Raw genomic sequence first — 55,432 nt, forward strand, 5'->3', positions numbered from 1 at the left:
CCAACGCCCTGCTGGTGAAGGTGAACCAGATCGGCTCCCTCACCGAGACGCTGGACGCCGTCGAGCTGGCCCAGCGCAGCGGCTTCAAGTGCATGATGTCCCACCGCTCCGGCGAGACCGAGGACGTCACCATCGCCGACCTGGCCGTCGCCACCAACTGCGGCCAGATCAAGACCGGCGCCCCGGCCCGCTCCGAGCGCGTCGCCAAGTACAACCAGCTGCTGCGCATCGAGGAGATCCTCGACGACGCGGCGGTGTACGCCGGCCGCAGCGCGTTCCCGCGCTTCAAGGGCTGACCTGGCCGAGCCCAACCTTGGGTGAGCCTTAGCCAGTCGTACGTACGTCCCCGTACTCGGTCCCGTACCGTGTGCGGGGACGTACGCATGTGAAACGGGAGGCGGGACATGGCCGTCAAGGATCGGGACCGGTTCTCCACCGCGACCAGGATCCGGTTGCTCGGCGAGCAGACGGCGGCCCGCGTCTACCGCTCCCAGACCAAGCGGCAGGCCCGGCGCTCCAGGCTCACCGGACGTGCCGCGCTGCTCGCGCTGGTCGTCTGCTCCATGGTCGTGGCGCTCGCCTACCCGATAAGGCAGTACGTCTCCCAGCGCGCCGAGATCGCCGACATGCAGCGGGAGAAGGAAGAGGCCGCCCAGCGGGTCGAGGAACTGCGCGACGTCAAGGCACGCTGGCAGGACGACGCCTACGCCGAGCAGCAGATCCGGCTGCGGCTGCACTATGTGATGCCGGGGGAGACCGGCTACGTCGTGATCGACCCGGACGCGGCCAAGCAGTCGCGCGCCGACCTGGGCGCGGCCGACCGCCCCTGGTACGCGAACATCTGGGACGGGGTCGACAAGGCCGACGCGTCCCGCCAGTGAACCGATCGTCCGGACCGGTCGACAGACCGCCGACGAGAACAGACAGAAAGACAGGCATGGAAACCGCCCCGCCGCCCACCCCGCGCACCGAGCCCACCGACGCGGACGTCGAGGCCTTCAAGCAGCAGCTCGGGCGTCCCCCGCGCGGGCTGCGCGCGATCGCGCACCGGTGCCCGTGCGGGCAGCCGGACGTCGTCGAGACGGCCCCGCGGCTGCCCGACGGCACGCCCTTCCCGACGCTGTACTACCTGACGTGCCCGAAGGCGTCGTCGGCGATCGGCACGCTGGAGGCGAACGGCGTGATGAAGGAGATGACGGCCCGGCTGGAGTCCGACCCCGAGCTGGCCGCCGCGTATCGCTCGGCGCACGAGGACTACATCCGGCGGCGCGACGAGATCGAGGAGCTGACGGGCTTTCCGAGCGCGGGCGGCATGCCGGACCGGGTGAAGTGTCTCCATGTGCTGGTCGCGCACTCGCTGGCCGCGGGCCCGGGGGTGAACCCGCTGGGGGACGAGGCGATCGCGATGCTGCCGCAGTGGTGGAGCAAGGGCGCGTGCGTGACGCTCCCGGAGAAGTCCGAGGCGTCCGGGAAGTCCGAGGAGGGCGGCCGGTGACCCGCGTCGCCGCCATCGACTGCGGTACGAACTCCATCCGGCTCCTCGTGGCCGACGTCGACCCGCACACCGGGGAACTCGTCGACCTGGACCGCCGTATGACCATCGTGCGCCTCGGTCAGGGCGTCGACCGCACGGGGCGGCTCGCGCCCGAGGCGCTGGAGCGGACCTTCGCCGCCTGCCGTGACTACGCGGCGATCATCAAGGAGCACGGCGCCGAGCGGCTGCGGTTCGTCGCCACGTCCGCCTCCCGGGACGCCGAGAACCGGGACGAGTTCGTCGGCGGGGTCATGGACATCCTGGGCGTCGAGCCCGAGGTCGTCACCGGGGACCAGGAGGCCGAGTTCTCCTTCACGGGCGCCACGAAGGAGCTCGTGGGGCGCGAGGACCTGCACCGGCCCTACCTCGTCGTGGACATCGGCGGCGGGTCGACCGAGTTCGTCGTCGGCGAGGAGCACGTCCGCGCGGCACGCTCCGTGGACGTCGGCTGCGTGCGGATGACCGAGCGCCATCTGGTCCGCGACGGCGTCGTCTCCGACCCGCCCTCCGAGGAGCAGATCGCGGCCATGCGGGCCGACATCGAGGCGGCTCTCGACCTCGCCGAGGAGACGGTGCCGCTGCGCGAGGCCAGGACGCTGGTGGGGCTCGCCGGTTCGGTCACCACGGTGTCGGCCATCGCGCAGGACCTGCCCGAGTACGACTCGGCCCGCATCCACCACTCCCGGATCGGCCACGACCGGGTCCGCGAGATCACCGACCGGCTCCTGCGCTCCACCCACGCCGAGCGCGCGGCCGTACCGTCCATGCACCCGGGGCGAGTTGACGTCATCGCGGCGGGCGCGCTGGTGCTGCTCGCGATCATGGAACGGATCGGCGCCGAGGAGGTCGTCGTCAGCGAGCACGACATCCTGGACGGCATCGCCTTCAAGGTGGCGGAGGCGGCCCGGTAGGGCGGAGCCGGCCACGGAGCCGCGGTGCACCCGCGGATGCGCGAAGACACGGAACGGCCCCGGTACCTCGTGAAGAGGGACCGGGGCCGTTGCCTCTGAGCCCGTGCGGGCTGTCCGTCAGTTGCAGAGGAGGACGAGGAGGCCGCTGCACCCTCCGTCGTCGCCATGGCCGCCGTGGGCCGGACTGGACTGTACGGCAGCGGTGTTCATGGCGGCGGGCGTCGCTGCCGCAGTGGATGCGGCAGCCGTCCCCAGTGCAAGGGCGATGCCGAGGGCAGCGCCGACCGAGACTATTCGCTTGGCAGCCCGCAGGGGCGCCTTCTGTGAGGTGATCATGGCTGCACGTTATGTGGCCTTCTGATCAATTTCGCGCGGAGTGTGGCCGACCGGGTGACGGTGCCTCAGATTTGCCGTCACGAGAGTGGCTCGGGTCTCGATTCATTACTGGTGGGTAGCTTCGGTTGAGCAGGTCGGCTAGCGTATGAGCGCCTCTGAGGGAGCTTTCGGGGTCCTCGCCGACCCACCGCGAGCGCCCGTCCGAGAAAGTTCGTGAAGTTCTTCACAAGGAATTCGGCCCTGTCGGACCACGGAACGGTGCCGGTTGACCCTTCCGAGGGGTGAACAGCCCCTTGAACATGTTCAGATGGCCGGTGTAGAGAGGTCCTGGGAGCTTCTCGTCCGAGGGTGTTCCGAACCGCTCACAGGGGCCCCGCAGCGACAGAGAGGCAGCTCACGCGGCATTGACAACGGGGCGTATCGCTTCCCGGTTCCCGATCGTGACCATGACCTGTGTCACGCGAGCCGGGGAGTGTAGCACAGGGGCTGCAAGAGCTTGTGAAGGGGCGCACGAGCGACCCCCCTGGGGCAGGTGGATACTCGATGGCATGAGCACCACGGAGCGTCCCAGGATCCTCGTAGTAGGCGGTGGGTACGTAGGCCTGTACGCAGCTCGGCGCATCCTCAAGAAGATGCGCTACGGAGAGGCGACCGTCACGGTCGTCGACCCCCGGTCGTACATGACCTACCAGCCCTTCCTCCCCGAAACCGCCGCCGGCAGCATCTCCCCGCGCCACGTCGTCGTCCCGCTGCGACGCGTGCTGCCCAAGGCGGAGGTCCTCACCGGCCGGGTCACCACCATCGACCAGGACCGCAAGGTCGCCACGATCGCCCCGCTGGTGGGCGAGGCGTACGAGCTGCCGTTCGACTACCTGGTCATCGCGATGGGCGCGGTCTCCCGCACCTTCCCGATCCCCGGCCTCGCCGAGCAGGGCATCGGCATGAAGGGCATCGAGGAGGCCATCGGCCTGCGCAACCACGTCCTCGAGCAGCTCGACAAGGCCGACTCCACGACCGACGAGGAGATCCGCCGCAAGGCGCTCACCTTCGTCTTCATCGGCGGCGGCTTCGCGGGTGCGGAGACCATCGGCGAGGTCGAGGACATGGCCCGCGACGCGGCGAAGTACTACACCAGCGTGTCCCGTGAGGACATGCGGTTCGTCCTCGTCGACGCCGCCGACAAGATCCTGCCCGAGGTCGGCCCCAAGCTCGGCCAGTACGGCAAGGAGCACCTGGAGGCCCGTGGCGTCGAGGTCTACCTCTCGACCTCCATGGACTCCTGCGTCGACGGCCACGTCGTGCTGAAGAACGGACTCGAGGTCGACTCCAACACCATCGTGTGGACGGCCGGCGTCAAGCCGAACCCGGCCCTCACCCGCTTCGGCCTGCCGCTCGGCCCCCGCGGTCACGTCGACTGCGAGCCGACCCTCCAGGTCGCGGGCACGGACTACATCTGGGCCGCCGGCGACAACGCCCAGGTCCCGGACCTCGTCGGCCGCAAGGCCGGCAACCCCAACGCCTGGTGCCCGCCGAACGCCCAGCACGCGCTGCGTCAGGCCAAGATCCTCGGCGACAACGTGATCTCCGGTATGCGGGGCTTCCCGCAGAAGGACTACTCGCACGCCAACAAGGGCGCGGTGGCGGGCCTCGGCCTCCACAAGGGCGTGGCGATGATCGTCATGGGCAAGGTGAAGATCAAGCTCAAGGGCCGTCTCGCCTGGTACATGCACCGTGGCTACCACGGCATGGCGATGCCGACCTTCAACCGCAAGATCCGCGTCTTCGCCGACTGGACCCTCGGCATGTTCCTCAAGCGCGAGGTCGTGGCGCTGGGCGCGCTGGAGTCCCCGCGCGAGGAGTTCTACGAGGCCGCGAAGCCGGCCCCCGTCGCTCCCGCGAGCAGCGCCGAGAAGGGCGAGAAGGCCAAGGCCTCCTGACCTCCGGTCACTTGAACGACCCCGAAGGGGGCCACCCGCCATCCGTGGTGCGGGCGGCCCCCTTCGGGCTGTCCGGGAGACCTCCGCGGGTGCCGGTCGCGTACGCCTTCCCAGGGTTTGCCCAGCTGTGACGCGCGTGGGGGACTGCGCGCGGGGCTTGCAGGTGTTTACGTGGTGTTGGACATTCCGGGATCCCATCACGGAGGTGTGCGCCATGCCAGACGCCGCGGTGCGGCTGAAGGGCCTGCTCGAACAGTTGCTGGGGGTTCCGCTCCCGGTGCGCATTCGCGCCTGGGACGGTTCGCAGACGGGCCCGCCGGGCGCGCCGACCCTCGTCGTACGCAACCGCCGCGCCGTACGGCGGCTGTTGTGGAAACCCGGCGAGCTGGGGCCGGCCCGGGCCTGGGTGGCCGGGGACCTCGACATCGAGGGCGACCTGTACGCCGCACTCGATCTGCTCGCGGGGCTCGTGTGGGAGCGCGGGGAGGATGCCCGCAGCCTGGCTCAGGCGCTCCGGGACCCCGACGTACGCGCCGCCGTCCGCGGCCTCGTCAAGCTCGGCGGACTTCCGCTGCCGCCCGCGCCGCCTCCCGAGGAGGTGCGCCGGGCCCGTGCCCATCTGCACACCAAGCGCACCGACAGACGCGCGATCAGCCACCACTACGACGTCGGCAACGACTTCTACGAGATCGTCCTCGGCCCGTCCATGGTGTACTCCTGCGCCTACTGGCCGGACCCGCCCCCGCACGGCACCCTCGAGGCCGCCCAGCACGACAAGCTCGACCTCGTCTGCCGCAAGCTCGGCCTGCGGCCCGGCCTGCGGCTGCTCGACGTCGGCTGTGGCTGGGGCTCCATGGCCATGCACGCGGCCCGCGAGTACGGCGTTAGCGTCGTCGGCGTCACCCTCTCCCAGGAGCAGGCGGCCTACGCCCGCAAGCGCATCGCCGACGAGGGACTCACCGACAAGGCGGAGATCCGCGTACAGGACTACCGGGACGTCGACGACGGGCCGTACGACGCGGTCTCCTCCATCGGCATGGCCGAACACGTCGGCGCCGAGCGGTACCTGGAGTACGCCGACGTACTGCACCGGCTGCTCAAGCCCGGTGGACGGCTGCTCAACCACCAGATCGGGCGCCGGCCCCAGCGGGACGAATCGACGTACGAGGTCGACGAGTTCATCGACGCCTATGTCTTCCCCGACGGCGAGCTCCAGCCCATCGGCGTCACCGTCACCCAACTCGAACGCGCCGGTTTCGAGGTGCGTGACGTCGAGTCGATCCGGGAGCACTACGCCCTGACGCTGCGCCGCTGGGTCGCCAACCTGGAAGCCGACTGGCCGCGGGCCGTCAAGCTCACCGGCGTCGGACGCGCCCGCGTCTGGCGGCTGTACATGGCCGCCTGCGTGCTCGCCTTCGAGCGCAACCGCATCGGCGTCAACCAGGTGCTGGCCGTCAGGACACTCGACTCCGGCGACTCCGGGATGCCGTTGCGGGCCCGCAAGTGGAGTGAGCCGGAGCGCCGTTGATCCGGACGTAAAAGGACGCAGGAGGGCGCAGGAGGGCGCAGGAGGACGCAAGCCGAAGGGCCGGGCTCCCCGTGGTGGGGAAGCCCGGCCCTTCGGTGTGCCGGAGTGCGGTCACTCGGCCTTGATCGCGTTCAGCATGTTCAGCCGCGCGGCGTTGCGGGCCGGCCACAGCGCGGCGAGGACGCCCACCAGTCCGGCCAGCACAAGGAAGATCCCGATCCGGTCCCAGGGCAGGACCAGGGCGTAGCCCGGGATCTGGTCCGCGAAGGTCTCGCCGATCGCCCAGCCGAGGAACGAGCCGAGACCGATACCGACCACCGCGCCGAACACCGAGATGACCACGGCCTCCAGCCGGACCATCCGCTTCACCCGGCGCCGGTCGAGACCGATCGCACGCAGCATGCCGATCTCCTGCTGCCGTTCGAAGACCGACATCGCGAGGGTGTTGACGACACCCAGCACCGCGATGATCAGGGCCATCGCCAGCAGGCCGTACATGATGTTCAGCAAGGTGTTGATGACGCCGCCGAACTCGTTGCGGATGTCCTGCCGGTCCATCACCTTGATCGCGGGGTTGTCACCCAGCGCGTTGATGAGGGCCTTCTCGTTCGCCGCGGACTGGCCGCCGTCCACCTTCACGAAGATCTGCTGGATGTACGGCTGCACCTCGTGCGGGTTCACGACCTTCGTGTCGACGAGGACGGGCGAGAGGAACTCGCTGTCCTTGAAGACGGCTCCGACCTTGAGCGTGCCCTTCTTCTCGTCGTTGAACGTGACGGGGACGCTGTCGCCGGGCTTCCAGCCCTTGCTCTTGGCCGTCTTCTCGGCGACCGCGATCCGGCCCTCGGCGAGCGAGTCGATGTTGCCGCTGACGACGTCGACGTTCAGGACCTGCTGGATGTCGCCCGGGGTGACCGCCGAGGCGGAGACGTAGTCCTCGTCACCGGCCTGGAAGTAGACGCTCTGCTGCGGCGAGACCGCCGAGACGCCCTTGGCCTTCTCCAGTGCCGTCAGCGCGGACTGGTCGAGGTCCCCGCCGTTCGCCATCGAGACCATGTAGTCGGCCTTGATGTTGTCCGTGGTCATCTTGTCGATGGCCGTGCCGACCGTGATGCCGAGCACCGAAAGGCCGGTCACCAGCGTCAGTCCGATCGCCAGCGCCGAGGCGGTGGCGCCGGTGCGGCGCGGGTTGCGGACCGCGTTCTGGCCGGCGAGCTTGCCGGCCACGCCGAAGGGGCCGACGAGCAGCGGACGGACGAGCGCGATCACGGGCCGGGACAGCAGCGGGATCAGGATGATCACGCCGATCAGCGCGAAGAACGCGCCCGCCCCGATGTACATCCGGCCGTCGTCGCCGCCGGTCGAGGCACCCAGCACGATCCCGGCCGCGCCGAGGCCGGTGATGGCCGTACCGATGGAGTTGCGCAGTACCAGCGACTTGGTGGTGGCCACCGCGTGGACGCTGTTCATGGCCGCCACCGGTGGGATCTTCGCGGCCCGGCGGCCGGGCAGCCAGGCTGCGAACATGGTGATCAGCACACCGACGCTGATCGCGGCGATCACCGGCGTGGCGGACAGGATGAGCGGGCCGTCCGGAATCTTCATCTCGAACGCGGCCATACCGGACCGCAGGCCGACCGCGAGCCCGATGCCGAGGACGAAGCCGATCACCGAGGCGACCAGACCCACCACCGCGGCCTCGGCGAGCACCGAGCGGGTGATCTGCTTGCGCGACGCACCGACGGCGCGCATCAGGGCGATCTCCTTCGTGCGCTGGGCGACCAGCATCGTGAAGGTGTTGGAGATCAGGAAGATGCCGACGAAGAGCGCGATGCCCGCGAAGCCCAGCAGGACCTGCTTGAGCGAGCCCAGACCCTGTTCGATCTGCTCGGCCTGCTCGTCCGCGAGCGCCTGGCCGGTCTGGGCCTCGGCGCTGTCCGGCAGCAGCGGCTTGACCGCGTCCAGGATCTTCTTGTCGTCCGCGCCGGGGGCGGCGGTGACGGTGACGCTCTCGAAGTAGCCCGGCTTGAGGTACTGCTTCTGGGCGACCGCGGTGTCGAAGAGGACGAGGCTGCCGCCGGCGTTCACGGCGCCGTCCTCGGTGGTGAACACGCCGCTGAGGGTGTACTCCTTCACCGGCCCGTTCGTGGCGACCCGGACCCGGTCGCCGACCTGGTACTCACCCTTGGTCGCGGACTCCTTGTCCAGGGCGATCTGATCGTCCTTCACCGGGCCGGAGCCGTCGGTGAACGTGTAGGCGGGGTTCTTGCCGTCCTTGCCGGGGGCGAAGTTGGAGCCCTTGTTGGACCAGCCGACGCCGATCAGCTTCCCGTCGGGGTCGGCGACCCCGGCGAAGCCCTCGACGCGGCCGTACGCGGCGTCGACGCCGTCCACCGCGGCGATCTTGTCGAGGGTCTTCCGGGAGAGGCCGGGCTCTTCCTTGGCGTCGTCGGGGTTGGCGTACGAGGTGATGGAGACGGCGACGTTGTCGTAGCTCTTCGCCGACTGGTTGCGGAAGGCGTTGGAGAGGGTGTCGGCGAAGACCAGGGTGCCGGAGACGAACGCGACGCCGAGCATGACGGCGAGCACGGTCATCAAAAGCCGGGCCTTGTGCGCCAGTACGTTGCGCAGGGCGGTGCGGAACATCAGCTGGTGCGGCCCTTCGCGTCGAACTGCTTCATGAAGTCGAGGACGTTGTCCGCGGTCGGCCGGTACATCTCGTCGACGATCCGGCCGTCGGCGAGGAAGACCACGCGGTCCGCGTACGCGGCGGCCACCGGGTCGTGCGTGACCATCACGACCGTCTGCCCCAACTCCCGTACGGAGTTGCGCAGGAAGCCCAGCACCTCGGCGCCCGAGCGCGAGTCGAGGTTTCCGGTGGGCTCGTCGCCGAAGATGATCTCGGGCTTGGAGGCCAGGGCGCGGGCGACGGCGACGCGCTGCTGCTGGCCGCCGGAGAGCTGGGCGGGGCGGTGGCTGAGGCGGTCGGCGAGGCCCACCATCCGGATGACCGAGTCCACCCACTGCTTGTCGGCCTTGCGGCCCGCGATGTCCATCGGGAGGGTGATGTTCTCCAGGGCCGTCAGCGTCGGCAGCAGGTTGAACGCCTGGAAGATGAAGCCGATCTTGTCCCGGCGCAGCTTGGTCAGCTGCTTGTCCTTCAGGGAGCCGAGCTCGGTGTCGCCGATGCGCACCGAACCGGAGGAGAAGGTGTCCAGGCCGGCCACGCAGTGCATCAGCGTGGACTTGCCGGAGCCGGACGGGCCCATGATCGCGGTGAACTCGGCCTGCCGGAATTCGACGGAGACCCGGTCCAGGGCGACCACCTGGGTCTCGCCCTGTCCGTAGATCTTCGACAGATCCGTGGCACGCGCGGCCACGGAGGTGGCCCGGCCGGCGATGGATGCGGTGGTCACGAGAAGGCACTCCTGAGGGACGACGGTGTGTACGAGGGGACGTAGTCCATCGTCCCGGCCGAAGTGCGCCGTGTAGTCAGTCGCTGTTCCGGTTCCGAAGACAGACTGCGGATGGACCGGACCCCGCCGCGTCATACCTGAGGATGACGAGGACCCCTGACGGCTGCTCGCGTCAAGAACAGGTGGAGCGTCCTCGTTCGGACGGTGAAATTCCGTCATTCCGTATACGCCGTCGACCGCCGCACGTAAGGCTATTGGCAAGTGCGGATGGCGTGTTCCGTGGGCTGATGCACCCTCAGACGTCAATAAAATAAGACAACATCGGTCCGCCGGTCCGCTGTTCGGGGGATGCATCCCGATAGGCTCGGAACCTCGATGCGGAGCCCATGGCCTGCCCAGATGGTGGAATGCAGACACGGCGAGCTTAAACCTCGCTGCCCCTTCGCGGGCGTGCCGGTTCAAGTCCGGCTCTGGGCACTTCCGTCCTTCTCCTTTCCTCCGAGCTTCCTGCAAGCTCCCTTCAAGTCTTCACCGAACCGTTGACAGCGGGCGTGTGCGGTCGGAGACTCGCGTCAGGAAATGGTGAATGAAACTTCACCTGGCGAACAGCGAAGGGAAGGCGACCGATGCGCACCACCGTCGGCATCATCGGAGCGGGCCCGGCCGGTCTCCTGCTCGCCCGTCTGCTCCACAACGCCGGCATCGACTCGGTCGTCCTGGAGAGCCGCGACCGCGCCTACGCCGAACACCGCCAGCGCGCCGGGATCCTGGAGCAGGGCACGGTGGACGTGCTGCGCGCGGCCGGCGCCGGGGAGCGGATGGACCGCGAGGGCCTCCGGCACGACGGCATCGAACTGCGGTTCGCCGGGAAGCGCCACCGCGTCGACTTCCCCGCACTCACCGGCGGCCGGTCGGTGATGGTCTACGCCCAGACCGAGGTCTGCAAGGACCTCATCGCCCTCCAGCTGAAGAAGGGCGGCCCACTGCTGTTCGAGGCGGAGGCGCTCGCGGTGGAGGGCGCGGACACCGGCAGCCCGCGCGTGCGCTTCCGGCACGAGGGGCGCGAGGACGTCCTCGAGTGCGACTACCTCGTCGGCTGCGACGGCTTCTGGGGCGTGGCCCGCAAGGCGATCCCGGCCGAGCTGACCCGGGTCCACGAGCGCACGTACCCCTTCGGCTGGCTCGGCATCCTCGCCGACGTACCGCCCTCCCACGACGAGCTGGTCTACGCCCGGCACGACCGCGGCTTCGCCCTGCTCTCCATGCGCTCCCCGTCCGTCTCGCGCCTCTACCTCCAGGTACCGGACGGCACCGACGCCGAGCACTGGGGCGACGACGAGATCTGGGCGGAGCTGGAACGCCGTTTGGAGACGGACGACGAGTGGCGGCTGCAGCGCGGCCCGATCACCCAGAAGTCCGTCACCCCCATGCGCTCCTACGTCCACGAACCCATGCGGTACGGCCGCGTGTTCCTGGCCGGTGACGCGGCGCACATCGTGCCGCCCACGGGTGCCAAGGGGCTGAATCTGGCCGTCGGGGACGTCGTCACCTTCGCGCGGGCGCTGACGCATCAACAGCAGACCGGTTCGGCGGAGCTGCTCGACGCCTACTCCGAGACCTGTCTGCGCCGGGTCTGGCAGGCCGAGCGGTTCTCGTACGACATGACGACGCTGCTGCACCGGGCCCCCGGCGCAACGCCCTTCGAGGACCGGCTCCAGCTGGCGCGACTGGAGCGGCTCGCGTCGTCGCGGGCCGCCGAGACGGACCTGGCCGAGGGGTACACGGGCTTTCCGTTCGGGTGAGCGCGGGGCGGGGCCGGGGGAGTGATCTCCGACGGGTTCCGGCCACGTCCCAGGTTGGTCATGAATGATCCCGTCCATGGCCGGGAATCACCCAGCCGCGTACCGTGTTGCGCAGCACGAAGAGGGAAAGATCCTCCGCAGGTATTAGGGTCGATCCTTTGCCAACCTATTACTCTTGAGCCAAGGCCACGCACGGTGGCCATGGAGGAGTGAAATGAGGAGCAGCAACCCGGTCTTCTCGCGACGGGGGTTCAGCCGCGACAACGGCTACGCGGGCTTCAACACCGCGCCGCAGGCCGGGGGCGCCGCTGTCGGCACGCAGGGCAACCCGTATGCCCAGCCGCAGGCCGGCAACCCGTATGCGCAGAACCCTTACGCCCAGACGGACCTTCAGCACGGCGCACCGCCGCAGGCCCCGGCCACCACCGGCCGGATGACGATCGACGACGTCATCCTGCGCACGGGCACCACGCTCGGCACTTTGATCGTCACGGCCGCGCTCGCCTGGGCGCTGCTGCCCGTCGACGACGCGAACATCAGCCGGTCGTACGGCATCGCCATCGTTGCCGGTCTGCTCGGCATGGTCCTGGCGCTCGTCCAGTCCTTCAAGCGCAAGGCCTCGCCCGCGCTGATCCTGTCGTACGCCGCGCTCGAGGGCGTGTTCCTCGGCGTCGTCTCCAGCGTCGTCGACAACCGCATCGCGAGCGGTGCGGCCATGCAGGCGGTGATCGGCACGATGGCGGTGTTCGCCGCCGTGCTGGTGGCGTACAAGGCGGGCTGGATCCGCGTCAACCGCCGCTTCGTCGGCTTCGTGATGGCGGCCGCGCTCGGCTTCATCCTGCTGATGGCGGTCAACCTGCTGTTCGCCGTCTTCGGCGGCGGTGACGGCCTCGGCTTCCGCAGCGGCCCGCTCGGCATCGTGTTCGGCATCGTCGGCATCCTGCTCGGCGCCTGCTTCCTCGCCCTGGACTTCAAGCAGGTCGAGGACGGCCTCGCCTACGGCGCGCCGCGCGAGGAGGCCTGGCTCGCCGCCTTCGGCCTCACGCTGACGCTGGTGTGGATCTACATGGAGTTCCTGAGGCTCATCTCGATCCTCAACAGCAGCGACTAGTCTGCGACGGCTGTGCAGCAAAGGGCCCCGGGTTCATTCCGGGGCCCTTCGTCGTGTGCGCGCCTAGAGGAATTTGCGCGCCGCCCTCCTCAGGTCGTACTCGTGGACGATCGCCTTCGCGTGGCCGTACGCGAGGTCGTATTCGTGGCGAAGCCAGCTGACCTTCTCCTCGAAGCGGACGAGGGCCGGGCCTTCTTCTACCGTGCGGAGCCAGTCGGAGACTTCACGACCGGTGCAGTGGGGGATGCGGGCGAGCATGTTGCGGTGGGTCTCCTCGGAGAGGACGTGGGACATCGGCGCCTCCGGACGCAAAGGGGATGTAAGCCGGTCCTTCAGGTCACCGTGCCTGAGCGTTCGCCCGTTGGCAACAGTCGCGTACGCTCACGGCGTGGTTGATACGACGCGTCTGACCCGAGCCGTAGATCACTTCGCCGACCGGTTGCGGGCGGCGCCGCAGAGCCGGTTGCAGAGAAGCGCGGCCGCGGAGGCGCTGGCGCTGGCCAGGGAGTTGGCTCGGTGGGCGCAGGTTCTGGAGGCGCCCGAGGTGGAGCCCCGGGTCATGCCCGACGCCGGGATGTTCGCCGCTGCCGACCAAATCACCGTCGCTGTTCACGACTTGGCAGTCGTACTCACGAACGAGGGTGAGGTCGAGGACGCGGTGCGGCTGGTGGAGGAGGCGCAGAAGAAGGCGGGGGTCTGAGCGTCATGGGCGACTGACGGCCGTGTGTGGCTGGTCGCGCAGTTCCCCGCGCCCCTGAAGGGGCGCTCCACCTCCCGGCGTCACCAGGTCAGAGGGACGCTATGACCCGGTCGGCCAGGATGTAGACGTTCTCCTCGCCGCACGCGAACGTCAGCGTGTACGCGCCCGAGACTCCCGAACCGCCCAGCAGTACCGGCGTCTCGCCGGAGCGCAGGGCCGTGGCGAGGCGTTCCGCCGTCTCGCGGTGGCCCGGGGTCATGCACAGGGTCGTGCCGTCCGCGAAGACGTAGACGTCGAGGGTGCCCAGCGGGCCCGGGCGGACGTCGGTCAGTTCGGTGGCGGAGGCCGCGAGGTCCTCCAGGGTGGCAACCGTGCGCTCGTGATCGTTCACGGCCGGTGAGGAGACCGGGACGAAGTCCGGGTGGGAGGGGTGCCGGCGGCGGGCCGCGGCCAGTTCGGGGGACTCCCCGGCGAACTCGTCGGCGTCCGCGGTCGACTCGGTCACCGGCTCCAGATGCTCCAGGCCCGCGAAATCGGCCTGGCGTGGCAGGAACAGCTCACTGTCGGACAGGCCCAGCAGGGTGGGTGCGTCGGTGGCGTCACGGGACTCCTGGGCGGCCCAGAAGGCCCGCGCCTCGGCCAGCTCCCGCTCGCGCTCCTCGGCGAGCGCCTCGGCCACCGCGGCGCGTATCTCATCGGCGTCCGCGGAGAGGCGGGCCTGCGGGACGAGCCCGCGGGCCGAGCCCGCGTTGGTCCGCTCCAGCTCGGTGTGCAGGGCCGCGACCTGTCGGCGCAGCACCATGAGGGTGCGCAGGACGGCGACGCCCACGGCGCCCGTGGCGGCCGTGGTGAGCAGCAAAGCGATCGGCATGGCGCTCACTGACGTACTCCCGGTTCAAAGTCGACCCCCGACTTCCTACATCAGCTTGAAGGGCGGACTATCCAGCTGTCAGTGCGTAACGTCACCAAACGGACAGGACTTTGGGCCTGATGTTTAGCGGTGAACGGCTCTGACCTGCGTAAATCCCTGTGTCGAGGGAGATAGGTCACATCCTGGGGGAGATTGGATCACAAAACGGCCCAGAACCGCGGGGTTTCCCGGGTTCTGGGCCGAAGGCTCACACTGGGTCGTGAGTTGACTACCCAGGGGCTCGAAATGGCCGGTTTCAGCTCAGGCGCTCGATGACCATCGCCATGCCCTGGCCGCCGCCGACGCACATCGTCTCCAGGCCGAACTGCTTGTCGTGGTGCTGGAGCGAGTTGATGAGCGTGGTGGTGATGCGGGCGCCCGTCATGCCGAAGGGGTGGCCGACGGCGATGGCGCCGCCGTTGACGTTCAGCTTGTCGATGTCGATGCCCAGGTCGCGGTAGGAGGGGATCACCTGGGCGGCGAACGCCTCGTTGATCTCGGCCAGGTCGATGTCGTCGATGGTGAGACCGGCGCGGCGCAGGGCCTGCTGGGAGGCCTCCACCGGGCCGAGGCCCATGATCTCGGGGGACAGGCCGGACACGCCGGTGGAGACGATGCGGGCGAGCGGGGTGAGGCCGAGCTCGCGGGCCTTGGTGTCCGACATGATCACGAGCGCGGCGGCGCCGTCGTTGAGGGGGCAGCAGTTGCCGGCGGTGACGAGGCCGTCGGGGCGGAAGACCGGCTTGAGGCCCGACACGCCCTCCACGGTGACGCCGGCGCGGGGGCCGTCGTCCTTGCTGACGACGGTGCCGTCGGGGAGGGTCACCGGGGTGATCTCGCGCTCCCAGAAGCCGTTCTTGATGGCTTCCTCGGCGAGGTTCTGCGAGCGGACGCCGAACTCGTCCAGTTCCTGGCGGGTGATGCCCTTCATCCGGGCGAGGTTCTCGGCGGTCTGGCCCATGGCGATGTAGGCGTCCGGCACGAGGCCGTCCTCGCGCGGGTCGTGCCAGGTCGTGCCCTCCTGCTGGGCGACCTCGGCGGTGCGGGCCTCGGCCTCGGCGAAGAGGGGGTTGTGGGTGTCGGGGAGGCTGTCGGAGTTGCCCTTGGCGAAGCGGGAGACCGTCTCGACGCCGGCCGAGATGAAGACGTCGCCCTCGCCCGCCTTGATGGCGTGCAGGGCCATGCGGGAGGTCTGCAGGGAGGAGGAGCAGTACCGGGTGACCGTGCAGCCCGGGAGGTGGTCCATGCCCATCTGTACGGCGACGATGCGGCCGAGGTTGTTGCCCTGCTCGCCGCCGGGGAGGCCGCAGCCGAGCATCAGGTCGTCGATGTCGCGCGGGTCCAACTCGGGGACCTTGGCCAGCGCCGCCTGGATGATCGTGGCGGTGAGGTCGTCGGGGCGCAGGTCCTTGAGGGAGCCCTTGAAAGCGCGGCCGATGGGGGAGCGGGCGGTCGAGACGATCACGGCTTCGGGCATCACGGCTCCATTGACATACCGGGGGGTCGGGCAGGGCTGTGAGGGAAGTTACCCGTACGTACGCATCGGGTCACGGGGATGGGCGTGTGACCTTTGCCGCAGCTTACTAAGCGCTTGCTTGGGCCTCCGGTGGTTGAGCCGGAAGGTGTGCACGGCTGGGTGGGGCCACTGTCCCCTCGGGGTTGCGCCCCCAGCCCCTGCTCGGCCCTGCACGGGCGCCGGGGGCGGCGCCGCTTGAGCGGGGCTCAGGGGCCCTTCGGGCCGGTCGGCATGGCTGCCGTGACCTCCGTGCCCGCCTCCGAGGCGGCCTCGGCCGCCGCGCGGGCCACCGGGAGGAAGACTTCGCGGCGGGTGATGCCGGGGCGTTCCTCCTCCGCGCTTGAGCAGGGTCAGGGGCCCTTCGGGCCGGTCGCACGGCCGTTGGGACTGTGCTCGTCGTCGACGTGTTGCGGCGTTGGTCGGCTGCGTTCCTGGTGGTTGCGCTCGCGGGCCTCGTTGTGGCCCCTGGGAGGGCCGCGTCCTCACACGCCGGACGGGCTGGACGGCGTGGACGTGGGCTCGGCCTCCTGTACCCGCCGCCGGCGCCGCCTCTTGAGCAGGGCCCAGGGGCCCTTCGGGCCGGTCGGCATGGCTGCCGTGACCTCCGTGCCCGCCTCCGACGCGGCCTCGGCCGCCGCGCGGGCCACCGGGAGGAAGCCTTCGCGGCGGGTGACGTCGGGGCGTTCCTCCTCCGCCGGCCACAGGCCCAGGGCCGCGCAGAGCGTCGGCAGGACGGCCATCGCCGCCGTGGCGTAGCCCTCCGCGGAGGGGTGGTAGTTGTCGGGGCCGAAGAGCTCGCGCGGGTTCGCCGCGAACTCCGGGCCCAGCAGGTCGCCCAGCGACACCGTGCGGCCGCCCTGTTCGACGACACCGATCGTCTGGGCGGCCGCCAGCTGGCGTGAGGCACGCCTGGCGAGCCAGCGCAGCGGCTGCTGGACCGGCTCGATCGTGCCGAGGTCGGGGCAGGTGCCCACCACGACCTCCGCGCCGGCCGTGCGCAGACGCCGCACAGCGGCGGACAGGTGGCGTACCGAGCGGGTGGCCGGCATGCGGTTCGTGACGTCGTTCGCGCCGACCATGATCACGCAGATGTCGGGCACCAGAGCCGGATCGGCGAGCACCAGGGCCACCTGGCGGTCCAGGTCGTCCGAGCGGGCGCCCGGCAGGGCCACGTTGCGCAGCACCACCTGGCGTTCCGCGACCGCCGCCAGCCCGGACGCCAGCAGCGCCCCCGGGGTCTGCCCCGACCGGTGCACGCCCTGCCCCGCGGCCGTGGAGTCACCCAGGATGGTCAGGCGCAGGGGCGGTTCGCCAGGAGTGGCGTACACGCGGCCGTACCGGCCGTCGGCGTTCGGTACGTGGTTGCTCGTGCCGTTGCCCACATGACGCCGGGCCATCCGCACCTCGGCGAGGACCAGACCGACGGCCGCCGCCCCCGCCAGACCGATGCCGCCTCCGCCGTACGCGGCGCCCGCCGCGATCCGCCGGGCCACCCTCGCCCTCGACATGCTCGTCATGCGTCGCCGCCACCTCCTCATAGCCGTACATCAACTGATTGCCCCGCACGGGCCGTGGCCCAATCCCAACGAGGAGTGAACGACCGTCATGGGCCCCGTGCAGGCCATAGGCTGGCGGAACCACTAAGACCACTTCTTTTGCAGCATCCGGAGACAACGGTGCATTTCCACGACTCGATGATCAGTCTCGTCGGCAACACCCCGCTGGTGAGGCTCAACAACGTGACCAAGGGCATCCGGGCTACCGTCCTGGCCAAGGTGGAGTATTTCAACCCGGGCGGTTCCGTGAAGGACCGCATCGCCCTGCGCATGATCGAGGCCGCGGAGGAGAGCGGCGCGCTCAAGCCCGGCGGCACGATCGTCGAGCCGACCAGCGGCAACACCGGCGTCGGCCTCGCCATCGTGGCCCAGCAGAAGGGGTACAAGTGCATCTTCGTGTGCCCCGACAAGGTCAGCACCGACAAGATCAACGTGCTGCGGGCCTACGGCGCCGAGGTGGTCGTCTGCCCCACCGCCGTCGATCCCGAGCACCCGGACTCGTACTACAACGTCTCCGACCGGCTGGTCCGTGAGACGCCGGGTGCCTGGAAGCCGGACCAGTACTCCAACCCGAACAACCCGCTCTCCCACTACCACTCCACCGGCCCCGAGCTGTGGGAGCAGACGGAGGGGAAGATCACCCACTTCGTGACCGGTGTGGGGACGGGCGGCACCATCTCCGGTACCGGCCGCTACCTCAAGGACGCCAGTGACGGCAAGGTGCAGGTCGTCGGCGCCGACCCGGAGGGCTCCGTGTACTCCGGCGGGTCCGGCCGGCCGTATCTCGTAGAGGGCGTCGGTGAGGACTTCTGGCCGACGGCGTACGACCGGACCGTCGCCGACGAGATCGTCCCCGTGTCCGACAAGGACTCCTTCCAGATGACCCGGCGGCTGGCGAAGGAGGAGGGCCTGCTGGTGGGCGGTTCGTGCGGCATGGCCGTCGTGGCCGCGCTGCGGGTCGCCGAGCGGCTCGGCCCGGACGACGTGGTGGTCGTGCTGCTGCCGGACAGCGGCCGCGGCTACCTGTCCAAGATCTTCAACGACGAGTGGATGGCCGACTACGGCTTCCTCGAGGACACCGGCCCGAGCGCGCGCGTCAGTGACGTCCTCGACGACAAGGAGCACGGCGCCATCCCGTCCCTCGTCCACATGCACCCGGACGAGACGGTCGGTGAGGCCATCGAGGTACTGCGCGAGTACGGCGTCTCGCAGATGCCGATCGTGAAGCCGGGCGCCGGCCACCCCGATGTCATGGCGGCGGAGGTCGTCGGGTCCGTCGTCGAACGCGAGCTGCTCGACGCCCTGTTCACCAAGCGGGCCTCGCTGGAGGACCCGCTGGAGAAGCACATGTCGGCCCCGCTGCCGCAGGTCGGCTCCGGTGAGCCGGTCGCGGACCTGATGTCCGTGCTGGGCGCGGCCGACGCGGCGATCGTCCTCGTCGAGGGCAAGCCGACCGGCGTGATCAGCCGTCAGGACCTGCTGGCCTTCCTCGCCAAGAGCGGGAAGTAGCGGCAAACTGCGGTGAACGGCCCGTGTCCGCGGCGAACTTGCGGTGACCGGCGCCGCTCGGAGCGTCGCGGAACTGGTACGAGCGCGTCACGTCCACGCAGCACCCGCTTAACACGGGTCGGGCACATTAGTTGGTGTCGGCAGGGGGCGGGAGCGGCTCCCCGCCCCGGCCGGCGCCGAACGTCCAAGGACCTCCGGAGCGGCTCCCGGACCTCCATGGACGCCCGGACGTGAGACCTGGCCCTGACCCGGTCGACGTCCCTCGCGGGGACCGCCGTCGTCCCGCCCCCCGGAAACGGGGGTGCGGCGGTCCCCGCGCATAGCTCTGTTCGAGGGTCGCGCGGGAGCGTCGGCAGCCTCAGCCCGCCTCCGCCGCGGCCCAACTCCCCAGCAGCGCAAGCCGCTCAGCCGTTTCCGAGCTCGGTTCCGGTGTGTACACCACCATCGTCTGGTCCGGTTCCGTCTGGATGGTCATGGTCTCGTACGGGAGGATCAGCAGGCCCGCGAGCGGGTGCTGGATGCGTTTCGTGCCGGACATGCAGGCCTCGACCTGGTGGTCGGCCCACAGCCGGCGGAAGTCCTCGCTCTGGAGGGACAGTTCGCCGACGAGGGCACACAGCCTGCGGTCGTCCGGGCGGTGGCCGGCGTTCAGACGGAGATGGGCGACCGCCTGCGCGGCGATCGCGGACCAGTCCGGGTAGCGGGTGCGGGAGTCGGGGTCGAGGAAGACGTGCCGGGGGATGTTGCGGTCGGCGGGAGCCGTACGGCCGTAGTCGCTGACGGCGTCGGCGAGGGAGTTCCAGGCGAGGACGTCCATGCGGGGGCCGATGACGAAGGCGGGCGTGCGGTCCATGCTGTCCAGCAGCGTCTGGACGCCGGGGCGGACGCGAGCCGTGTCCGGGCGGCGGATGGCTCGGTCACGGGGCCGGGCCACCGTACGCAGATAGGCGTGTTCCGTCTCGTCCAGCCGCAGGACCCGCGCGATCGCGTCCAGGACGGCATCCGAGACGCTCTGCCCCCGGCCCTGTTCGAGGCGGACGTAGTAGTCGACGCTCACTCCGGCCAGCTGCGCCACCTCTTCGCGGCGCAGACCGGGGACGCGGCGCCGCCCGTAGGAGGGCAGCCCCACCTCCTCCGGCTGGATACGGCCGCGGCGTGAGCGCAGGAAGTCTCCCAGGTCCCCGTCCATGGTTTCGAGCGTAGACGGGCGGCGGGGCGTGAGCCTGGTACTGCCAGACACAGGAACGACGCAGCCCTGGGTAGGGCGGGCGCGACGGCGGAGGGTGAGTGGTGTCCGCAAGGCGCCGGGACATGCCCTGGCACCTCCCTGACCTGGAGGAATCCCATGTCGTACGAGAACCTGACCGGCCGTACCGCCGTCGTGACCGGAGCGGCGAGCGGGATCGGCGAGGCCGTCGCCGTGCTGCTCGCCGAGCAGGGGGCGCGGGTCGCGCTGCTGGCCCGGCGCGGGCAGCGGCTGGACGAGCTCGCCGCGAAGATCACCGCGGGCGGCGGCGCGGCGCTGGGCGTCGTCGCCGACGTCACCGACGACGCGTCCGTGGCCGCGGCCGCGGAGCGGGTCCACGAGGCGTACGGGGCCGTGGACCTCGTCGTCAACAACGCCGGCGTCATGCTGGGCAACCCCGTCGAGGCGGGACGGCTCGACGAGTGGCAGCGAATGATCGACACCAATGTGACCGGAGTGCTGCGCATCATCCGGGCGTTCACCGGCGACCTGGTGGCGGCGGCCGCCGAGGGCCGCACCGCCGACCTGGTGAACATCTCGTCCGTCGGCGCGCACCTCGCCTTCCCCAACTACGCGGTGTACGGGGCGACGAAGGCCGCGATCACCCATCTCTCCCAGTGCCTGCGCACCGAGTTCGGCCCGCGTGACGTACGGGTCACCAACATCGAGCCCGGGTTCGTGGAGAGCGAGCTGCGGCTCCACACCGACAACGACGAGATCTCGGCGCAGGTCGACGGCATGGTCGAGGCGATGGGCACGCTGTCGGCGGCGGAGCTCGCCGATGTGGTGGCCTACGCCACGAGCCGCCCCCGGCATGTGAACCTGCGGCAGATCATGGCCATGCCGACCCGGCAGGCGTGAGCCTGTGGGCCGGTGCGGAGGGTCAGTCCTCCCAGCGGTCCTCGCTCTTGGCGTTGCGGCGCCAGCCCTGGAAGAGGCCGGGGGTGGTGCGGGCCGCCTGGACGACGTTGACGCCGACGATGCCGACCCAGGTGACCAGCAGGCCCGGGAGGCCGGCGACGCCCGCGCCGATCCCGGACAGCGGGATCGCCAGGACCAGCGAGACGATGGCGAAGCCGAAGCGCTCGCCGAAGGAGTCCGTCGGCCTCGGCGACCGCGAGCCGCGGGCCGCCACCATCTGCTGCTCGGCCATCTGACGCCGCATGCGGCGCTCGACCGCCCCGTCGATGCGCTGGTCGACCTTCTCCATGAATGAGTCGACCAGCGCGGACTCGTACTCGTCGCCCAGCTCCCTGCGGGCCTGCAGGGTGGCGTTGAGTTCCTTCTTGAGTTCGGTGTCCCGCGCGTCCATTCCGGTCATGGGATCCAAGGTAGGCAGCGGGGGGCGGGGCCGCACTGGGGTTAGCCCCCCTGTTCGGATGGGGGCGTACGGCAGTGCGCCGTCACTTCACCAGCCCGTGCTCCTTGGCGTACTCGTCGGCCACGTCCTCCGGATCCTTCTTGTCCTTGTCGACCAGCCGGTTCAGCTCCGTGAGCTGGGCGGTCGTCAGGGTGTTGCCGAGGCGGGCGAGGGCCTTGCGGACGGTGGCGTCGGCCTTGCGGTCGGCTATGAGCGGGACGATGTGCTGGCCGGGGATGAGGTTCTTGGGATCGGTGAGGACCACCCAGTCGTTGGCCTGGATGTCGGTGTCCGTGGTGAAGAGGTTGGCCACGTCCACGTCGCCCTTCTTCAGGGCGCCCTTGACCAGCGGACCGGAGGAGTCGAGGGACTTGAACTCCTTGAACTCGACCCCGTAGACCTCCCTGAGGCCCACGGCACCGACCTCCCGCTTCTTCACCTCGGGCGCCGCGCCGATCACCAGCTTGCCGTTCTGCTTCTTCAGGTCGGCGAGGGAGGTCAGGCCGTACTTCTCGGCCGTCTCCCGGGTGACGGCGAAGGCGTCCGAGTCCTCGGCCAGGCCGTACGGCAGCACCTGGAGGCCGCTGGGGAGGGCGATCGTGAGGGCGTTCTGCATCTCGCCCTCCTCCGTGGCCGTCGCCTTGGGGGCGACGTAGTGCAGCAGGGCGCCCTGGTACTCGGGGAGCAGGTCGATGTCGCCGCCCTTGAGGGCGGGGATCAGGATCTCGCGGGTGCCGAGGTTGGGGCGGACGGTGACCTTCACGCCGGCCGCCTCCAGGACGGCCGCGTACAGGTATCCGAGCACCTGGTTCTCGGTGAAGTTGGCGGTGCCGATGGTGAGGCCGCCCTTGCTGGAGCCGCCGCCGGAGCCGGCGGAGCCCTGGCCTTCGAGGGACGTGATGCCGCTGGAGCAGGCGGCGAGGGCGGGGACGGAGGCCGCTGCGAAGAGGCCGCCGAGGAGGGTGCGTCGGTACATCGCGCGTCCGTTCGTCGAGCGTCGGTTCATCGAGGTGGTCCCTAGGCAGTGCGGTGGCGGAAGAGGAAGCGCTGGAGGCCGGAGAGCAGCAGGTCCAGGGCCACGGCGACCAGGGCGACCAGCACCGCGCCGCCGAGCACCTGCACGAGGTCGCGCTGGGCCAGGCCGTCGAAGACGTAGCGGCCCAGGCCGCCGAAGGAGACGTACGCCGCGATGGTCGCCGTGGCCACGACCTGGATCAGGGCCAGGCGCAGGCCGGTCATGATCAGGGGGAGCGCGAGCGGCAGCTCCACCTGGAGGAGGACCTGGTGGGCGCGCATGCCCTGGCCGCGCGCCGCGTCCTTCACGTCCGGGTCGACGGCCGTCATCCCCGCGTAGGTGTTGGTGACGATCGCCGGGACCGCGAGGGCGACCAGGGCGACGTAGACCGGGAGCATGGACAGTCCGCCGGCCAGGAAGACCAGGACGACCAGGCCGACGGTCGGCAGCGCGCGGCCGAAGGACGCGAGGTTGATCGCGACGAAGGCGCCCTTGCCGGTGTGGCCGATCAGCAGGCCGAGGGGGAGGCCGATGGCCGCCGCGATGAGCGTGGCCAGCAGCGAGTACTGGAGATGCTCGGCGAGCCGGTGCGCGATGCCGTCCGAGCCGGCCCACTGCTCGCCGCCGACCAGCCAGTCGCCGAGGTTCTTGAAGAGTTCGTACATCAGGCTCGCCGCCTCCGCCACGGGGTCAGGACGTACTGCAGGGCGACCAGGGCCGCGTCCGCGACCACGGCCAGCAGGAGGGTGAGGACCACTCCGGCGATCACCGGGGTGGGGAAGTTGCGCTGGAAGCCGTCGGTGAAGAGCTGGCCGAGGCCGCCGTCGCCGATGTAGGTCGCGACCGAGACCAGGGAGATGGACATGACCGTCGCGATCCGCACCCCGGCCATGATCACGGGGAGCGCGAGCGGGAACTCGACGGTGAGGAGCGTGCGCAGGGGGCGCGTGCCCATCGCCTTCGAGGCCTCCTTCACCTTCACGGGGACCGAGTCGAGGCCCTCGACCGGGTTCCGGAGCAGGACGACCAGGGTGTAGACCGTCAGGCCGATCACGGTCGTGGTGCGGGTGAGGCCGGAGACCGGGAGCAGCAGGACGAAGATCGCGATCGAGGGGATCGTGAAGAGCACGTTCGACAGGCCCAGCAGGAAGCCGCGCAGGGGGCGGACCCGGTGGGCGATCACCGCGAGGGGCAGCGAGATCAGTACGCCGAGCAGGACGGCGGTGAGCGCGGCCTGCAGGTGGGAGACGGTGAGGGTGGTGAGGTCGTCGGTGTGGTCGCCTATCCACGACCAGTCGATGGTCATGCGGCCACCTCGGTCTCCGCGTGGGCGCGGGCCTCGGTGTGCGCCTGGCCCGCGTGCTCGTGGATGTCGTCGCGCGACGAGACGCCGGTGAGGACACCGTCGGCGTCGACGCGGGCGATCAGGCCGGCGGGGGAGGCGATGGACTCGTCGAGGGCCGCGAGGAGGGAGTCGGAGTCCTTCAGCGGCCGCACGGGGATCTCGGCGGCGTCCGTCGAGCGCCAGTGCAGGGGCTTGCCGGCCTCGTCGCGTACGAGGCTCCAGTCGCCCCCCTCCGGCGCCGGGCCCTGCGGGACGTCCGCGAGGGTCCGCAGCGACAGCAGCTTCAGGCCGCGCTCGGCGCCGAGGAAGTCGGCCACGAAGTCGTCGGCCGGGCGGGCGAGGAGCTCGGCGGGGGAGGCGCACTGGACGAGGTGGCCGCCGGTGCGGAAGATCGCGATCTGGTCGCCGAGGCGTACGGCCTCGTCGATGTCGTGCGTGACGAAGACGATGGTCTTGCTCAGCTCCTTCTGCAGGCGCAGAAGTTCGTCCTGGAGCTGGGTGCGGACCACCGGGTCGACCGCGCCGAACGGCTCGTCCATCAGCAGCACGGGCGGGTCGGCGGCGAGCGCACGGGCCACGCCGACGCGCTGCTGCTGGCCACCGGAGAGCTGGTGCGGGTAGCGCCTGCCGGTGTCGGGGGCGAGGCCCACGGTCTCCAGCAGCTCGGCCGCGCGGGCCCGGGCCTTCCTGCGGCCGTGGCCCAGCAGCAGCGGCACGGTGGCGACGTTGTCGAGCACCGTGCGGTGCGGGAACAGGCCCGCCTGCTGGATGACGTACCCGATGGAGCGGCGCAGCTCGGCGGCGTCCTGCCGGGTGACGTCCTTGCCGCCGACCCGGATGGTGCCGGAGGTCGGCTCCACCATCCGGTTGATCATCCGCAGGGTGGTCGTCTTGCCGCAACCGGAGGATCCGACCAGGACGGTGACGCCGCCCTCCGGCATCTCCAGGGAGAGATCGTGGACTGCTGTCGTGCCGTTGGGGAAGCGCTTGTGGACCGCGTCGAACTGGATCATGAGTTGTCCCTTGCCCGGCTGTATAACGTCATGCAGAGTTCTTGGTAGCTGAATAGGTTGTCAACGGGTTGGTGTAAATCCGAAGTAACGGATGGTCGCTAGGCAAGACCCGATGTCCGGATTGAGGGGAGCTTGGGCTTTATGTCGTCTCGGATCGTGGACGCGCCGAGTGCTGTGACTTCTGGGCACACCGCCCTGGTCGTCCTCGACGGGATCGGGCTCGGCGTCGAGGACGTCGTACGCCTCGCCGACGGGACCGCGCGGCCGGTCGCCGCGACCGACGCGATGAAGCGCGCGGAGGAGTCCTGGGACGCCGCCCGCCTCATCGCCGCGACCGGGCGGGTCTACGGCCGTTCCACCGGCGTGGGCGCCAACCGGAACGAGGACGTGCCCACCGAGGCCGCCGCCGAACACGGTCTGCGTCTGCTGCGCAGCCACGCCGGCGCCATCGGCGAGGAACTGCCCGCCCGGCAGGTGCGGGCCATGCTCGCCGTGCGGGCCAACCAGCTGCTGGCCGGCGGCGCGGGCCTCAGGCCCACCGTCATCACGGCGATGTGCGAGGCGCTGGAGAGCGGCGCCCACCCGGTCGTGAACGAGTTCGGCTCGGTCGGCACCGGCGACCTCGCGGCGCTCGCGCAGACCGGCCTCGCGCTGGCCGGCGAACATCCGTGGCGGGGGCCCGGCGCCCCCGAGGCGCAGCCGCTGGACAACAACGACGCCCTCGCGTTCATCAGCAGCAACGCCCTGACCCTCGGCCAGGCCGCCCTCGCCCTGCACGAACTGCGCGGGCTCGTCGCCGCCACCCAAGTCGTCGCAGCGCTGTCACTGCTGGCCGTCGACGGCTCCCACGAGGCGTACGCCGCGCCCGTGCACACCGCCCGACCGCACCGGGGCAGCTCCGAAGTCGCCCGCGAGATGCGGGAGTTCATCGGCGCCGAGGACCGGCCCACCCCTCCGCTGGGCAGGCTCCAGGACCCCTACGGCTTCCGCTGCCTGCCGCAGATCCACGGCCCCGCGCACGACGCGGCCGACGCCCTGGAGCAGGTGCTGGCGGTCGAGATCAACGCGGCCGCCGAGAACCCCCTCATCTCCCCCGAGGACATGGCCGCCTACCACCACGGTGGCTTCTACCAGGCCCAACTCGCACTCTCCCTGGACCACTTCAGGCTGGCCCTGACCCAGGTGGCGCGGCTGTCGACGTCCCGTCTGTCGACCCTCAACGAGCCCGCCTACACCCGCCTGAAGCCCTTCCTCGCCGACCAGGAGCCCGCCTCGTCCGGCGTGATGATCCTGGAGTACGCCGCCGGTGCCGCCCTCGGCGACCTGCGCGCGTTCTCGGCCCCCGCTTCGCTCGGCCACGCTGTACTCTCCCGGGGCGTGGAGGAGCAGGCCAGTTTCGCCTCGCTCGCCGCGCGGCAGACACTGCGCGCGTGCGAGGCGTACCGTCTCGTCGTCGGCTGTGAACTTGTCGCCGCCGTACGGGCGTTGCGGCTGCGCGGTCTGCGGCCCGAACCGGAGCTCGGCGTGAGCCGGGCGCTGGAGCTCGCCGAGTCGGTGCTCGACGACGACCTGGCCGACCGTCCGCTCACCGACGACGTGACGGCGGCGGCCGCACTGCTGGACCGGTTCACGGACATCTGGAGGGGGAGCGCCGCATGAGCGCGGACAGGACCACGAGCGGGACGGCCCACGGAACGTCCCATGGGGCCGACAGCCCCGCCGCGCGTCTCCAGGCGCTCTTCGAGGGGCACCGGCTGACCCCGACCCAGCGGCGCATCGCGCACAGCATGGTGCGGCGGGCCGCCGACGTGCCGTTCCTGTCCAGCGTGGAGCTGGCCGAGCTGGCCGGGGTCAGCCAGCCGTCCGTGACCCGTTTCGCCGTCGCCCTCGGCTTCGACGGCTACCCCGCCCTGCGCAGGCACCTGCGCGAGGTCGCGCCCGTGGAGCAGGCGGCGGACGCGGGCTCGTACAACGAGTACCAGCAGGCCGTCGAGGCCGAGATCGAGAACCTGCGGCACCTCGCCGAGGTGCTCGCCGACCCGCGCCCGGTGCAGAAGGCCGGACGCCTGCTCGCGGCCTCCCGCCCCCTGCCCGTGCTGGGCCTGCGGGCCGCGGCCTCCCAGGCGTACGGCTTCGCCTACTTCGCCGCCAAGGTCCACCCGGACGTTCGGCTGCTGCACGAGGGCGGCACGATGATCCACGACCGGATCGACGCCGCCGTACGGGCCGGCGCGACGGCCCTGCTGTGCTTCGCGCTGCCCCGGCATCCGCGCGAGGTCGTGGACACCCTGGCCTACGCCAAGGAGGCCGGGCTGACGGTCGTGACGGTCGCGGACTCCGCCTTCGCGCCGGTCGCCAAGGTCTCCGACCTGTTGCTGCCCGCCGCCGTCGGCACGGGCCTCGCCTTCGACACGGCCTGCGCGCCGATGCTGCTGGGCCGGGTCCTGCTGGAGGCGATGTGCGACGACCTGCCGGACGCCCAGGCGCGACTGGAGGAGTTCGACGCGCGGGCGGCGGTACGGGGACTGTTCGTCGAGTGAGTTCCTGAGCGCTTCTTAAGGCTCGTCTCACGTTGGCTGGCTAGCGTGCGCGCACAGCTACTGGACAGTGCTGGGACGGGAGGCGGAACGTGGCACGCGGTGGAGGGCAGGGGCTGGCTCGGGTGGCCGTCGTCGTACGGGCCGGGGCGGCGCCGTTGTGGTGGCTCGGGGTGTTCGCGGCGGGGATCGGCGTGCTGGTGCCGGGCATCACGGGCCGCAGGATCGGCGTCCTGGGCGGCGCCGCGCTGTTCATCGTCACGACGGTCGTGGTGGCGTCCGCGCGCCGCAAGCGCTATACCGCGCTGATCGGCTCGGCCACCCGCGCCGGCAAGCATGACGTGCTCCAGGACCGCGCGGTCGCCGTGCGCAACTGGCGCCGGGGCCACCGCTGGTGGCTGATCCTGGCGTTCCTCGCCGCGCTGGGCAGCGCGTTCGCGGTGCCGGCGGCGGGCGGGATGCTGCTCGCGGGGTGCGGGGCGGGGCTGCGGCTCAAGGCCGCGTGGCTCGGACGGCTGGAGCGGGCCGAGAAGGCCCTGCTGTGGGCGCGGGTCGACTGGCTCGACGGCCGGGGCGGCCGCCCCGCGGGCAAGGCCGTGAAGGGCTACCGCACCACGGGTGTCGCCGCGGGCGACGCGGCCCCCGGAGGGGCCCGCCGCCGCACCGCGGCGCTCGTGTAGGTCAGACCTCCAGGTCCTCCTCGATCTTCTTCAACTGGTGCCTGGCCATGGCCAGGTTGGCGCGCTTGCCGTCGAGGACCAGGTACAGGAAGAGGCCGTTGCCCCCGCGCCCGGCGATCAGCCGGATCAGGTGGTACTGGTCGCTGAGGGTGATCAGGATGTCCTCGATGCCGCCCTTCAGGCCGAGGTGCTCCATCGTGCGCATCTTGGCGCGGACGACGTCGGTGTTGCCGGCGGCGGCGACATTGAGGTCGAAGCTCTTGCCGCCGCCCAGCGTGCCCAGTGCCATTCCGCTGGTGTAGTCGACGAGCGCGACCCCGGTCGCGCCCTCGATCGAAGCGAGGCATTCCTTCAGCGTGGTCTCGGTGTTGGCCATGACGTGTGTTCCTCTCAACTCTCCGTAGTGGTACGCGCGTTGGTGTTGGTGCGTGCGGCGCGCGCGGTTCTCGTGCGGGTGGGCATGGGTTTGGCGGGCTCCTTGGCGGCGCTCTTGGCAGGGCTGCGGCGCACAGGAGTCGCCTCCGCGTCGACGAGCTCGCCGATACGGGCACCCGCGCGGCGGCCCTCCAGGTGCAGCCGGCCGACGTTGACGCCGTCCTGGGCGAGCAGCGTCAGCACGGCGGTACGGCCCGCGGCGTACGTCGCCACATAGCCCTCCGTGCCGCGCATGAGCAGTTCGCGGAAGTCGCCCCGGCCGGTCGCGTCCGTCACCCGCACCGCGACGCCGAGCGCGGCGGCGGTGAGGGCGGCGAGGCCGTCCGGTTCGACGCCGGGGGTGTCGTGGGCGAGGACGAGGCCGTCCACACCGGCCGCGAGTGCTCCGGTCAGCTGGGGCACGCGGGCTCTGAGCCGGCGGAATTCGTCGAGTATCGGGGCCTCGGCCGCCATCAGGTGTCTCCTCTCGGCGCGGGACCGCTGCGGCGGGCGCCGCGGCTCGGGCGGCCCGGGCGGCTCGCGGTCCTCGAAGGGTTTGCGGTCAAAGGGCCTCCAGCGCATCCCTGACCCTCTTCAGCAGCGCGATGTAGGGATCGGCTGGGTCGGACGGGGGGTCTTCGACGGCGGGCGGCGGCTGTGGGGCCACGAGCCCCGCCGCGGCCAGCCGCCGTATGTGCACCAGCGTGTGGAACGCCGGTCTGCCCAGCTCCCGGGCGATGTCCGTGGCCCGCCGTACGCCGTCCACCCGGGCGAGTACGGCGGCCTGCCGGGGCGGCACCGCGGGCGCCGCGACCGGGTCGGCCCGGATCAGGGGCGCGCCGTCCGTCGCCGGGTCGGGCCAGATGCCCAGCAGCAGGGCCCGGCGGCGCAGCGTCTCGCGCTCCACGGCGACGACCGGCACGGGATGCACGGAGGCGAGCCAGTGCGCGGTGCCGTAGCGGAAGCGGCCGGGCGTGCTGCTGGGGGCGAGCGCGAAGTACGCGGCGTCGTACAGGGCGCTCACCTGCGCCAGCTCCAGCGCCCCCGGCGTGACACCGTGCCGCAGCAGCCGACCCTCGTCGGCGCTGTCCTCGGCGTCCCGCCAGGCCTCGGCGCCGAGGATGCCGTGGGCCGTGAGGAGCTCGTCGAGACCGGGAGCGAGCGGGCTCTCGGCGTGCACCACCCGGCCCTCGGCGAGGTGGAGCGTGCCGTGCTCGCGGTCCAGGACGCCGGTGGCCCGCTCGTCCGCGAGACGGGTCAGCATCGGGGAGACACCGCCGGCCCGCTGGTGCGCCGTCTGCCGGTCCCGTACCGGCAGCCGCGGTGGTGGTGTGACCACGGTCATCACAGCACCAGCCGTTCGGCCATCTCGCCCAGCCGGATGCGGGCCAGCGCGAGATTGCCCTCCGCGCGGGCCAGCCACAGGTACAGGAACACGCTGCTGTCGAACGTCGTCGGCACGAACCGGAGCACGTGATAGCTGTCCCGGTTGCTGAGGATCACGTCCTCGACGGGCGGATCCGTGGCGTCGGAGCCGTCCTCCGGCCCGAAGGCGTGCTGCTCGGCGGCCAGCCGTGCCAGCTCCGCCGCCTCGGCGGCCGCCGTCTCGTGGTCACCGCCCGGAGGATCGCCCACCGTGCCCAGGGCCAGCCCGCTCGTCCAGTCGACCAACGCAGCACCACGCGCACCTGGCAGCCGCATCGTCTCCAGCAAGCACTCGTCGATTCCGGGCACCGTCGCTCCCCTCCCGCCTCGGGGTCCGGCTGAGTGACCGCCAAACTACGCAACGTGTGTGCGGCGAGTGAGCGTTCGGGCATTTTCCAGTGGAACATGCGCCGAGTGACTAGGGTGGGTCAACTGACCCTGTTTTCACGTGGCTTGATCGCATATGGCGTACTGCTGGGTATTGACCTACGTCAACGGCGCTCCGGCGTGGCCAGGGTGGTGAGCGAGTCCGCGTGCGCCCCTCCCGATTCGGCCACGATCTCGTCGAGCGTCTGTGGCTCGCGCACGGTCGCGAAGGCGATGCCCCCGGACCCGTCCGGCACGAAACCGTGGATGCCGGGCCGGGCCAGGGAGTTGTACGCGTAGTGGTGCGCGAAGTAGTACGCGCCCGTGTCCAGCGCCGCCGCGAAATCCCCCTGCTCCAGCAACGGCAGCGCGGCCCCCTCGGCCAGCAGGTCCCCGGAGAAGCAGGCCGGCCCGGCCACGTCCTGCACCACGGCCGGTCCCTCCTTCGGGTGCCCCTTGCCGTCGTACGCGGCGATCCTGAGCGGCCAGCTCCCCGGCGCGTACACCGTCCGCGTGGCGACCTGCACCCCCGCGTGCGTCACCGCCACCGGCCGCCCGCCGGCGCTCTTGGCGTACTCGACCCGCGCCACGACCGTCCCGTGCTTGGCCAGCAGCGACCGGCCGAACTCGGTGACCAGTCCGTACCGCCCGTCGAACAGCCCGGGCACCGCCTCGCCCAGCAGCCGCACGTATTGCGCATACGTCGGTGTCGTCACGTCCGAGGCGAAGTTCACCGGCAGCCCGCCGCCGATGTCGAGCGTGTCGATCTGCCGCCGGCCGATCCGCCGGTTGATCTCCTCGGCGAGCGCGTACGCCTCGGCGACCCCCTGTGCCATGAGCGACAGCGGGATGCCCTGCGACCCGGTGTGCGCATGCAGCCGCGTCAGCCACGGGCGGTCCTGATACGCCCGTACGACCCACTCCCGCGCCCCCTCGTCGCGCAGCGCCACCCCGAACTTCGACGTCGCCGTGGCCGTGGACGTCGCCTCGATGGAACCCCCGCCGACCTGCGGGTTCACCCGGATCCCGAGCGGCGAGCGGCTGGCCGCCGACCTCATCAGGGCGTCGATGCGGTCCAGCTCCTGCGGGTTGTCCGCGTTGACGGCGATGCCCAGCGCCAGCGCCTCCCGCAGCTCGGCCGGCGTCTTGGCGGGCGAGTCCAGGACCGTCATCTCCGGACCCAGCCCCGCCGTTCGTGCCAGCGCCAGCTCACCCGGGCTCGCCACCTCGGCGCCGATGCCCTCCTCGCGCAGCAGCCGCACCACGGCCACCAGCGGGGTCGCCTTCACCGCGAAGGCGTGCAGCACGGGCGTGCCCGGCGCCACCACCGCGTCGAACGCCGCCCGCAGTGCCGCCGCCGACTCCCGGATGCCGGTGACGTCGAGCAGGCCGACGATCGGAGCGCCGGGCCCGAGCAGCCCTTGCTCCACGGCCGCCCGCACCGCCTCGTCCCGCCGGGCCACCCGCTCGGCGTCATGCGCCGGGATCCCGGCTCCGCTGCCCGCTGCGTTGTCCACAACATCCCCCGTCATGTCGTCGCCCCCTGTCGCGTCGTCGTAGGAGCCCACGCATCCAGCCAAACATCCGGGACGCGCCGATGCTGGCGCACGGATGTATTGACTAGTTCTATTCAGGCGGTCAGGATGTGAATACCCACCTCAACAGTTCGCAGTCACAGTCCGCTGGGAGGCAGACCATGTCAGGACCCCGCCCCGTCCGAGCACCGCGCGGTACGGAACTGAGTGCCCTGGGATGGCAGCAGGAGGCCGCCCTGCGGATGCTGCAGAACAACCTCGACCCCGAGGTCGCCGAGCACCCCGACAAGCTCGTCGTCTACGGCGGCACCGGCAAGGCCGCCCGCGACTGGCGCTCCTTCGACGCGATGGTGCGCACGCTGAAGGGCCTGAAGCAGGACGAGACGATGCTCGTCCAGTCCGGCCGCCCCGTCGGCGTCATGCAGACCCACGAGTGGGCCCCGCGCGTCCTCATCGCCAACTCCAACCTCGTCGGCGACTGGGCCAACTGGGAGGAGTTCCGGCGCCTGGAGCAGCTGGGTCTGACCATGTACGGCCAGATGACGGCCGGCTCCTGGATCTACATCGGCACCCAGGGCATCCTCCAGGGCACCTACGAGACCTTCGCCGCCGTCGCCGCGAAGAAGTTCAACGGCACCCTCGCCGGGACGATCACCCTCACCGCCGGTCTCGGCGGTATGGGCGGCGCCCAGCCGCTCGCCGTGACCATGAACGACGGCGTCGCGATCTGCATCGACTGCGACCCGCGTGCCATCGAGCGGCGCATCGAGCACCGCTACCTGGACGTGAAGGCCGACAGCCTCGCCCACGCGCTCCAGCTGGCCACCGAGGCCCGCGACCAGCGCAGGCCGCTGTCCATCGGCCTCCTGGGCAACGCCGCCGAGCTGCTCCCGCAGATGCTCGCCGAGGGCGCCCCAATCGACATCGTCACCGACCAGACCTCGGCCCACGACCCGCTGGCCTACCTGCCGGTCGGCGTCGCCTTCGAGGACATGGCCGACGCCGCCGCGAAGGACCCGGCCGGCTTCACCACCCGGGCCCGCGAGTCCATGGCCAAGCACGTCGAGGCCATGGTCGGCTTCATGGACGCCGGCGCCGAGGTCTTCGACTACGGCAACTCGATCCGCGGCGAGGCCCAACTCGCAGGGTACGACCGCGCGTTCGCCTTCCCCGGCTTTGTGCCGGCCTACATCCGCCCCCTGTTCTGCGAGGGCAAGGGTCCCTTCCGCTGGGCCGCCCTCTCGGGCGACCCGGCCGACATCGCCAAGACCGACAAGGCGATCCTGGACCTCTTCCCGGAGAACGACTCCCTCGCCCGCTGGATCAAGCTGGCCGGCGAGCGGGTGCATTTCCAGGGGCTGCCCGCGCGCATCTGCTGGCTCGGCTACGGCGAGCGGGACAAGGCCGGCGAGCGTTTCAACGACATGGTGGCTTCGGGTGAGCTCGCCGCACCGCTGGCCATCGGGCGCGACCACCTCGACTGCGGTTCCGTCGCCTCTCCCTACCGTGAGACCGAGGCCATGCTCGACGGGTCCGACGCGATCGCCGACTGGCCGCTGCTGAACGCCATGGTGAACGTGGCGTCCGGTGCGTCGTGGGTGTCCCTTCACCACGGGGGCGGCGTGGGGATGGGGCGGTCCATCCACGCGGGCCAGGTGACGGTGGCCGACGGCACGAAGCTCGGCGGCGAGAAGATTCGCCGGGTCCTCACGAACGACCCCGGGATGGGCGTCATCCGGCATGTCGACGCCGGGTACGACATCGCGGAGTCGGTTGCCGACGAGCGGGACGTTCGCGTCCCGATGCGCGAAGGTGACGACGCGTGACTCAGCATTCGGGCGGGCACGGCAACTCTTCCGCGGGGGCTCAGACCTCGTCGCCGGGGCCCGCCGGCCGCTCGTTCCACGACATGTGGCGCGACCTGCTCCCCATCGGTCGGCACCCCGCCTCCCGCGGGTACCGGCGCTTCGCCTGGACCGGTGTGGACCTCGAATGCCGGGCCTGGTTCAAGGAACAGGCCGAAGCGCGCGGGCTCGCATACGAGGTCGACCGCAACGGGAACCAGTGGGCCTGGCTCGGCGACCCCGCTGCCGGGGACGCGGTCGTCACCGGGTCGCATCTGGACTCGGTGCCGGACGGGGGCGCCTTCGACGGGCCCCTCGGTGTCGTGTCCTCCTTCGCCGCGCTCGATGAACTGCGCGGCAGAGGCACCGACTTCACCAAGCCCCTCGCCATCGTCAACTTCGGCGACGAGGAGGGCGCCCGGTTCGGGCTCGCCTGTGTCGGGTCCCGGCTCACCGGCGGGCAGCTCACCGTCGAGGGCGCCCACAAGCTGACCGACGGCGAGGGCGTCAGCCTGCCCCGGGCCATGGAGGCCGCCGGCTACGACCCCGACACCATCGGCGCCGATCCGGAGCGGCTCGCCCGCATCGGGGCCTTCGTCGAGCTCCATGTCGAGCAGGGCCGTGCCCTCGACCTGTCCGGCGACCGGGTCGGCATCGCGAGCGCCATCTGGCCGCACGGCCGGTGGCGGTTCGACTTCAGGGGCGAGGCCAACCACGCGGGAACCACACGGCTCGTGGACCGGCGCGACCCCATGCTGTCGTACGCCGAGACCGTGCTCGCCGCCCGCCGCGAGGCCGAACTCGCCGGTGCCGTGGCCACCTTCGGCAAGATCGCCGTGGAGCCCAACGGAGTCAACGCCATCCCCTCCCTGGTGCGCGGCTGGCTCGACTCCCGTGCCGAGGACCAGGCGAGCCTGGACCGTGTCGTCGGGGGCGTCGAGAAGGCGGCCCGCGAGTACGCGGCAGCCCACGGCATCGACCTCGACGTCGTCCGCGAGTCCTTCACGCCGGTCGTCGAGTTCGACCACGCCCTGCGCGACGAACTCGCCCGCATCCTCGGCCAGGAGCGGGAACCCGAGCTCAAGGTCCCCGTCCTGGGCACCGGCGCAGGACACGACGCCGGAATCCTGTCCGGGAGCATCCCGACCGCCATGCTGTTCGTACGCAACCCCACGGGCGTCTCGCACTCCCCGGCCGAGTTCGCCGCCGAGGACGACTGCGTGGCCGGAGTCGTCGCCCTCGCCGACGTACTGGAAGGACTGGCCTGCACGTGACGCCCACCCAGCAGACCCGTACCTACTGGCTGGAACACGCCTGGCTCGGCACCCATGTCGAGCCGGGAGTGGCCGTCGAGGTCGCGGACGGCCGCATCGCCGCCGTCCGCACCGGCACGCAAACCCCGCCTCCGGGCGCCGAGATCCTCCGCGGCCTGACGCTCCCCGGCCTCTCCAACGCCCACTCCCACGCCTTCCACCGGGCCCTGCGCTCCACGGTCCAGGTCGGCTCCGGCACCTTCTGGACCTGGCGTGAGGTCATGTACGCCACCGCCGACCGGCTGACCCCGGAGACCTACCGCGTGCTCGCCCGCGCCGTGTACGCGGAGATGGCGCTGGCGGGCGTCACGTCCGTCGGTGAGTTCCACTACGTGCATCACGCGCCGGGCGGCACCCCCTACGCCGACCCCAACGCCATGGGCGAGGCCCTCGTCGAGGCCGCCGCCGACGCCGGCATCCGCATCACCCTCCTCGACACCGCGTACCTGTCCTCCGGCTTCGGACAGCCCCCCGACAACCACCAGCTCCGCTTCTCCGACGGCAGCGCGGAGGCCTGGGCCGAACGCTGTTCAGTTCTCAAGGACCGGGATCACGCACGGATCGGGGCGGCGATCCACTCCGTACGGGCCGTGCCCGCGGACCAGCTGGCGACCGTCGCGCGGTGGGCCGAGGAGCGGCGGGCCCCGCTGCATGTGCACCTGTCCGAGCAGACCGCCGAGAACGACGCCTGCCGGGAGGCCCACGGCTGCACGCCCACCCGGCTGCTCGCCGACCACGGGGTCCTCGGGCCGCGCACCACCGGCGTCCACAACACCCACCTCACCGACGAGGACGTCGCCCTGATCGGCGGCAGTGGCACCGGCACCTGCATGTGCCCGACCACCGAGCGGGACCTCGCGGACGGCATCGGACCCGCCGTCGCCCTTCAGCGGGCCGGCTCCCCGCTCTCCCTCGGCTCCGACAGCCACGCCGTGATCGACCTGCTCGAAGAGGCGCGCGCCATGGAGCTGAACGAGCGTCTGCGCACCCGGACGCGGGGTCACTGGACGGCGGCGGCCCTCCTGCGGGCGGCCTCGGCCGACGGCCACGCCTCCCTCGGCTGGGACGGCGCCGGCGCCATCGAACCCGGCGCGCTCGCCGACCTCACGACGATCGCGCTCGACTCGGTCAGGACGGCAGGGCCGCCCCCGCGCCTCGGGGCCGAGACGGCCGTATTCGCTGCGTCGGCAGCAGACGTGTCGCATACGGTCGTGGGAGGTCGGCACGTCGTGCGCGACGGGGTCCACACCCTCGTACCGGATGTGCCGAAAGCCCTCGCGGACGCCGTCGAAGCCCTGCGCGGATGACGTGGAGCCGCCCACCCGCGCGGCCCGCCCCCGCCCCCGAACCCGACCCCACAGCCGACCAGGCCACCAAGGACGCCATGAGCAACGCGACGACCGTCAGCCCCGCCCACTCCGCGAGCACCGCAAGCACGCTCATCACCAACATCGCCGCCCTGGTCACCAACGACCCCTCCCTCGGTGACAATTCCCCCCTCGGACTGATCCAGGACGCGGCCGTCGTCATCGAGGGCGACCGCATCGCGTGGACCGGTGATCAAAGCAAAGCACCCGCCACTGACAATCGGGTCGACGCCGGTGGCCGGGCCGTCGTCCCGGGCTTCGTGGACTCCCACTCCCACCTCGTCTTCGCGGGCGACCGGACGCAGGAGTTCAACGCCCGGATGTCGGGGCGGCCGTACAGCGCCGGCGGCATCCGCACGACCGTCGCGGCCACCAGGGCGGCGAGCGACGAGGACCTGGAGCGCAACCTCACGCGCTACCTCGCCGAGGCCCTGCGTCAGGGCACGACCACCTTCGAGACCAAGTCCGGCTACGGCCTGACGGTCGAGGACGAGGCCCGCGCCCTGCGCATCGCCGCCGCCCACACCGACGAGGTCACCTTCCTCGGCGCGCACATCGTCTCCCCGGACCACGCCGACGACCCGGCCGCCTACGTCGCCCTGGTCACCGGTGAGATGCTCGACGCCTGTGCGCCGCACGCGCGTTGGATCGACGTCTTCTGCGAGAAGGGCGCCTTCGACGGCGACCAGGCCCGCGCGATCCTCACCGCGGGCAAGGCCAAGGGCCTGCACCCCCGCGTCCACGCCAACCAGCTCTCCTACGGCCCCGGCGTGCAACTCGCGGTCGAACTGGACGCCGCCAGCGCCGACCACTGCACCCACCTGACGGATGACGACGTCGACGCCCTCGCGAACGGAAACACGGTCGCCACCCTCCTCCCCGGCGCCGAGTTCTCCACCCGCGCCCAGTGGCCCGACGCCCGCCGCCTCCTCGACGCGGGAGCCACCGTCGCCCTGTCCACCGACTGCAACCCGGGCTCGTCCTTCACCTCCTCCGTCCCCTTCTGCATCGCGCTCGCGGTACGGGACATGGGGATGACCCCGGACGAGGCGATCTGGTCGGCCACCGCGGGCGGCGCGGCGGCCCTCAGGCGCGACGACATCGGCCGGCTCACCCCGGGCGCTCGCGCCGACCTGCTCCTGCTCGACGCACCGAGCCATGTGCACCTGGCCTACCGCCCGGGTGTGCCGCTGGTCAGCCAGGTGTGGCGACGCGGCGTACGCGAGGCCTGAGCCCGAAGGGCCGCCCAGCCCAGGGCCCTTGCTCCCGGGCTAGGCGGCCCCCGCCTTCCAGCGCTGGCCGCCGCCGCTGCTCACCGACTCCAGCGACAGCCCGTCCCCGGCACCCCCCGCCGGGGTCACCGCCGTCCCGAAGGCGATGGCGGGGCGGATCACGCCGTCGCCGTCCACCACGAACATCAGGTTCTGACCGTTGCGGCCCTCCACCGAGTCGCACGTCCAGACCCCGACGCCCCGGTCCGTCGAACCACGGCTGTCCAGGCAGTAGTCGGGATCGGCGGACGACTGGAGCACACCGCGATCCGCGTCGACCCGCCAGCGCTGGGTGCCGGACGACGTGCAGGGAGCCGTGATCACGTCGGTCCCGTTGAAGAAGGCGCCGCCCACGTCCAGGCACAGCCCCGAGGCGACGTTCACGACCTGGGCGTACGTGCCGCTCGGCGGGTGCGTGGGGGAGGGCGGCGGCTTGGGGGCGGCCGTCTTCGTCGGCGTCGGACTCTTCGTGGGCGACGGCGACTTGGAGCTCCGCGACGGTGACGGCGAGGGCGACGAGGGCGACGGCGTCGCCGGCACGGTGGCCGTCACCGTGACCGCCACCGGCGGCACGCTCACCGGAGTGCCCACCGAGCCCACCGGATCCTGCGACGACGAGCCGCCCTGCGCCACCAGGAACGCCACCAGCGGCAGCAACGCCACCCCGAGCGCCGCCGACACCAGCACCACCCGGCGACGATCGGACGGCCATCCCGGCACCGGCCAACTCCTCTTCGCGGCAAGGCGGGCGGCGGCACCCCCGCGCCGCACGCCCTCCCGCTCGCCCGGAACGCCCGCCGCGTACGCCGTCCCGCCCCACGGCAGCAGCCCCTCCGCCAGCGCCGTGCGCGGGGAGTCCCGCAGGGCCGACAACTCCTCGTACGCCGTCGTGCAGTGCGGGCAGCGCCCCATGTGGGCGTGCAGATCGGCACTGGCGCGGGGACTGTCCGGCCGTACGGACTCCTCGATGAGGCGGCCGAAGTCGGAGCAGTCGGGGTCGTCGGAGGCGGTGAGACGGGCGCGCAGACAGGACCGGGCGAGCTGCTGGAGCGCCGGGTCCGTGCCGTACGTGACGTCCTCGCGGGTGAGGCCGAGCAGGCCCGCCGTCCGGTCCGCCGGCTCCTGCTCCACCAGGCCGTACCAGATCAGGCCCTGGGTGCGGGACGGAAGGGTCTGGAACGCCGTCAGCATCGGCGGGACCGGGCCGGCGGGGCCGGCCGTGTTCAGCACGAGCAGCAGTCCCGCGTCGAGGCCCGCCGCCCGTTCGTCCATGGCCCAGGTCCCGGCCAACCGGGCGGTCAGCATCAGCAGTTGATGCCGCCAGGGCAGCCCGGGGTCGATGCCGCGCGCGGTCTGACGGGCCGCCAGGGTGAACGCCTGGGCCGCCAGCTGCCGGGCCATGGAGTCGTTCGGGGTGCACAGGCGGGCGTAGGCGAGGACGGGTGCGTGATGGCGGGCGCGCAGCTCCTGGAGCGCCGGATACGCGGTGGCCGTGTCGGCGCGCAGCAGTTCGGTGAGCCGTGCGTCGGACGCGCCCGTGTGCATCCCACGGTCACGGTCCCCACCGTCGTCGGCCCGAGCCATCCGCCTGCCTCCTTGCAGCCGTGCGACCCGTCCGGAGTCCTGACCTACCGGCGGGTATGACGGCTCATAGTGGAGGAAGGGAAGCCGTGGGGAAAGGGTTTCCGTGGGTAACCCGTGAGCCGCGCATGCACGGCCGGGCGGGACGCATCCGTTCCCGAACGCGCTGTGCCCGGTGTCCCGCCGACGGAATTCGGCAGGGCACCGGGCACAGCGCAGGTCAGCGTGGAGGGGACGCCACTCCTGGACAGGTCACTCCTCGACCGTCAGCCCCTTGCGGAGCCGGACCAACGTCCGCGACAGCAGCCGCGACACATGCATCTGCGAGATGCCGAGTTCTTCGCCGATCTCCGACTGGGTCATGCCCGCCACGAATCTCAGCGACAGGATCTTCCGGTCCCGGGGCGGCAGTTCGGCGATGAGCGGCTTCAAGGACTCGACGTACTCGATGCCTTCGATCCCGTGGTCCTCGTAGCCGATCCGGTCGGCCAGCGCGCCCTCGGCGTCGTCCTCCTCGGGCTGGGCGTCCAGCGACGAGGCGGTGTACGCGTTCGACGCCGCCATGCCCTCGACGACCTCGTCGTTGGTCAGGCCGAGGCGCTCCGCCAGTTCCGCCACGGTCGGGGCGCGGTCGAGCTTCTGGGCCAGTTCGTCCCCGGCCTTGGCCAGGTCGAGCCGGAGCTCCTGAAGCCGACGCGGTACCCGCACCGACCACGACGTGTCGCGGAAGAAGCGCTTGATCTCACCGATGATGGTCGGCATCGCGAAGGTGGGGAACTCCACGCCGCGGCTGAGCTCGAAGCGGTCGATCGCCTTGATCAGGCCGATGGTGCCGACCTGGATGATGTCCTCCATCGGCTCGCTGCGCGAGCGGAAGCGGGAGGCGGCGAACTTGACCAGCGCGAGGTTGAGTTCGACGAGCGTGTTGCGGACGTACGAGTACTCGTGGGTCCCTTCCTCCAGCGACTCCAGCCGCTCGAAGAGGGTCTTGGACAGGGCCCGCGCGTCCACCGGCCCCACCTCGTCGTACGGCGGGATGTCCGGAAGTCCGGCGAGCGCGTCGTCCTGACCGAACTCCTGACCGAAGTCCTGTTCGGGACGTACGTCGGCGCTCAACTCGATGGGATCCAGCTGTTCCGGTTGGGATGCCGACGTCGCGCTCTGGGTATGCGATGCGTCGAGCCGGGGTGACATGATGTCCTCCATCGTTCTCGGCATTCGGCTGCCGAAGCCTGCGTGCACTGCGGTGTGCGGCGCCTCCAAAGCCGGCCGAGTCGGTTACGTGTCTTTACTAGCCCTACCCGCTTTCAGGAGCCCACCGCAAGTGCGCTCTGGTCCGAAATGTCCGATTCTGGGTGGATGTTCGGGTGTTGGGAGGCGTAGAGAGGGCGTAGTGTTCGACAGCGTCAGTCAGCAGCCACGACGTCGGGAGTGAGAGACGGCATGGACCGCGGGACGGTCGGCAGCGCACAGTCTGGCCGACTTCTGGTCGAGGTGCGGGAAGAGGGCGCCAGCGCCGTCGTGACCCCGGCGGGTGAGTTGGATCACCACACCGCCGATTTGTTGCGTGAGCCACTCGAGGATTGCCTCGGGAAGGGCTTCAGTCGGCTGGTCGTCGACTGCTCGCGACTGGAGTTCTGTGACTCCACGGGTCTGAACGTGCTGCTCGGGGCCCGACTGAAGGCGGAAGCCGCCGGTGGCGGGGTGCATCTCGCGGGAATGCTGCCCGTGGTCGCACGCGTGTTCGAGATTACGGGAGCCGAGGCCGTCTTCACGGTCCACGACTCGCTCGACGCCGCCCTGGCCGACGAGGCCGACGGGTCGGGTTGACCCCTCGCGTCCGGCCCTGCATCAGACGTCACATCATTCATGCCGAATACAGGGGTGTTCCCTCGGCTCGGTCGGGCAGGAGACATCCTGAAACCCGTCGGCTGTGATGTCGGCCACCGGGGTGGGCGGCTGTGACCGACGTATCAGGCAAGGATCGTGTACTGGCGTACTGACTCTACGTACTGACTTCTGAATCGTGTGAACGTTGAACTGGTGAATCGGTGAGGTGAAGCGCTGATGAGCACCACCCGGCCTTTCTCGCCGGGCGACCGCGGCCCTGAGCCCAGCGGCGCTTCGGGGGCGTCCGAGAGCGGCATGCCGGCCACGGGGGGCTCCGACGAGGGCTCCGCGGCGGCCGGAGGGCCCGGAGGGGGCACCGTGCCGTCCCTGAGGCCCGTGGAGTCCGTGGCGTCCGCCGAGGTGTCGGCGGGGCGGCAGGTCCGCCGCCTGGTCCTCGAGGGGCAGAGCGGCGTCGTCCCGCTCGCCCGTGACTTCGCCCGCCAGGCGCTGTACGCGTGGGGCTGGCTCCCCGCGGCCACCGCCGACCAGCGGGCCGCCGCGGAGGATGTGCTGCTCGTCGTGTCCGAGCTGGTCACCAACGCCTGTCTGCATGCCGACGGGCCGGACGAGCTGTGGATCGCCTGCGACAACAAGGTGATCCGCGTCGAGGTCTCCGACAAGGGCACGGGCCAGCCGGCGCCGCGCACACCGCACCGCGCGGGGCGTCCCGGCGGCCACGGCATGTTCATCGTGCAGCGGCTGTGCCTGGACTGGGGCGTCATGCGGACGCAGGGGGTCGCGGGCAAGACGGTGTGGGCGGAGCTGGGAGCACCGGGGTAGGTCACCCGTTCGGCCTGCCGTACAGGAAATTCGTTTCCGCACCGCCGAGGCGCCGCTCTACTCTCCCTGCAACGCGCTGACGGAGACAAGTAGCCCGGGTCCGCGAGCCGAGAGAGCCGCCGTTCGCTGTGAAAGCGGCCTCGCGCCCAGGTGAATCCACTCCCGAGTGCGGGGAGGAAATGCCCCGCCGGCCGGCCCCCGTCACCGGGCCCGAACGAGTCCGCCGTACGGCGGTGAAGGCGTGGTGGCACCGCGAGCACCCTCTCGCCCACGCCCCGAGGGACCACCCCGGGGCGATCTCTGCCGCTCCGGCCGATCGGACGGAGCGCGCCCCATGCTCGACGTCACCCTCATCCGAACCCACCCCGACCAGGTCCGGGCAGCCCTGCGCAAACGCGCCGTGGCCCCCGACATCCCCGCCTTCCTCACCCTCGACACCGCCTTCCGCGAGGCCCGCGCCACCGTGGAGCGCCTACGCGGCGAACGTCGCCGGATCTCGACGCGGATCGCTGCGCTGCGGCGGGAGGGAACGCCGGCGGGGGAGGGCCGGGCTGCCGCCCTGCCCCCCACCGAGGAACTCCACGCCACCGCCAAGGCCCTGACCGATGAGCTGGCCCGGGCCGAGGCCCGCCTAGTCGATCTCGGTGCCCGGCATCAGGAGTTCCTCGACGCGCTGCCCAACCTTCCGGACGACGACGTGGTGGCGGGGGGCAAGGAGTGCAACCAGGTCGTGCGGACCGTGGGGGTACCGCCCGGCCTCGGGTTCCAGGGGCGGGACCACGTCCGGCTCGCGCAGGAGTTGGGGCTGGTCGACTACCGGCGGGGGACGGCGCTCGCCGGGCGCGGCCACTGGGTCTACCGGGGGGAGGGTGCCGCGCTCGAGTGGGCGTTGCTCAATCACTTCCTGGACGCGCATCGCCGGGCGGGGTACGAGTTCGTGCTGCCGCCGCACCTGCTGACGTACGAGGCGGGGTACACGGCGGGGCAGTTCCCCAAGTTCGCCGACGAGGTCTTCCGGACGGACGACGACCACTTCCTGTTGCCGACCGCCGAGACCGCCTTGGTCAATCTCCATCGCGGCGAGACGCTCGACGAGCGCGAGCTGCCGCGCCGGTACGTCGCCTACACGCCCTGTTACCGCAAGGAGAGCGGCAGCCACCGCACGGCGGAGCGCGGGACGCTGCGCGGGCATCAGTTCAACAAGGTGGAGTTGTTCCAGTTCGCCCGGCCGCAGGACTCGGACGCCGCGCATCTCGAACTGCTCGCCCGCGCCGAGGAACTGGTCGCCGGACTCGGGCTGCACCACCGCGTCACCAAGCTCGCCGCCGGCGACACCAGCCCCGCGCAGGCCAAGACCTACGACGTGGAGGTCTGGCTGCCCAGCCTCGGGCCCAGCGGGTACGTCGAGGTCAGCTCGGTGTCGAACGCCCGCGCCTACCAGGCCCGGCGCGGCGGCATCCGGTACCGCCCGGCCGGCGGCGGCAAGGCGGCGTACGTCCACACCCTCAACGCCTCGGGCCTCGCCACCAGCCGGCTGCTCCCCGCGATCCTGGAGCAGCACCAGCGGGCGGACGGGACGGTGCTCGTGCCGGAGGTGCTGCGGCGCTGGGGGCTGCCTGAGCTGCTGCGCCCGGCCTGACCCTGTGTTACCCAGGATCACCCTGAGGGGTCGGCTCTCCACTCGAACCCCCTGCGGCGCACGCCGGATCGTCACAACTCCGGCGTGCGCCGTGTCTTCCCTCCTCAAGGCGCCGGGCGTACCTTGACGGCCGATCTGATGTGCCGTCAGGAAATGAGGGGACCGTGTCGAAGCAGAAGCGAACCGCCGCGCTCGCGACGGCCGCGGCCCTGGCCGGCTCGGCGGTGCTGATGGCCGCCCCCGCGGCCCGGGCCGAAGTCGTCGACGTCAACTACGCCTGCAAGACGCCGATCGGCGACAAGAGCGCCGTCTCGCCGATCGACATCAAGGGCGTCAAGAGCGGCAGCGGCTACAAGATCACTATGTCGTGGCAGAAGGGCGTCTCGTCCAGCCCGGTCGAACTGGGCAAGGGCGCGATGAACCCGAGCGCCACCATCAAGCTGGGCGGTGCCGACAGCGGCACCCTCGCGGTCACCGGCCCGGCCAACCAGGAGGCGATTCCCGCCAACACCCCCATCAAGATCAACGACTTGACGGGCACGTACACCCCGAAGAAGACCGGCAAGGTCACCTTCACGGCGGGCGTGCTCACCATCAAGGCGCTCGGCACGACGACCACGTGCACGCCAGGCAACAGCCCCGGCCCGTCGCTCACCCTCGACGTGACGGCTGCGTCCGGCGGTGGCAGCACGGGCGGCGCCGGCCAGGGCGGCTCCGACTCCGGCGCCGAGCTCCCGCAGACCGGCCCCGAGGACTCGGCCATCGCCCTGGGCACCCTCGGCGGCACGGTGCTGCTCGCGGGCGCGGCAGGCGCGCTGTGGCTGACGCGGAGGGGTCAGGCGGTACGCCGCTGACCTGCACGCCCGATCACCGCTGGAGCCGCCGATGTCGTCAGTCGTCCGTGTCCTGTGCCTGTCCCTGCTGTTCCTCCTGGCGGCCGCTCCCGTGGCGACCGCCGCCGAGGCCTGGACCGTCGCGCCCTCCGGCGGCGGGCGGCCGTCCTTCTACGCCGAGGGCGCGCCCGGGACGGTCCCGCAGGACACGGTGTCCGTGACGAACCGGGGCGGCGAGCCGGTCACCGTACGGCTGCAGGGCACCGGCGTCCCGATCGCCTTCGCCGAAGGCGCGGTACGGATCCCGGCCCGCACCCGCGCCGAGGTCCCCTTCACGGTGACCGTCCCGCCGGGCACGGCGCCCGGCGACCGCTCCGGAGAGATCGTCGCCCGCGACGCCGACGGCCGCGAGCGGACCGTCCCGCTCCGCCTGCGCGTGACAGGCCCGGAGCTGTCCGCGCTGACGGTGGAACACGTCCGGGTGCACGCCGACGGCATCACATACGAGCTGGTCAACCGCGGTACGACCGCCCTCGCCCCGAGCCTCGCGATCCGCGCCGACGGTGTCCTCGGCCGCCTCCTCGACCGCGCCCCACGCCTCCTCTCCGTCGACCTGCCCCCGGGCAGCCGTACGAAGCTCACCGAGCCGTGGCCCGACCGGCCCGCGCTCGACGCGGTCGACGTGCAACTGACGGTGACGGCGGCCGGCGGGGCGAGCGACACGGCCAGGGCGTCGGCGCGGTTCGTGCCGTGGGGTGCGTTGGCCGGGGCCGGGGGGTTCGTGGGGGCGGCGGGCGCCCTGTTCGTCGTACGGCGTCGAGGGCGCCGTAAGCCCGACGACGGCGAGTCCGCTGAAGCGGAACAGCCCTACAGGCAAGCCGAGCTGACGGGAGCGGGGACGTGAACGCCAGGGTGCGGATCGCGGTGTTGCTGGCCGTGCTGGCGCTGCTGTCGCCGGCGTCGGCCGTGAACGTGTCGGCCGCGGACGACCCGCCCACCGTCAAGCTGTCCAAGTCCCAGGCGGGGACGGGCGGTGCGATCACCGTGACCGGCAGCGGCTGGCGGGCCCGCACCCTGCTGATGATCCTGATCTGCGGCCGGTCCGTGCCGTCGACCGGCGTGAGCGGCGGCACCAACTCCTGCGCCAATGCGGAAGGCAGGGCCGTGACGACCGACGCGGACGGACGCTTCAGCCGGAGACTTCCGGTGGCCGAGCCGCCCGTGCCGTGCCCCTGTGTGGTGCACGTGGCGACGGTGACCGGGGCGAAGGCCGAGGCCGACGCGATCTTCCAGGTGGCCGGGCACGCGGTCGAGCCGCTGCCCGCGGAGCCGGCCGGGGGACGCCTGTCGGTCCTCACGGACACCCGGCTGGACGGTTCGAGCGGCCTGCTCACCTGGTTCGGCGCACCACCGGCGCGGACGCTGGTGTTCACGGTCGGCAACGTCGGCACCTCACCCGTCAGGAACCCGGTCTTCCAGGTCGGCACCTCCCACGGCGTGTTCGCACCGCAGTGGCAGGAACAGCAGTGGCGCGGCACGATCCAGCCGGGCAGCAAGGCGCGGATCGAGCTGCCGGTGGAACTCGCCGCCGGCGCGCACGGCGACTACACGGTCTCCCTGAAGTACGGCGGCAAGGTGATGGCCGAACAGCCCTGGGGCGTGGGCCGGCCCTGGGGCGTGACGCTGTTCTGGATCCTGGTCTGTCTGGTCGTACCGGCGGCGGTGTTCCGCGTCGGGTTGGCGGTCGTGGACCGGGTACGGCCGCGGCGGACCGCCCGCCGCCGCAGCTTCCGGCTGCCCGAACCGGCCCTGCGCCTACCGGGGTTGAAGCCCCGCGAAGAGGCCAGGCACGCCCTGCCCTCTTCCTCCTCCTCGGCCCTGCCGTGGTTCACCCCGGACAGCGATCCGGGCACGGCCGGTCGGCTCTCCGCACCGCACGACGACAGCCCGACGAGTTCGACGGGCCCCACGACTCCGTCGACTCCGACCAGGAAGGGACCCCCGTGAGCAAGCGAAGGAGAGTCACACCGGCACGCCCGGGAAGAGGCGGCGCGGCGGGCGTCGCGCTGATGCTCGGCGGCGCGGGCATCCTGCTCGGCGTGTCCGCCGCGCCCGCCCAGGCCGCCGAGGTGGCGTACGCGACCGAGTGCATCCCGCCCGCCATCTCCGGGCTGCCGCCGGTCCAGGGCACCACGAAGGTGGAGATCACCGCGCCCGCGGAGGCGAAGGTCGGCGACGAGGTGGAGATCGTCTGGAAGTTCGTCCAGGCCGCCTCCAAGAATCCCGACATCCTCGACCTGCAGGCGAACACGGTCCAGCCGTCGGGAACGCTGAAGGCGGCCGGTGCGCAGACCGCGGACGTCGCCATGCAGGGGCCCCGGGAGAACCCGGCGATCCCCAAGGGCGGCGACATGAAGCTGTCCGACATGAAGGGCAAGCTGAAGCTGACGGCACCTGGCGAGGTGACCCTGACGCCGGGCGCCTACAACATCAACGTCAACAAGCCCATCTCCACGGACACCAAGTGCGCGCCGAAGGAGACGGTGCAGAAGGCCGCGACGATCAAGGTGACGGACGGGGGCGGGACTTCGGGCGGTACGACGGGAGGCCTGCCGACGGTCGTCCCGACGCTGCCGACGAGTGTGCCGACCGGTCTGCCGACGGGGTCGTCGAGCCCTTCGGACCCGGCGCCGAGTGAGAGCGAGACGGGCGGGGACACGGGCGGTACGAGCACCGGGGGCGGCGACGGCGGCCAGACCGACTTCACGGGCAAGGAGGTCCAGGTCCCGTACAAGTGCAAGACGCCCATCGGCGACAAGGAGGCGACCTCGCCGGTCCAGATCAACGCCAAGAAGAACGGCGGGAGTTTCGATCTGACGGTGCAGTTCAAGAAGTCGGTGATGGACAGCCCCGCCGACATCCCCAAGGATTCGGTCAAGCCGTCGATGGAGGTCGCCCTGGGCGGCGCCGACAAGGGCACGGTCCACGTCGAGGGGCCCACCAACTCCGAGGCCATCAAGTCGGGCGACCCGATCGAGATCCCCGACCTCACGGGCACCTACAAGCCGGGCGCGAGCGGTGAGTCGACCCTCTCCCCGGGAGTCCTGACGATCGAGGCCCTCGGCACGACGACGACCTGTACTCCGGCCAAGTCGGAGGTGTCGCTGACGCTGGACACGAGCGAGCAGGCGAGCGGCGCGTCCGGCGGCGGCTCGACGGGTGGTTCGGCGGGAGGCTCCGCGGGCGGCTCGTCGACGGACGGCGGCCTGGCGGCGACCGGCGCGGAGGACCAGGGGTCCCTGAAGGCGCTGGGGCTGGTGGCGGGGACGGCCCTGCTGCTGGGCGGGGCGGTGTTCACGTTCATGCCCGGACGGCGAATGCGGTAGCGCTCCGCCGGTAGTGCCGCGCAAGGGGCGTCGGCCGCCCCCCTTGGCGGCACTGCCGAACCGCGGCTGATCAGTTCCGCGGAGCCAGATGACGCAGGGCGAAAGCGCCGAGCGCGGCATGGAGGGCGCCCGCGATGACGGCGGCTATGTGCAGGCCTGTCACGAAGGCCGACTTGGCGTCGTGCACGGTCGCTGCCGTCAGGCCGGGTACCTGCAAGGTCTCCGGGAGGGTGCCCGCCGCGCCGGGGCCCTGGAGGCGGAAGACGAGGGCGGCGAGTGAGCCCAGGAGCGCGATGCCCAGGGCGTTGCCGATCTCGTTACCGGTCTCGGCGATGGCTGCGGCGGCCCCGGCGCGTTCTGCTGGGACCGCCGCTACGGCCGTGTCGGCGACGAGGCTGAAGGCGATGCCGTAGCCGATTCCGGCGAGGGCGGTGGAGGCCACGTACCAGACGACACCGTCGGAGACGCCCGTGGCCGTCAGCAGGAGCAGACCCGCGGCGATGAGGAGGTGACAGGTGACGAGCGCTGCCCGGGTGCCGATCCGGGCGACCAGCGCCGGTGTGACGACGCACGTGACGGTGAGTACGGCGGCGGCGGGGAGCGCGACGTAGGCCGCGTCGAGGACGCTCAGCCCGAGGACGGACTGGAGGTAGATGCCGCCGAGGTAGGCCGTGGCCGACCATGCGGCCAGCGGCAGCAGGCCGGTGACGGCCGCGATCGTGAACACCCGGTCGCGGAAGAGGCGGAAGTCGATCAGCGGGTGGTCGAGGCGGAGTTGCCGCCGAACGAACCAGGCCAGCGTGGCGACGCCGACGGTCCCGGTGGCCATGGGCGTCGCGGTCAGCCCCGCCGCGGCGGCGTCCTTGACCGCGTACACCGTCAGCAGGATGCCCGCTGCGGAGAGCGCGACGCTCAGGACGTCGACGCGGCCGGTCCGCGTCGCTCGCACCTCGCGCAGCAGGACCGGGGCCAGGACCAGGAAGAGCACGACCACGGGGAGGTTGATCAGGAAGACCGACCCCCACCAGAAGCCGCTCAGCAGGAGTCCGCCGACGACTGGGCCGATCGCGAAGCCCGCGGCGAAGGTGGCCGCGAAGATCCCGATCGCTGTCGCCCTGCGGCGCGGGTCGGGGAACAGCTCGCTGAGGACCGCCAGCGCGGACGGCAGCAGCGTCGCACCGGCCACACCCATCAACGCCCGGAAGGCGATCAGCAGTTCCGGCCCCGGGGCGAACGCCGCTCCCGCCGACGCCGCTCCGAACAGCGCCGTCCCGGTCATCAGCAGCTTCAGCCGCCCGTACCGGTCGCCGATGTTCCCGAAGGCGATGAGCAGGGAGCCGACGGCGAACCCGTAGGCGTCCAGGATCCACAACGCCTGGTCGGCCGTCGGCGACAGCGCCTCGGAGATCTTGGCCGTCGCCAGGAACAGCACCGAGCTGTCCATCGCCACCAGCAGGACCGGGCCGAGCACCACCAGCAGTCCGAGCCACGCCCGCAGCCCGGCGGAGTGGGACCCCTCGTCTGCTGCCACTTGCGCGTTCACTTGTGCGTTCATGCATACGACGGTGTGGTGCCGTCCGCCCGGCAACCATCCCCGCGGTATGGGTACACCTCGCAGGGGCACCCGGCCGCGGCCCGCGGCACCTACGCTCGATGTCATGGAGCTGGAGAGCCTCGGGGCCTATCTCAAGTCCCGCCGTGACCGGGTCACGCCCGCCGACATCGGACTGCGCACCTACGGCACTGCCCGCCGGGTACCGGGCCTGCGCCGCGAGGAACTCGCCCAGCTCGCCGGGGTGAGCGCCGGCTACTACACAAGGCTGGAGCAGGGCCAGGCCGGCACCGCCTCCCGGCAGGTCCTCGACGCGCTCGCGCGCGTGCTGCGGCTCGACCCCGCCGAAACCGCCCACTTGCACAACCTCGCGGGCCAGGCAACGAGTTCACGCCTGGTCCGCCCCGCCCCGGAGAAGCCGCACCAACGGGTGCTCGCGCTCCTGGCGTCCCTCGCGGACAGCACTCCGGCCGTGGTCCTCGGGCGCCGCGGTGACGTGCTGGCCTGGAACCGCACCGGACACGGCCTTGTCGCGGAGCACGTCGACTTCGACGCGCCCCACGATCTCCTGCGCCGGCCGTCCATCCCGCGGATGTTCTTCCTCGACCCCCTCTCCCGTGACCTGCACCGCAACTGGGCCGAGCTCGCCCGCATCCACGTGGCCTACCTGCGGCTCACCGCCGGCCGGCACCCCACCGACGCCCGGCTGGCCGAACTGATCGGCGAACTCGCCATGCGCAGCCGGGACTTCGCCAGGCTGTGGGCCGAGGGTGACGTCGCTGACTGCACCGTGGGCACGATGCGCCTTCGGCACCCGACCGTCGGCGACGTCGGCATCGAGTACCAGGTGTGGCTCCAGCCCGAGAGCCCCGATCACCGGCTGGAGGTCTACACACCCGGCGACGCCGCCTCGGCCGACGCGCTGCGCCTGCTGTCCGCACAGGTCGGCGCGCAGGTCGCCGGTCAGTGGACCGGCGGCCGGGTCGGCCGATCAGTGGTCCAACCGTAGGTGCGACCGCATCATCACGTTCGCGTCGGCCACCGCGCTGTAGTCGAACGCGGTCCGCGCCGCGGCCCGCCGTGCCGCGAGTTCCCGGCACGACCGGCAGCCGTCCACGGGGACGGGTGAGCGGCTCGTGTCGTAGGCGAAGGGCGGCGGGGACGAGGGCTCGGTCACGGCGCACACTCCCGTCCGAGGCTCCAGTGGTCCCGCAACTCCCGGTCGCAGTCCTCGGCTTCGACGGTCCGATCCGCCGCTCTTGCCGCGTCCCGCTGGGCCAGTAGTGCCCCGCACACGTCACAGGAGGGTGGTGGCGGTGGTGTCGCCGCCCACATGGCGGGCGTGGTCATGCGGACCACCGCGCGAGCGCCGCCTCCATCGCGCGCAGGACGGCGGGCGTCGGCCGCGCCCAGCCGCCCGGCGGCGTCCAGGCGGCGTGCGGGCGCTGCGAGCGGGTGCGGTGGGGGAGTCGCGGGAGGGTCGCGGTCGTCATGGCTCACTCCTTGAGGTCGCTTCCGGGGAACGCCTGAGCTGTACGCATCCGTTCGATTACGGTGCGTGTTCAGGTGCAGTACGAGCATGCCGTGCCCCGTGTCCGGAAGGCGAAAAGGCGGGTGAGCGGCGGTGGTTCCACGCTCGGCACGCCAAATTCCACAAATTCCACTGGCGGCGTACGGGGAGGAACGGGTGCCGCAGCGACGGACGGTGACGAGCCGCAGCCAGGAGCCGCGACGGCGGTTCGCGGAGGAGGTACGGGAGCTGCGCGAGCGGCGCGGGCTGAGTCTGCGGCAGCTCGCGGACGAGTTGGGCTGGGACTGGTCGACGCTCGGGAAGCTGGAGCGGGGACAGTCGCTGGGGAGCCCTGAGGTGGCGCAGGCGCTGGACGAGTACTACGGGACGCCGGGGTTGCTGTTGGCGTTGTGGGAGCTGGCGGTCGCGGACCCGGCGCAGTTCAAGGAGCAGTACCGCAGGTACATGTTGTTGGAGGCCGAGGCGGTGAGCCTGTGGCACTTCGCCGTGAGCATCCCGCCGGGCTTGCTTCAGTCGGACGGGTATGCGCGGGAGGTGCTTGCGGCGGGTGGCACCAAGGGCGACGAGCTGGCCCAGCAGGTGGAAGCGCGGGTCGGCCGCCGAGCGTTGCTGGCGGGCGAGGACGCACCGGCGTTCCGGACCATCCTGTCCGAGGCCGTGCTGCGCACGCCATTGCGGGATGCCCGAGCCTGGCGGGAGCAGCTTGAACAACTTGCGGAGGTAGCCGAGCGCCCGCATGTCACGCTGCAGGTGTTGCCTCTGAGCGCCGGGCTGCACGGCTTGGTTGGGACCGCCGTGATGTTCCTGCGGTTGCCCGATGGGCGGAGCGTCGCCTACACAGAGACCGCGTACCAGGGCCAACTGATCGAGGAAAGCATGGAGGTTGAGCGCTTGCAACGTGCGTACGGATCGATGCGCGACCTGGCGCTGTCACCGGCCGAGTCGCTGAAGTTCATCGGGCAGATGCTGGAGGAAGCACCGTGCGATCCATCGACCTGACCGGCGTGACGTGGCGTAAGAGCAGCTACAGCAATCCGGACGGCGGCGAGTGCGTCGAAGTCGCCGACAACCTCGCCACCCCCCTCGTCCCCGTCCGCGACTCCAAGAACCCCCACGGCCCCGCCCTGATACTCCCCGCGGCCGCCTGGGCCTCCTTCGTCGCAGCCGTGCGACGCGACGAAATACCGAACTGAGCCGACCCGCAAAAGCCGGAGGCCGCCGCACCACCCTCGGTGCAACGGCCTCCATCCGCTCAGCCCAGCCGCAGGCGCTACCTCACGTCGCCCATCAGTGCGCGGATCTTGCGGCCGGCCATCATGAAGGTCAGACCGGCGGCGACGGCGATGATGGCCCACATCGTGTAGTAGACCGCGTCGCCCAGCGGCGCGTTGAGCTTGGTGGTCCAGCCGTTGAGGGCGTTGCCCGTCGCGGTGGCCAGGAACCACAGACCCATGATCTGCCCCACGAACTGCTTCGGGGCCAGCTTCGTCGACAGGGACAGGCCCACCGGCGACAGGCACATCTCGCCGAGGGTCTGCACCAGGTAGACGCTCAGCAGCCAGAAGACGGTGACCTTGCCCGTGTCGCTGTTCGCGGCGGCGGCACCGGCCAGGCCCATGATGCCGAACGAGCCGCCGATGAGGAGCATCGCCAGGGCGAACTTCATGGGTGTGCTGGGCTCACGGTTGCGCTTGGCCAGCTTGACCCAGAGCGCGGCGAAGATCGGGGCGAGCACGATGACCATGGCCGGGTTCACCGACTGGTACCAGGACGCCGGGAACTCCCAGCCGCCGATCGTGCGGTCGGTCTTGCCGTCCGCGAAGATCGTCAGAAGCGAACCGGACTGGTCGTAGATCATCCAGAACAGCACGGCGGTGGCGAAGAACCAGGCGAAGGCCTGGATCTTCGGCTTGTCCTCGCTGCGCAGGGCCGGGTTCCGGTACATCGTCACGAAGTAGACGATCGGGACCACGATGCCGAGGACTGCGAGCACGTTGACGATGTGCTCTATGTCGTACGTGCCCAGCGCGATGTCCAGGACCAGGGCGCCGAGGGCGATGCCGCTCCACAGCGCGACCTTGCGCAGGGCGGAGCGCTTCTCCTGGGGGGAGGCCGGGGTGCCGGGCTCCTTGCCGATGTCGCCCAGGTGGCGGCCGCCGAGGACGTACTGGATGACGGCGAGGGTCATACCGACACCGGCGACACCGAAGCCGAGGTGCCAGTTGACGTTCTCGCCGAGGTAGCCGACGACCAGCGGGGCGGCCATGCCGCCGATGTTGATCGCCATGTAGAAGAGCGTGAAGCCGGCGTCACGGCGGGCGCTGGGCTGGCCCTCGTAGAGGCCACCGACCATCGCGGAGATGTTCGGCTTCAGCAGACCGGTGCCGATCGCGATCAGGCCGAGACCGCAGAAGAAGGCGATGTCCGCGGGGATGGCCAGCGTGAAGTGGCCGAGGGCGATGACGATGCCGCCGACCAGCACGGCCTTGCGGGCACCCCAGAGGCGGTCCGCGACCCAGCCACCGGGCATGGCGGCCATGTACACAACCGCGTTGTAGACGCCGTAGATCGAGGCGGCCAGGGCCTCCCGGCCCGCCAGCGGGCCGTCGAGGACGCCCGCGATCAAGTAAAGGACGAGAATGCCGCGCATTCCGTACCAGGAAAAGCGCTCCCACATCTCCGTCATGAAGAGCGTGGCCATACCGCGGGGGTGGCCGAAGAAGGTGCGCTCGGGGGTGGCCGAGTCCTTCGTCAGGCTGGACGCCATGGTCGATCCTTGCTGGTCGGGACGCGCGGCGACGTAGATACGGTCACGCGCCCGGTGGGGGCGGCCGGCACCGGCGGGACGGCCGCCGGCCCCACGCCCGGGGGGAGTCCCGCTCCGGGTCGCGAAGCGGGGGGCGGCGACCGCCGGGATCCACACCCCCGCCTTCGGGGGCCCGGCCCACAGGTCATTCCTTTTTCGGTGCGCACACAAAAGAGACCCTCAGCGTCAAATGCGCCGAAGGTCCCCGCAGTGCTACAGGCGTAGAGTCACCATACGTCAGGACACCGCCTGAAATGGAAGGACTTGAGATACGGATCACAGGTGTCGAGGGAACCGCAGTCGCCCTTTCGAAGGTCCTTCCCAGGATCGCACTTCGCAGACATGGTCTGTACCACTGCGGCCGAAGGTAAGAGATTCACCCGAGCCGGGTAAGAACCAAGGCGTCCGATCACACCCCGGCTCTTGTCATGGGCGGACTACCATCAGCTCATGACCCGTGTACTGCTCGCCGAGGACGACGCGTCCATTTCGGAGCCGCTGGCCCGCGCACTGCGCCGGGAAGGGTACGAGGTCGAGGTGCGGGAGGACGGCCCCACCGCGCTCGACGCAGGACTGCAGGGCGGGATCGACCTGGTCGTGCTGGACCTCGGCCTGCCCGGCATGGACGGCCTGGAGGTGGCCCGCCGGCTGCGCGCCGACGCCCACGCCGTGCCGATCCTGATCCTCACCGCGCGTGCCGACGAGGTGGACACCGTCGTGGGCCTGGACGCGGGTGCCGACGACTACGTCACCAAGCCGTTCCGGCTCGCCGAACTGCTCGCGCGGGTCCGGGCCCTGCTCCGGCGCGGCGCCGCCGAGCCGCAGCAGCCGCCCGCCACGCACGGGGTGCGCATCGACGTCGAGTCGCACCGCGCGTGGATGGGCGAGGAGGAACTCCAGCTCACCGCCAAGGAGTTCGACCTGCTGCGGGTGCTGGTGCGCGACGCGGGACGCGTCGTCACCCGGGACCAGCTGATGCGGGAGGTCTGGGACACCACCTGGTGGTCCTCGACCAAGACGCTCGACATGCACATCTCCTGGCTGCGCAAGAAGCTCGGCGACGACGCGGCGAACCCCCGCTACATCGCGACCGTGCGGGGCGTGGGCTTCCGCTTCGAGAAGAGCTGAGCCACTGCCGCACCGGCAGGGCACACAGGTAAGTAAGAGGACATGCGCCGCCGACTGATCCAGTCCACCCTCGCCGTGGTTCTCGTGGTGATCGCCGTCTTCGGCGTGTCACTCGTCATCGTCGAGACACGGACCATCACCAGCACCGCCCAGGAGCGGGTGGACACCGAGGCGGTGCGGCTGGTCAGCATCGTGGACAGCCGGCTGCTCGGCGACGAGACCGTGAACGCGGCGGTGCTGGCGGACCAGATCCAGGGGGATCGGTACGCCCGGATCCGCATCCCGGGCAAGCCCCTGATCGAGGTGGGCGAGCGGCCGACCGGTGACGTCATCAGCGCCAGCGAGACGGGCGAGGAGGGCGAGACGGTCACCGTGCAGGAGCCGCGCTCGTCGGTGACGCGCGAGGTCGGCCGTACGTTGCTGATCATCGGGGCGGTCGCCCTGCTGGCGGTGATCGCGGCCGTCCTGCTGGCGGTGCGCCAGGCGAACCGGCTGGCCTCGCCGCTCACCGACCTCGCGGAGACGGCGGAACGTCTCGGCTCCGGCGACCCGAGGCCCCGGCACAAGCGGTACGGCGTCCATGAGCTGGACCGCGTGGCGGACGTCCTCGACGCCTCCGCCGAGCGCATCGGGCGCATGCTGACGGCGGAACGCCGCCTCGCCGCGGACGCCTCCCACCAGCTCCGCACCCCGCTCACGGCCCTGTCCATGCGCCTGGAGGAGATCACCCTCACCGACGATCCCGACACGGTGAAGGAGGAGGCCACGATCGCCCTGGCGCAGGTGGAGCGCCTCACGGACGTCGTCGA

54 protein-coding genes, 1 tRNA gene and 1 pseudogene (2 of these 56 only partly in view) are annotated in these 55,432 nt (G+C 71.2%); 31 read left to right on the forward strand and 25 right to left on the reverse strand.

What is annotated here, in order from left to right; genetic code table 11:
* The 4 genes from eno to ACWGDB_RS29910 all read left to right on the forward strand — a co-directional run.
* Positions 1-296 carry the 3' end of a phosphopyruvate hydratase gene (eno, locus tag ACWGDB_RS29895; protein ID WP_453825278.1) on the forward strand. It extends 985 nt beyond the left edge of the window, so 296 of the gene's 1,281 nt are visible here — the last part of the coding sequence; its start codon lies off the left edge, out of view; its stop codon occupies positions 294-296.
* A 108-nt stretch (positions 297-404) separates the two neighbouring features.
* Positions 405-881 carry an FtsB family cell division protein gene (locus tag ACWGDB_RS29900; RefSeq protein ID WP_453825279.1) on the forward strand — a complete coding sequence of 159 codons (477 nt, stop codon included), beginning with the start codon at positions 405-407 and terminating at the stop codon, positions 879-881.
* Positions 882-937: 56 nt separating this feature from the next.
* Entirely contained in the window at positions 938-1,495 is a 558-nt protein-coding gene (locus tag ACWGDB_RS29905) for a DUF501 domain-containing protein (RefSeq protein WP_383613496.1), read from the forward strand.
* Positions 1,492-2,445 carry a Ppx/GppA phosphatase family protein gene (locus ACWGDB_RS29910; protein WP_453825280.1) on the forward strand — a complete coding sequence of 318 codons (954 nt, stop codon included), beginning with the start codon at positions 1,492-1,494 and terminating at the stop codon, positions 2,443-2,445. The genes ACWGDB_RS29905 and ACWGDB_RS29910 overlap by 4 nt, the downstream gene beginning before the upstream one ends.
* 117 nt (positions 2,446-2,562) lie before the next feature.
* On the opposite strand, the gene ACWGDB_RS29915 is transcribed toward ACWGDB_RS29910, so the two are convergent.
* Positions 2,563-2,781, reverse strand: a complete 219-nt coding sequence (locus ACWGDB_RS29915; RefSeq protein ID WP_383613490.1) for a hypothetical protein — start codon at positions 2,779-2,781, stop codon at positions 2,563-2,565.
* Between the two features lie 548 nt (positions 2,782-3,329).
* Here ACWGDB_RS29915 and ACWGDB_RS29920 point away from each other — a divergent pair.
* Both ACWGDB_RS29920 and ACWGDB_RS29925 read left to right on the forward strand, forming a co-directional pair.
* On the forward strand, positions 3,330-4,718 hold the full coding sequence (locus ACWGDB_RS29920) for an NAD(P)/FAD-dependent oxidoreductase (RefSeq protein ID WP_453825281.1): 1,389 nt from the start codon (positions 3,330-3,332) through the stop codon (positions 4,716-4,718).
* Between the two features lie 214 nt (positions 4,719-4,932).
* Positions 4,933-6,246, forward strand: a complete 1,314-nt coding sequence (locus tag ACWGDB_RS29925; RefSeq protein ID WP_453825282.1) for a class I SAM-dependent methyltransferase — start codon at positions 4,933-4,935, stop codon at positions 6,244-6,246.
* Between the two features lie 111 nt (positions 6,247-6,357).
* Here the strand turns inward: ACWGDB_RS29925 and ACWGDB_RS29930 are convergent, their stop codons facing one another.
* Both ACWGDB_RS29930 and ACWGDB_RS29935 read right to left on the reverse strand, forming a co-directional pair.
* On the reverse strand, positions 6,358-8,892 hold the full coding sequence (locus ACWGDB_RS29930) for an ABC transporter permease (protein WP_453825283.1): 2,535 nt from the start codon (positions 8,890-8,892) through the stop codon (positions 6,358-6,360).
* Positions 8,892-9,662, reverse strand: coding sequence for an ABC transporter ATP-binding protein (locus ACWGDB_RS29935; RefSeq protein ID WP_328427174.1), 771 nt, complete (start codon positions 9,660-9,662; stop codon positions 8,892-8,894). The genes ACWGDB_RS29930 and ACWGDB_RS29935 overlap by 1 nt, the downstream gene beginning before the upstream one ends.
* A 393-nt stretch (positions 9,663-10,055) precedes the next feature.
* Here ACWGDB_RS29935 and ACWGDB_RS29940 point away from each other — a divergent pair.
* From ACWGDB_RS29940 to ACWGDB_RS29950, 3 genes are all read left to right on the forward strand, one after another.
* Positions 10,056-10,139 (forward strand) — tRNA-Leu (locus ACWGDB_RS29940).
* A gap of 149 nt (positions 10,140-10,288) precedes the next feature.
* The gene (locus ACWGDB_RS29945) at positions 10,289-11,464 is read left to right on the forward strand and encodes a 4-hydroxybenzoate 3-monooxygenase (protein ID WP_453825284.1); all 1,176 of its coding nucleotides are present in this window, start codon (positions 10,289-10,291) and stop codon (positions 11,462-11,464) included.
* 214 nt (positions 11,465-11,678) lie between these two features.
* Positions 11,679-12,575, forward strand: coding sequence for a Bax inhibitor-1/YccA family protein (locus ACWGDB_RS29950; protein WP_453825285.1), 897 nt, complete (start codon positions 11,679-11,681; stop codon positions 12,573-12,575).
* 63 nt (positions 12,576-12,638) lie between these two features.
* On the opposite strand, the gene ACWGDB_RS29955 is transcribed toward ACWGDB_RS29950, so the two are convergent.
* Positions 12,639-12,869 carry a DUF4287 domain-containing protein gene (locus ACWGDB_RS29955; RefSeq protein ID WP_030049879.1) on the reverse strand — a complete coding sequence of 77 codons (231 nt, stop codon included), beginning with the start codon at positions 12,867-12,869 and terminating at the stop codon, positions 12,639-12,641.
* Between the two features lie 94 nt (positions 12,870-12,963).
* Here ACWGDB_RS29955 and ACWGDB_RS29960 point away from each other — a divergent pair, with 94 nt between their 5' ends.
* Positions 12,964-13,275, forward strand: coding sequence for a hypothetical protein (locus ACWGDB_RS29960; RefSeq protein ID WP_453825286.1), 312 nt, complete (start codon positions 12,964-12,966; stop codon positions 13,273-13,275).
* Between the two features lie 88 nt (positions 13,276-13,363).
* On the opposite strand, the gene ACWGDB_RS29965 is transcribed toward ACWGDB_RS29960, so the two are convergent.
* The 4 genes and pseudogenes from ACWGDB_RS29965 to ACWGDB_RS29980 form a co-directional block, all read right to left on the reverse strand.
* Complete coding sequence (locus ACWGDB_RS29965) at positions 13,364-14,146, reverse strand: hypothetical protein (RefSeq protein WP_453825287.1); 783 nt, start codon at positions 14,144-14,146, stop codon at positions 13,364-13,366.
* 295 nt (positions 14,147-14,441) lie between these two features.
* Positions 14,442-15,662 (reverse strand): acetyl-CoA C-acetyltransferase, encoded by a 1,221-nt coding sequence (locus ACWGDB_RS29970; RefSeq protein WP_453825288.1) that lies wholly within the window; start codon positions 15,660-15,662, stop codon positions 14,442-14,444.
* Positions 15,663-15,910: 248 nt separating this feature from the next.
* A pseudogene (locus ACWGDB_RS29975) lies at positions 15,911-16,039 on the reverse strand (SGNH/GDSL hydrolase family protein); the annotation flags it as partial.
* A 144-nt stretch (positions 16,040-16,183) separates the two neighbouring features.
* Entirely contained in the window at positions 16,184-17,218 is a 1,035-nt protein-coding gene (locus ACWGDB_RS29980; RefSeq protein ID WP_453825289.1) for an SGNH/GDSL hydrolase family protein, read from the reverse strand.
* A gap of 159 nt (positions 17,219-17,377) precedes the next feature.
* Between ACWGDB_RS29980 and ACWGDB_RS29985 the strand changes: the two genes are divergently transcribed.
* Positions 17,378-18,766: a cystathionine beta-synthase gene (locus ACWGDB_RS29985; protein ID WP_383613460.1), complete on the forward strand. Its 1,389-nt coding sequence runs from the start codon at positions 17,378-17,380 to the stop codon at positions 18,764-18,766.
* 358 nt (positions 18,767-19,124) lie between these two features.
* Here the strand turns inward: ACWGDB_RS29985 and ACWGDB_RS29990 are convergent, their stop codons facing one another.
* Positions 19,125-19,955, reverse strand: coding sequence for a helix-turn-helix transcriptional regulator (locus ACWGDB_RS29990; protein WP_453825290.1), 831 nt, complete (start codon positions 19,953-19,955; stop codon positions 19,125-19,127).
* Between the two features lie 156 nt (positions 19,956-20,111).
* Here ACWGDB_RS29990 and ACWGDB_RS29995 point away from each other — a divergent pair, with 156 nt between their 5' ends.
* Positions 20,112-20,873: an SDR family oxidoreductase gene (locus tag ACWGDB_RS29995; RefSeq protein ID WP_453825291.1), complete on the forward strand. Its 762-nt coding sequence runs from the start codon at positions 20,112-20,114 to the stop codon at positions 20,871-20,873.
* A 22-nt stretch (positions 20,874-20,895) separates the two neighbouring features.
* Here ACWGDB_RS29995 and ACWGDB_RS30000 read toward each other — a convergent pair whose 3' ends face one another.
* From ACWGDB_RS30000 to ACWGDB_RS30020, 5 genes are all read right to left on the reverse strand, one after another.
* On the reverse strand, positions 20,896-21,324 hold the full coding sequence (locus ACWGDB_RS30000) for a hypothetical protein (protein WP_453825338.1): 429 nt from the start codon (positions 21,322-21,324) through the stop codon (positions 20,896-20,898).
* 91 nt (positions 21,325-21,415) lie between these two features.
* Positions 21,416-22,348, reverse strand: a complete 933-nt coding sequence (locus tag ACWGDB_RS30005; RefSeq protein WP_453825339.1) for an ABC transporter substrate-binding protein — start codon at positions 22,346-22,348, stop codon at positions 21,416-21,418.
* 41 nt (positions 22,349-22,389) lie between these two features.
* Complete coding sequence (locus ACWGDB_RS30010; RefSeq protein WP_453825340.1) at positions 22,390-23,052, reverse strand: ABC transporter permease; 663 nt, start codon at positions 23,050-23,052, stop codon at positions 22,390-22,392.
* Entirely contained in the window at positions 23,052-23,693 is a 642-nt protein-coding gene (locus ACWGDB_RS30015) for an ABC transporter permease (protein ID WP_453825292.1), read from the reverse strand. Before ACWGDB_RS30015 ends, ACWGDB_RS30010 begins: the two co-directional genes overlap by 1 nt.
* A complete protein-coding gene (locus ACWGDB_RS30020) occupies positions 23,690-24,745 on the reverse strand; it encodes an ABC transporter ATP-binding protein (protein WP_453825293.1) in 1,056 nt (351 codons plus the stop codon). Before ACWGDB_RS30020 ends, ACWGDB_RS30015 begins: the two co-directional genes overlap by 4 nt.
* A gap of 141 nt (positions 24,746-24,886) precedes the next feature.
* On the opposite strand from ACWGDB_RS30020, the gene ACWGDB_RS30025 reads away from it, so the two are divergent.
* From ACWGDB_RS30025 to ACWGDB_RS30035, 3 genes are all read left to right on the forward strand, one after another.
* Complete coding sequence (locus ACWGDB_RS30025; protein WP_453825294.1) at positions 24,887-26,404, forward strand: aromatic amino acid ammonia-lyase; 1,518 nt, start codon at positions 24,887-24,889, stop codon at positions 26,402-26,404.
* Positions 26,401-27,285 (forward strand): MurR/RpiR family transcriptional regulator, encoded by an 885-nt coding sequence (locus ACWGDB_RS30030; protein WP_453825295.1) that lies wholly within the window; start codon positions 26,401-26,403, stop codon positions 27,283-27,285. Before ACWGDB_RS30025 ends, ACWGDB_RS30030 begins: the two co-directional genes overlap by 4 nt.
* Before the next feature lie 89 nt (positions 27,286-27,374).
* On the forward strand, positions 27,375-27,962 hold the full coding sequence (locus ACWGDB_RS30035; RefSeq protein WP_453825296.1) for a hypothetical protein: 588 nt from the start codon (positions 27,375-27,377) through the stop codon (positions 27,960-27,962).
* Position 27,963: 1 nt separating this feature from the next.
* On the opposite strand, the gene ACWGDB_RS30040 is transcribed toward ACWGDB_RS30035, so the two are convergent.
* The 5 genes from ACWGDB_RS30040 to ACWGDB_RS30060 form a co-directional block, all read right to left on the reverse strand.
* Positions 27,964-28,338, reverse strand: coding sequence for a roadblock/LC7 domain-containing protein (locus ACWGDB_RS30040; RefSeq protein WP_359044022.1), 375 nt, complete (start codon positions 28,336-28,338; stop codon positions 27,964-27,966).
* A 14-nt stretch (positions 28,339-28,352) separates the two neighbouring features.
* Positions 28,353-28,850 (reverse strand): roadblock/LC7 domain-containing protein, encoded by a 498-nt coding sequence (locus tag ACWGDB_RS30045; protein ID WP_453825297.1) that lies wholly within the window; start codon positions 28,848-28,850, stop codon positions 28,353-28,355.
* 88 nt (positions 28,851-28,938) lie between these two features.
* The gene (locus tag ACWGDB_RS30050; RefSeq protein WP_453825298.1) at positions 28,939-29,721 is read right to left on the reverse strand and encodes a transcriptional regulator; all 783 of its coding nucleotides are present in this window, start codon (positions 29,719-29,721) and stop codon (positions 28,939-28,941) included.
* Positions 29,721-30,110, reverse strand: coding sequence for a hypothetical protein (locus tag ACWGDB_RS30055; RefSeq protein WP_383613429.1), 390 nt, complete (start codon positions 30,108-30,110; stop codon positions 29,721-29,723). Before ACWGDB_RS30055 ends, ACWGDB_RS30050 begins: the two co-directional genes overlap by 1 nt.
* Positions 30,111-30,292: 182 nt before the next feature.
* Positions 30,293-31,699 carry a diaminopimelate decarboxylase gene (locus ACWGDB_RS30060; RefSeq protein WP_453825299.1) on the reverse strand — a complete coding sequence of 469 codons (1,407 nt, stop codon included), beginning with the start codon at positions 31,697-31,699 and terminating at the stop codon, positions 30,293-30,295.
* Positions 31,700-31,863: 164 nt separating this feature from the next.
* On the opposite strand from ACWGDB_RS30060, the gene hutU reads away from it, so the two are divergent.
* Genes hutU through hutI form a run of 4 tightly spaced genes read left to right on the forward strand, consistent with a single transcriptional unit; the run spans position 31,864 to position 37,458 of the window.
* Positions 31,864-33,528 carry a urocanate hydratase gene (hutU, locus tag ACWGDB_RS30065; protein WP_453825300.1) on the forward strand — a complete coding sequence of 555 codons (1,665 nt, stop codon included), beginning with the start codon at positions 31,864-31,866 and terminating at the stop codon, positions 33,526-33,528.
* A complete protein-coding gene (locus tag ACWGDB_RS30070; protein WP_453825301.1) occupies positions 33,525-34,820 on the forward strand; it encodes an allantoate amidohydrolase in 1,296 nt (431 codons plus the stop codon). Before hutU ends, ACWGDB_RS30070 begins: the two co-directional genes overlap by 4 nt.
* The gene (locus ACWGDB_RS30075; protein ID WP_453825302.1) at positions 34,817-36,166 is read left to right on the forward strand and encodes a formimidoylglutamate deiminase; all 1,350 of its coding nucleotides are present in this window, start codon (positions 34,817-34,819) and stop codon (positions 36,164-36,166) included. Before ACWGDB_RS30070 ends, ACWGDB_RS30075 begins: the two co-directional genes overlap by 4 nt.
* The gene (gene hutI / locus ACWGDB_RS30080) at positions 36,163-37,458 is read left to right on the forward strand and encodes an imidazolonepropionase (protein WP_453825303.1); all 1,296 of its coding nucleotides are present in this window, start codon (positions 36,163-36,165) and stop codon (positions 37,456-37,458) included. Before ACWGDB_RS30075 ends, hutI begins: the two co-directional genes overlap by 4 nt.
* A gap of 39 nt (positions 37,459-37,497) precedes the next feature.
* On the opposite strand, the gene ACWGDB_RS30085 is transcribed toward hutI, so the two are convergent.
* Entirely contained in the window at positions 37,498-39,081 is a 1,584-nt protein-coding gene (locus tag ACWGDB_RS30085) for an RICIN domain-containing protein (protein ID WP_453825304.1), read from the reverse strand.
* 249 nt (positions 39,082-39,330) lie between these two features.
* Complete coding sequence (locus ACWGDB_RS30090; protein ID WP_453825305.1) at positions 39,331-40,284, reverse strand: RNA polymerase sigma factor SigF; 954 nt, start codon at positions 40,282-40,284, stop codon at positions 39,331-39,333.
* 237 nt (positions 40,285-40,521) lie between these two features.
* Between ACWGDB_RS30090 and ACWGDB_RS30095 the strand changes: the two genes are divergently transcribed.
* The 7 genes from ACWGDB_RS30095 to ACWGDB_RS30125 all read left to right on the forward strand — a co-directional run bounded on the left by ACWGDB_RS30095 (position 40,522) and on the right by ACWGDB_RS30125 (position 47,606).
* On the forward strand, positions 40,522-40,908 hold the full coding sequence (locus ACWGDB_RS30095; protein WP_453825306.1) for an STAS domain-containing protein: 387 nt from the start codon (positions 40,522-40,524) through the stop codon (positions 40,906-40,908).
* 237 nt (positions 40,909-41,145) lie between these two features.
* Positions 41,146-41,748, forward strand: a complete 603-nt coding sequence (locus ACWGDB_RS30100; RefSeq protein WP_453825307.1) for an ATP-binding protein — start codon at positions 41,146-41,148, stop codon at positions 41,746-41,748.
* A gap of 334 nt (positions 41,749-42,082) precedes the next feature.
* Positions 42,083-43,387 (forward strand): serine--tRNA ligase, encoded by a 1,305-nt coding sequence (serS, locus tag ACWGDB_RS30105; RefSeq protein ID WP_453825308.1) that lies wholly within the window; start codon positions 42,083-42,085, stop codon positions 43,385-43,387.
* Positions 43,388-43,551: 164 nt separating this feature from the next.
* Complete coding sequence (locus tag ACWGDB_RS30110) at positions 43,552-44,241, forward strand: LPXTG cell wall anchor domain-containing protein (protein WP_383626455.1); 690 nt, start codon at positions 43,552-43,554, stop codon at positions 44,239-44,241.
* Between the two features lie 31 nt (positions 44,242-44,272).
* Complete coding sequence (locus tag ACWGDB_RS30115) at positions 44,273-45,124, forward strand: COG1470 family protein (protein WP_453825309.1); 852 nt, start codon at positions 44,273-44,275, stop codon at positions 45,122-45,124.
* Complete coding sequence (locus tag ACWGDB_RS30120) at positions 45,121-46,227, forward strand: hypothetical protein (protein ID WP_453825310.1); 1,107 nt, start codon at positions 45,121-45,123, stop codon at positions 46,225-46,227. The genes ACWGDB_RS30115 and ACWGDB_RS30120 overlap by 4 nt, the downstream gene beginning before the upstream one ends.
* A gap of 62 nt (positions 46,228-46,289) precedes the next feature.
* Positions 46,290-47,606, forward strand: coding sequence for a hypothetical protein (locus ACWGDB_RS30125; protein ID WP_453825341.1), 1,317 nt, complete (start codon positions 46,290-46,292; stop codon positions 47,604-47,606).
* A gap of 70 nt (positions 47,607-47,676) precedes the next feature.
* On the opposite strand, the gene ACWGDB_RS30130 is transcribed toward ACWGDB_RS30125, so the two are convergent.
* A complete protein-coding gene (locus tag ACWGDB_RS30130) occupies positions 47,677-49,161 on the reverse strand; it encodes an MFS transporter (RefSeq protein ID WP_453825311.1) in 1,485 nt (494 codons plus the stop codon).
* Between the two features lie 103 nt (positions 49,162-49,264).
* On the opposite strand from ACWGDB_RS30130, the gene ACWGDB_RS30135 reads away from it, so the two are divergent.
* The gene (locus ACWGDB_RS30135; RefSeq protein ID WP_453825312.1) at positions 49,265-50,167 is read left to right on the forward strand and encodes a helix-turn-helix transcriptional regulator; all 903 of its coding nucleotides are present in this window, start codon (positions 49,265-49,267) and stop codon (positions 50,165-50,167) included.
* Here the strand turns inward: ACWGDB_RS30135 and ACWGDB_RS30140 are convergent.
* Together ACWGDB_RS30140 and ACWGDB_RS30145 are read right to left on the reverse strand one after the other, a co-directional pair.
* Complete coding sequence (locus ACWGDB_RS30140) at positions 50,150-50,335, reverse strand: hypothetical protein (protein ID WP_453825313.1); 186 nt, start codon at positions 50,333-50,335, stop codon at positions 50,150-50,152. The genes ACWGDB_RS30135 and ACWGDB_RS30140 overlap by 18 nt on opposite strands.
* Positions 50,336-50,504: 169 nt before the next feature.
* Positions 50,505-50,651, reverse strand: a complete 147-nt coding sequence (locus ACWGDB_RS30145; protein ID WP_453825314.1) for a hypothetical protein — start codon at positions 50,649-50,651, stop codon at positions 50,505-50,507.
* A gap of 194 nt (positions 50,652-50,845) precedes the next feature.
* Here ACWGDB_RS30145 and ACWGDB_RS30150 point away from each other — a divergent pair, with 194 nt between their 5' ends.
* Complete coding sequence (locus ACWGDB_RS30150) at positions 50,846-51,688, forward strand: helix-turn-helix domain-containing protein (protein WP_453825315.1); 843 nt, start codon at positions 50,846-50,848, stop codon at positions 51,686-51,688.
* Positions 51,670-51,882 carry a DUF397 domain-containing protein gene (locus tag ACWGDB_RS30155; protein ID WP_453825316.1) on the forward strand — a complete coding sequence of 71 codons (213 nt, stop codon included), beginning with the start codon at positions 51,670-51,672 and terminating at the stop codon, positions 51,880-51,882. Before ACWGDB_RS30150 ends, ACWGDB_RS30155 begins: the two co-directional genes overlap by 19 nt.
* Positions 51,883-51,959: 77 nt before the next feature.
* Here the strand turns inward: ACWGDB_RS30155 and ACWGDB_RS30160 are convergent, their stop codons facing one another.
* Entirely contained in the window at positions 51,960-53,456 is a 1,497-nt protein-coding gene (locus tag ACWGDB_RS30160; protein WP_453825317.1) for a peptide MFS transporter, read from the reverse strand.
* A 489-nt stretch (positions 53,457-53,945) separates the two neighbouring features.
* On the opposite strand from ACWGDB_RS30160, the gene ACWGDB_RS30165 reads away from it, so the two are divergent.
* Together ACWGDB_RS30165 and ACWGDB_RS30170 are read left to right on the forward strand one after the other, a co-directional pair.
* Entirely contained in the window at positions 53,946-54,623 is a 678-nt protein-coding gene (locus tag ACWGDB_RS30165; RefSeq protein ID WP_453825318.1) for a response regulator transcription factor, read from the forward strand.
* 42 nt (positions 54,624-54,665) lie between these two features.
* Positions 54,666-55,432: the 5' portion of an ATP-binding protein gene (locus ACWGDB_RS30170; RefSeq protein ID WP_453825319.1), read on the forward strand. It continues 508 nt past the right edge of the window; only the first 767 of its 1,275 coding nucleotides appear in the window; the start codon lies at positions 54,666-54,668; its stop codon lies beyond the right edge, outside the window.

This window comes from Streptomyces sp. NPDC055013, assembly GCF_053608645.1.

Bases quoted from the DNA above. Each gene is read 5' to 3' on its own strand.
- ACWGDB_RS29900 (WP_453825279.1), top strand. From the start codon at position 405: ATGGCCGTCAAGGATCGGGACCGGTTCTCCACCGCGACCAGGATCCGG.
- ACWGDB_RS29905 (WP_383613496.1), top strand. From the start codon at position 938: ATGGAAACCGCCCCGCCGCCCACCCCGCGCACCGAGCCCACCGACGCG.
- ACWGDB_RS29915 (WP_383613490.1), bottom strand. From the start codon at position 2,781: ATGATCACCTCACAGAAGGCGCCCCTGCGGGCTGCCAAGCGAATAGTC.
- ACWGDB_RS29920 (WP_453825281.1), top strand. From the start codon at position 3,330: ATGAGCACCACGGAGCGTCCCAGGATCCTCGTAGTAGGCGGTGGGTAC.
- ACWGDB_RS29925 (WP_453825282.1), top strand. From the start codon at position 4,933: ATGCCAGACGCCGCGGTGCGGCTGAAGGGCCTGCTCGAACAGTTGCTG.
- ACWGDB_RS29930 (WP_453825283.1), bottom strand. From the start codon at position 8,892: ATGTTCCGCACCGCCCTGCGCAACGTACTGGCGCACAAGGCCCGGCTT.
- ACWGDB_RS29945 (WP_453825284.1), top strand. From the start codon at position 10,289: ATGCGCACCACCGTCGGCATCATCGGAGCGGGCCCGGCCGGTCTCCTG.
- ACWGDB_RS29950 (WP_453825285.1), top strand. From the start codon at position 11,679: ATGAGGAGCAGCAACCCGGTCTTCTCGCGACGGGGGTTCAGCCGCGAC.
- ACWGDB_RS29955 (WP_030049879.1), bottom strand. From the start codon at position 12,869: ATGTCCCACGTCCTCTCCGAGGAGACCCACCGCAACATGCTCGCCCGC.
- ACWGDB_RS29965 (WP_453825287.1), bottom strand. From the start codon at position 14,146: ATGCCGATCGCTTTGCTGCTCACCACGGCCGCCACGGGCGCCGTGGGC.
- ACWGDB_RS29970 (WP_453825288.1), bottom strand. From the start codon at position 15,662: ATGCCCGAAGCCGTGATCGTCTCGACCGCCCGCTCCCCCATCGGCCGC.
- ACWGDB_RS29980 (WP_453825289.1), bottom strand. From the start codon at position 17,218: ATGACGAGCATGTCGAGGGCGAGGGTGGCCCGGCGGATCGCGGCGGGC.
- ACWGDB_RS29990 (WP_453825290.1), bottom strand. From the start codon at position 19,955: ATGGACGGGGACCTGGGAGACTTCCTGCGCTCACGCCGCGGCCGTATC.
- ACWGDB_RS29995 (WP_453825291.1), top strand. From the start codon at position 20,112: ATGTCGTACGAGAACCTGACCGGCCGTACCGCCGTCGTGACCGGAGCG.
- ACWGDB_RS30000 (WP_453825338.1), bottom strand. From the start codon at position 21,324: ATGGACGCGCGGGACACCGAACTCAAGAAGGAACTCAACGCCACCCTG.
- ACWGDB_RS30005 (WP_453825339.1), bottom strand. From the start codon at position 22,348: ATGTACCGACGCACCCTCCTCGGCGGCCTCTTCGCAGCGGCCTCCGTC.
- ACWGDB_RS30010 (WP_453825340.1), bottom strand. From the start codon at position 23,052: ATGTACGAACTCTTCAAGAACCTCGGCGACTGGCTGGTCGGCGGCGAG.
- ACWGDB_RS30015 (WP_453825292.1), bottom strand. From the start codon at position 23,693: ATGACCATCGACTGGTCGTGGATAGGCGACCACACCGACGACCTCACC.
- ACWGDB_RS30020 (WP_453825293.1), bottom strand. From the start codon at position 24,745: ATGATCCAGTTCGACGCGGTCCACAAGCGCTTCCCCAACGGCACGACA.
- ACWGDB_RS30025 (WP_453825294.1), top strand. From the start codon at position 24,887: ATGTCGTCTCGGATCGTGGACGCGCCGAGTGCTGTGACTTCTGGGCAC.
- ACWGDB_RS30030 (WP_453825295.1), top strand. From the start codon at position 26,401: ATGAGCGCGGACAGGACCACGAGCGGGACGGCCCACGGAACGTCCCAT.
- ACWGDB_RS30040 (WP_359044022.1), bottom strand. From the start codon at position 28,338: ATGGCCAACACCGAGACCACGCTGAAGGAATGCCTCGCTTCGATCGAG.
- ACWGDB_RS30045 (WP_453825297.1), bottom strand. From the start codon at position 28,850: ATGGCGGCCGAGGCCCCGATACTCGACGAATTCCGCCGGCTCAGAGCC.
- ACWGDB_RS30050 (WP_453825298.1), bottom strand. From the start codon at position 29,721: ATGACCGTGGTCACACCACCACCGCGGCTGCCGGTACGGGACCGGCAG.
- ACWGDB_RS30060 (WP_453825299.1), bottom strand. From the start codon at position 31,699: ATGACGGGGGATGTTGTGGACAACGCAGCGGGCAGCGGAGCCGGGATC.
- hutU (WP_453825300.1), top strand. From the start codon at position 31,864: ATGTCAGGACCCCGCCCCGTCCGAGCACCGCGCGGTACGGAACTGAGT.
- hutI (WP_453825303.1), top strand. From the start codon at position 36,163: ATGACGTGGAGCCGCCCACCCGCGCGGCCCGCCCCCGCCCCCGAACCC.
- ACWGDB_RS30085 (WP_453825304.1), bottom strand. From the start codon at position 39,081: ATGGCTCGGGCCGACGACGGTGGGGACCGTGACCGTGGGATGCACACG.
- ACWGDB_RS30090 (WP_453825305.1), bottom strand. From the start codon at position 40,284: ATGGAGGACATCATGTCACCCCGGCTCGACGCATCGCATACCCAGAGC.
- ACWGDB_RS30095 (WP_453825306.1), top strand. From the start codon at position 40,522: ATGGACCGCGGGACGGTCGGCAGCGCACAGTCTGGCCGACTTCTGGTC.
- ACWGDB_RS30100 (WP_453825307.1), top strand. From the start codon at position 41,146: ATGAGCACCACCCGGCCTTTCTCGCCGGGCGACCGCGGCCCTGAGCCC.
- serS (WP_453825308.1), top strand. From the start codon at position 42,083: ATGCTCGACGTCACCCTCATCCGAACCCACCCCGACCAGGTCCGGGCA.
- ACWGDB_RS30115 (WP_453825309.1), top strand. From the start codon at position 44,273: ATGTCGTCAGTCGTCCGTGTCCTGTGCCTGTCCCTGCTGTTCCTCCTG.
- ACWGDB_RS30125 (WP_453825341.1), top strand. From the start codon at position 46,290: ATGCTCGGCGGCGCGGGCATCCTGCTCGGCGTGTCCGCCGCGCCCGCC.
- ACWGDB_RS30130 (WP_453825311.1), bottom strand. From the start codon at position 49,161: ATGAACGCACAAGTGAACGCGCAAGTGGCAGCAGACGAGGGGTCCCAC.
- ACWGDB_RS30135 (WP_453825312.1), top strand. From the start codon at position 49,265: ATGGAGCTGGAGAGCCTCGGGGCCTATCTCAAGTCCCGCCGTGACCGG.
- ACWGDB_RS30145 (WP_453825314.1), bottom strand. From the start codon at position 50,651: ATGACGACCGCGACCCTCCCGCGACTCCCCCACCGCACCCGCTCGCAG.
- ACWGDB_RS30160 (WP_453825317.1), bottom strand. From the start codon at position 53,456: ATGGCGTCCAGCCTGACGAAGGACTCGGCCACCCCCGAGCGCACCTTC.
- ACWGDB_RS30165 (WP_453825318.1), top strand. From the start codon at position 53,946: ATGACCCGTGTACTGCTCGCCGAGGACGACGCGTCCATTTCGGAGCCG.